Origin of the sequence: Sporosarcina gallistercoris (assembly GCF_014836415.1) — a bacterium.
In the GTDB taxonomy this organism is placed as follows: domain Bacteria; phylum Bacillota; class Bacilli; order Bacillales_A; family Planococcaceae; genus Sporosarcina; species Sporosarcina gallistercoris.
Genome location: NZ_JACSQY010000003.1, coordinates 113,951 through 171,621 on the forward strand (window position 1 = coordinate 113,951; position 57,671 = coordinate 171,621).

At 43.4% G+C, this 57,671-nt stretch carries 49 protein-coding genes, 1 pseudogene and 2 other annotated features (1 of these 52 cut by a window edge); of the genes and pseudogenes, 32 read left to right on the forward strand and 18 right to left on the reverse strand.

Features of this window, described 5'->3' with window-relative positions:
- Nucleotides 1–33: 33 nt before the first annotated feature.
- A complete protein-coding gene (locus H9659_RS05945; RefSeq protein WP_191689018.1) occupies nucleotides 34–750 on the reverse strand; it encodes a metallophosphoesterase family protein in 717 nt (238 codons plus the stop codon).
- 129 nt (nucleotides 751–879) lie between these two features.
- Here H9659_RS05945 and H9659_RS05950 point away from each other — a divergent pair, with 129 nt between their 5' ends.
- Nucleotides 880–1,425, forward strand: coding sequence for a hypothetical protein (locus H9659_RS05950; RefSeq protein ID WP_191689019.1), 546 nt, complete (start codon nucleotides 880–882; stop codon nucleotides 1,423–1,425).
- A gap of 6 nt (nucleotides 1,426–1,431) precedes the next feature.
- Here the strand turns inward: H9659_RS05950 and H9659_RS05955 are convergent, their stop codons facing one another.
- From H9659_RS05955 to H9659_RS05970, 4 genes are all read right to left on the reverse strand, one after another.
- Nucleotides 1,432–2,046 (reverse strand): DUF3298 and DUF4163 domain-containing protein, encoded by a 615-nt coding sequence (locus tag H9659_RS05955; protein WP_191689020.1) that lies wholly within the window; start codon nucleotides 2,044–2,046, stop codon nucleotides 1,432–1,434.
- A gap of 122 nt (nucleotides 2,047–2,168) precedes the next feature.
- Nucleotides 2,169–3,119 carry a metal ABC transporter solute-binding protein, Zn/Mn family gene (locus H9659_RS05960; protein ID WP_191689021.1) on the reverse strand — a complete coding sequence of 317 codons (951 nt, stop codon included), beginning with the start codon at nucleotides 3,117–3,119 and terminating at the stop codon, nucleotides 2,169–2,171.
- 81 nt (nucleotides 3,120–3,200) lie between these two features.
- Nucleotides 3,201–4,058, reverse strand: a complete 858-nt coding sequence (locus H9659_RS05965) for a metal ABC transporter permease (protein ID WP_191689022.1) — start codon at nucleotides 4,056–4,058, stop codon at nucleotides 3,201–3,203.
- Nucleotides 4,058–4,801: a metal ABC transporter ATP-binding protein gene (locus tag H9659_RS05970; RefSeq protein ID WP_191689023.1), complete on the reverse strand. Its 744-nt coding sequence runs from the start codon at nucleotides 4,799–4,801 to the stop codon at nucleotides 4,058–4,060. Before H9659_RS05970 ends, H9659_RS05965 begins: the two co-directional genes overlap by 1 nt.
- A gap of 425 nt (nucleotides 4,802–5,226) precedes the next feature.
- On the opposite strand from H9659_RS05970, the gene H9659_RS05975 reads away from it, so the two are divergent.
- The 3 genes from H9659_RS05975 to brnQ all read left to right on the forward strand — a co-directional run bounded on the left by H9659_RS05975 (nucleotide 5,227) and on the right by brnQ (nucleotide 10,958).
- The gene (locus H9659_RS05975; RefSeq protein ID WP_191689024.1) at nucleotides 5,227–6,387 is read left to right on the forward strand and encodes an exonuclease SbcCD subunit D; all 1,161 of its coding nucleotides are present in this window, start codon (nucleotides 5,227–5,229) and stop codon (nucleotides 6,385–6,387) included.
- Nucleotides 6,384–9,461 (forward strand): AAA family ATPase, encoded by a 3,078-nt coding sequence (locus tag H9659_RS05980; RefSeq protein ID WP_191689025.1) that lies wholly within the window; start codon nucleotides 6,384–6,386, stop codon nucleotides 9,459–9,461. The genes H9659_RS05975 and H9659_RS05980 overlap by 4 nt, the downstream gene beginning before the upstream one ends.
- Before the next feature lie 123 nt (nucleotides 9,462–9,584).
- Nucleotides 9,585–10,958, forward strand: coding sequence for a branched-chain amino acid transport system II carrier protein (gene brnQ / locus H9659_RS05985; protein WP_191689026.1), 1,374 nt, complete (start codon nucleotides 9,585–9,587; stop codon nucleotides 10,956–10,958).
- A gap of 78 nt (nucleotides 10,959–11,036) precedes the next feature.
- Here brnQ and H9659_RS05990 read toward each other — a convergent pair whose 3' ends face one another.
- Complete coding sequence (locus H9659_RS05990; protein WP_191689027.1) at nucleotides 11,037–11,696, reverse strand: GntR family transcriptional regulator; 660 nt, start codon at nucleotides 11,694–11,696, stop codon at nucleotides 11,037–11,039.
- A 198-nt stretch (nucleotides 11,697–11,894) separates the two neighbouring features.
- Here H9659_RS05990 and H9659_RS05995 point away from each other — a divergent pair, with 198 nt between their 5' ends.
- The 5 genes from H9659_RS05995 to H9659_RS06015 all read left to right on the forward strand — a co-directional run bounded on the left by H9659_RS05995 (nucleotide 11,895) and on the right by H9659_RS06015 (nucleotide 16,543).
- Nucleotides 11,895–12,467 (forward strand): 3D domain-containing protein, encoded by a 573-nt coding sequence (locus H9659_RS05995; RefSeq protein ID WP_318240694.1) that lies wholly within the window; start codon nucleotides 11,895–11,897, stop codon nucleotides 12,465–12,467.
- Between the two features lie 78 nt (nucleotides 12,468–12,545).
- Nucleotides 12,546–13,271, forward strand: coding sequence for an SDR family NAD(P)-dependent oxidoreductase (locus H9659_RS06000; protein ID WP_318240695.1), 726 nt, complete (start codon nucleotides 12,546–12,548; stop codon nucleotides 13,269–13,271).
- A 354-nt stretch (nucleotides 13,272–13,625) separates the two neighbouring features.
- Nucleotides 13,626–15,167: an AI-2E family transporter gene (locus H9659_RS06005; protein ID WP_191689029.1), complete on the forward strand. Its 1,542-nt coding sequence runs from the start codon at nucleotides 13,626–13,628 to the stop codon at nucleotides 15,165–15,167.
- Nucleotides 15,168–15,523: 356 nt separating this feature from the next.
- The gene (locus tag H9659_RS06010; protein WP_225217688.1) at nucleotides 15,524–15,931 is read left to right on the forward strand and encodes a DUF5412 domain-containing protein; all 408 of its coding nucleotides are present in this window, start codon (nucleotides 15,524–15,526) and stop codon (nucleotides 15,929–15,931) included.
- A gap of 348 nt (nucleotides 15,932–16,279) precedes the next feature.
- Nucleotides 16,280–16,543 carry a hypothetical protein gene (locus H9659_RS06015; RefSeq protein ID WP_191689031.1) on the forward strand — a complete coding sequence of 88 codons (264 nt, stop codon included), beginning with the start codon at nucleotides 16,280–16,282 and terminating at the stop codon, nucleotides 16,541–16,543.
- A 241-nt stretch (nucleotides 16,544–16,784) separates the two neighbouring features.
- Here H9659_RS06015 and H9659_RS06020 read toward each other — a convergent pair whose 3' ends face one another.
- Both H9659_RS06020 and H9659_RS06025 read right to left on the reverse strand, forming a co-directional pair.
- Nucleotides 16,785–17,351: a tRNA (mnm(5)s(2)U34)-methyltransferase gene (locus H9659_RS06020; protein WP_225217689.1), complete on the reverse strand. Its 567-nt coding sequence runs from the start codon at nucleotides 17,349–17,351 to the stop codon at nucleotides 16,785–16,787.
- Between the two features lie 17 nt (nucleotides 17,352–17,368).
- Complete coding sequence (locus H9659_RS06025; RefSeq protein ID WP_191689032.1) at nucleotides 17,369–18,328, reverse strand: TIGR01212 family radical SAM protein; 960 nt, start codon at nucleotides 18,326–18,328, stop codon at nucleotides 17,369–17,371.
- 144 nt (nucleotides 18,329–18,472) lie between these two features.
- Here H9659_RS06025 and H9659_RS06030 point away from each other — a divergent pair, with 144 nt between their 5' ends.
- The 4 genes from H9659_RS06030 to leuS all read left to right on the forward strand — a co-directional run bounded on the left by H9659_RS06030 (nucleotide 18,473) and on the right by leuS (nucleotide 23,857).
- Nucleotides 18,473–19,657, forward strand: a complete 1,185-nt coding sequence (locus tag H9659_RS06030; RefSeq protein ID WP_191689033.1) for an MDR family MFS transporter — start codon at nucleotides 18,473–18,475, stop codon at nucleotides 19,655–19,657.
- 106 nt (nucleotides 19,658–19,763) lie between these two features.
- Entirely contained in the window at nucleotides 19,764–20,450 is a 687-nt protein-coding gene (locus tag H9659_RS06035; protein ID WP_191689034.1) for a CoA transferase subunit A, read from the forward strand.
- A 19-nt stretch (nucleotides 20,451–20,469) separates the two neighbouring features.
- Entirely contained in the window at nucleotides 20,470–21,117 is a 648-nt protein-coding gene (locus H9659_RS06040) for a 3-oxoacid CoA-transferase subunit B (RefSeq protein WP_191689035.1), read from the forward strand.
- Between the two features lie 58 nt (nucleotides 21,118–21,175).
- Nucleotides 21,176–21,392 (forward strand) — a binding site (T-box leader).
- A gap of 47 nt (nucleotides 21,393–21,439) precedes the next feature.
- A complete protein-coding gene (gene leuS, locus H9659_RS06045; RefSeq protein ID WP_191689036.1) occupies nucleotides 21,440–23,857 on the forward strand; it encodes a leucine--tRNA ligase in 2,418 nt (805 codons plus the stop codon).
- 182 nt (nucleotides 23,858–24,039) lie between these two features.
- On the opposite strand, the gene H9659_RS06050 is transcribed toward leuS, so the two are convergent.
- Both H9659_RS06050 and H9659_RS06055 read right to left on the reverse strand, forming a co-directional pair.
- Nucleotides 24,040–24,297: a hypothetical protein gene (locus H9659_RS06050; protein ID WP_191689037.1), complete on the reverse strand. Its 258-nt coding sequence runs from the start codon at nucleotides 24,295–24,297 to the stop codon at nucleotides 24,040–24,042.
- A 35-nt stretch (nucleotides 24,298–24,332) separates the two neighbouring features.
- Nucleotides 24,333–25,607, reverse strand: a complete 1,275-nt coding sequence (locus tag H9659_RS06055; protein WP_191689038.1) for a BaiN/RdsA family NAD(P)/FAD-dependent oxidoreductase — start codon at nucleotides 25,605–25,607, stop codon at nucleotides 24,333–24,335.
- Nucleotides 25,608–25,801: 194 nt separating this feature from the next.
- On the opposite strand from H9659_RS06055, the gene H9659_RS06060 reads away from it, so the two are divergent.
- Together H9659_RS06060 and H9659_RS06065 are read left to right on the forward strand one after the other, a co-directional pair.
- The gene (locus tag H9659_RS06060; RefSeq protein ID WP_191689039.1) at nucleotides 25,802–27,421 is read left to right on the forward strand and encodes a putative polysaccharide biosynthesis protein; all 1,620 of its coding nucleotides are present in this window, start codon (nucleotides 25,802–25,804) and stop codon (nucleotides 27,419–27,421) included.
- The gene (locus H9659_RS06065; RefSeq protein ID WP_191689040.1) at nucleotides 27,422–28,141 is read left to right on the forward strand and encodes a pseudouridine synthase; all 720 of its coding nucleotides are present in this window, start codon (nucleotides 27,422–27,424) and stop codon (nucleotides 28,139–28,141) included.
- Between the two features lie 54 nt (nucleotides 28,142–28,195).
- On the opposite strand, the gene H9659_RS06070 is transcribed toward H9659_RS06065, so the two are convergent.
- On the reverse strand, nucleotides 28,196–28,417 hold the full coding sequence (locus H9659_RS06070; protein ID WP_191689041.1) for a DeoR family transcriptional regulator: 222 nt from the start codon (nucleotides 28,415–28,417) through the stop codon (nucleotides 28,196–28,198).
- 351 nt (nucleotides 28,418–28,768) lie between these two features.
- Here H9659_RS06070 and dat point away from each other — a divergent pair, with 351 nt between their 5' ends.
- The 4 genes from dat to H9659_RS06090 are packed head-to-tail and all read left to right on the forward strand — an operon-like array spanning nucleotide 28,769 to nucleotide 32,209.
- Nucleotides 28,769–29,626 carry a D-amino-acid transaminase gene (gene dat, locus H9659_RS06075; RefSeq protein WP_191689042.1) on the forward strand — a complete coding sequence of 286 codons (858 nt, stop codon included), beginning with the start codon at nucleotides 28,769–28,771 and terminating at the stop codon, nucleotides 29,624–29,626.
- Nucleotides 29,627–29,652: 26 nt separating this feature from the next.
- On the forward strand, nucleotides 29,653–30,657 hold the full coding sequence (locus H9659_RS06080; protein ID WP_191689043.1) for an NERD domain-containing protein: 1,005 nt from the start codon (nucleotides 29,653–29,655) through the stop codon (nucleotides 30,655–30,657).
- A 32-nt stretch (nucleotides 30,658–30,689) separates the two neighbouring features.
- Entirely contained in the window at nucleotides 30,690–31,340 is a 651-nt protein-coding gene (gene trmB / locus H9659_RS06085) for a tRNA (guanosine(46)-N7)-methyltransferase TrmB (RefSeq protein WP_191689044.1), read from the forward strand.
- Nucleotides 31,341–31,363: 23 nt separating this feature from the next.
- Entirely contained in the window at nucleotides 31,364–32,209 is an 846-nt protein-coding gene (locus H9659_RS06090; protein ID WP_191689045.1) for a YtnP family quorum-quenching lactonase, read from the forward strand.
- A gap of 53 nt (nucleotides 32,210–32,262) precedes the next feature.
- Here H9659_RS06090 and H9659_RS06095 read toward each other — a convergent pair whose 3' ends face one another.
- Nucleotides 32,263–32,577 carry a PepSY domain-containing protein gene (locus tag H9659_RS06095; protein WP_191689046.1) on the reverse strand — a complete coding sequence of 105 codons (315 nt, stop codon included), beginning with the start codon at nucleotides 32,575–32,577 and terminating at the stop codon, nucleotides 32,263–32,265.
- Between the two features lie 173 nt (nucleotides 32,578–32,750).
- Here H9659_RS06095 and H9659_RS06100 point away from each other — a divergent pair, with 173 nt between their 5' ends.
- The 8 genes and pseudogenes from H9659_RS06100 to H9659_RS06135 form a co-directional block, all read left to right on the forward strand.
- Nucleotides 32,751–33,824, forward strand: a complete 1,074-nt coding sequence (locus H9659_RS06100) for a M42 family metallopeptidase (protein ID WP_191689047.1) — start codon at nucleotides 32,751–32,753, stop codon at nucleotides 33,822–33,824.
- 159 nt (nucleotides 33,825–33,983) lie between these two features.
- A complete protein-coding gene (locus H9659_RS06105) occupies nucleotides 33,984–34,502 on the forward strand; it encodes a hypothetical protein (protein WP_191689048.1) in 519 nt (172 codons plus the stop codon).
- Nucleotides 34,503–34,532: 30 nt separating this feature from the next.
- The gene (locus H9659_RS06110) at nucleotides 34,533–35,351 is read left to right on the forward strand and encodes a DUF1444 family protein (RefSeq protein WP_191689049.1); all 819 of its coding nucleotides are present in this window, start codon (nucleotides 34,533–34,535) and stop codon (nucleotides 35,349–35,351) included.
- Nucleotides 35,348–35,953, forward strand: coding sequence for a YtpR family tRNA-binding protein (ytpR, locus tag H9659_RS06115; RefSeq protein WP_191689050.1), 606 nt, complete (start codon nucleotides 35,348–35,350; stop codon nucleotides 35,951–35,953). Before H9659_RS06110 ends, ytpR begins: the two co-directional genes overlap by 4 nt.
- Nucleotides 35,954–36,155: 202 nt before the next feature.
- The gene (locus H9659_RS06120) at nucleotides 36,156–38,978 is read left to right on the forward strand and encodes a DNA translocase FtsK (RefSeq protein ID WP_318240696.1); all 2,823 of its coding nucleotides are present in this window, start codon (nucleotides 36,156–36,158) and stop codon (nucleotides 38,976–38,978) included.
- A 77-nt stretch (nucleotides 38,979–39,055) separates the two neighbouring features.
- Nucleotides 39,056–40,369, forward strand: a complete 1,314-nt coding sequence (gene murC, locus H9659_RS06125) for a UDP-N-acetylmuramate--L-alanine ligase (RefSeq protein ID WP_191689051.1) — start codon at nucleotides 39,056–39,058, stop codon at nucleotides 40,367–40,369.
- A gap of 285 nt (nucleotides 40,370–40,654) precedes the next feature.
- Entirely contained in the window at nucleotides 40,655–41,407 is a 753-nt protein-coding gene (locus H9659_RS06130; RefSeq protein WP_191689052.1) for a YtxH domain-containing protein, read from the forward strand.
- Between the two features lie 392 nt (nucleotides 41,408–41,799).
- Nucleotides 41,800–41,934, forward strand: a pseudogene (locus H9659_RS06135) (IS5/IS1182 family transposase); the annotation flags it as partial.
- 271 nt (nucleotides 41,935–42,205) lie between these two features.
- Here H9659_RS06135 and H9659_RS06140 read toward each other — a convergent pair.
- On the reverse strand, nucleotides 42,206–44,338 hold the full coding sequence (locus H9659_RS06140) for a cell division protein FtsA (RefSeq protein ID WP_191689053.1): 2,133 nt from the start codon (nucleotides 44,336–44,338) through the stop codon (nucleotides 42,206–42,208).
- Between the two features lie 161 nt (nucleotides 44,339–44,499).
- On the opposite strand from H9659_RS06140, the gene H9659_RS06145 reads away from it, so the two are divergent.
- Together H9659_RS06145 and ccpA are read left to right on the forward strand one after the other, a co-directional pair.
- Nucleotides 44,500–45,582 carry a bifunctional 3-deoxy-7-phosphoheptulonate synthase/chorismate mutase gene (locus tag H9659_RS06145; RefSeq protein ID WP_191689054.1) on the forward strand — a complete coding sequence of 361 codons (1,083 nt, stop codon included), beginning with the start codon at nucleotides 44,500–44,502 and terminating at the stop codon, nucleotides 45,580–45,582.
- An 83-nt stretch (nucleotides 45,583–45,665) separates the two neighbouring features.
- Nucleotides 45,666–46,670: a catabolite control protein A gene (gene ccpA / locus H9659_RS06150; RefSeq protein ID WP_191689055.1), complete on the forward strand. Its 1,005-nt coding sequence runs from the start codon at nucleotides 45,666–45,668 to the stop codon at nucleotides 46,668–46,670.
- A gap of 90 nt (nucleotides 46,671–46,760) precedes the next feature.
- Here ccpA and H9659_RS06155 read toward each other — a convergent pair whose 3' ends face one another.
- From H9659_RS06155 to H9659_RS06165, 3 genes are read right to left on the reverse strand one after another with little or no spacing between them, the layout of a single operon-like run.
- The gene (locus H9659_RS06155; protein WP_191689056.1) at nucleotides 46,761–47,927 is read right to left on the reverse strand and encodes an acetoin utilization protein AcuC; all 1,167 of its coding nucleotides are present in this window, start codon (nucleotides 47,925–47,927) and stop codon (nucleotides 46,761–46,763) included.
- Complete coding sequence (locus H9659_RS06160) at nucleotides 47,924–48,574, reverse strand: acetoin utilization AcuB family protein (protein ID WP_191689057.1); 651 nt, start codon at nucleotides 48,572–48,574, stop codon at nucleotides 47,924–47,926. Before H9659_RS06160 ends, H9659_RS06155 begins: the two co-directional genes overlap by 4 nt.
- A 15-nt stretch (nucleotides 48,575–48,589) precedes the next feature.
- Entirely contained in the window at nucleotides 48,590–49,222 is a 633-nt protein-coding gene (locus tag H9659_RS06165; protein WP_191689058.1) for a GNAT family N-acetyltransferase, read from the reverse strand.
- 177 nt (nucleotides 49,223–49,399) lie between these two features.
- Here H9659_RS06165 and acsA point away from each other — a divergent pair, with 177 nt between their 5' ends.
- Complete coding sequence (gene acsA / locus H9659_RS06170; RefSeq protein WP_191689059.1) at nucleotides 49,400–51,118, forward strand: acetate--CoA ligase; 1,719 nt, start codon at nucleotides 49,400–49,402, stop codon at nucleotides 51,116–51,118.
- Between the two features lie 89 nt (nucleotides 51,119–51,207).
- Here acsA and H9659_RS06175 read toward each other — a convergent pair whose 3' ends face one another.
- Nucleotides 51,208–54,258 (reverse strand): transglycosylase domain-containing protein, encoded by a 3,051-nt coding sequence (locus tag H9659_RS06175; RefSeq protein ID WP_225217690.1) that lies wholly within the window; start codon nucleotides 54,256–54,258, stop codon nucleotides 51,208–51,210.
- 102 nt (nucleotides 54,259–54,360) lie between these two features.
- Nucleotides 54,361–54,558 (forward strand) — a binding site (T-box leader).
- 65 nt (nucleotides 54,559–54,623) lie between these two features.
- On the opposite strand from H9659_RS06175, the gene tyrS reads away from it, so the two are divergent.
- Together tyrS and H9659_RS06185 are read left to right on the forward strand one after the other, a co-directional pair.
- Nucleotides 54,624–55,889, forward strand: a complete 1,266-nt coding sequence (gene tyrS / locus H9659_RS06180; protein ID WP_191689060.1) for a tyrosine--tRNA ligase — start codon at nucleotides 54,624–54,626, stop codon at nucleotides 55,887–55,889.
- Nucleotides 55,890–56,141: 252 nt separating this feature from the next.
- The gene (locus tag H9659_RS06185) at nucleotides 56,142–56,957 is read left to right on the forward strand and encodes a cupin domain-containing protein (RefSeq protein ID WP_191689061.1); all 816 of its coding nucleotides are present in this window, start codon (nucleotides 56,142–56,144) and stop codon (nucleotides 56,955–56,957) included.
- A gap of 302 nt (nucleotides 56,958–57,259) precedes the next feature.
- On the opposite strand, the gene rpsD is transcribed toward H9659_RS06185, so the two are convergent.
- A protein-coding gene (gene rpsD / locus H9659_RS06190) for a 30S ribosomal protein S4 (protein WP_191689062.1) crosses the window boundary here: on the reverse strand, nucleotides 57,260–57,671 show its 3' portion. 191 nt of this gene lie beyond the right edge of the window; only the last 412 of its 603 coding nucleotides appear in the window; its start codon lies off the right edge, out of view; the stop codon is at nucleotides 57,260–57,262.

Consider the following 57,671-nt stretch of genomic DNA (forward strand, 5'->3'; position numbering starts at 1 on the left):
ACCGAGCCGATTTACGGGACTCGATTGCTTGTTTTATTTTTTTGCCTGAACATAGTACGCTTTCTTCTCAGGAAGGACTAAACAGTTCAGCTGTCCACCGAACACGGCTCCACCATCTATCCCTATAATGGAATTCGCTCCGAAATAGATGCTATGATCGTTCTCATCATCACGGAATCCTCTTGTTGGTGTATGGCCGAAAATCACCGTCTTCGGCCCTTTGTAATTGTTATGGAATTCATCACGAATCCATATGAGTTCATAAGGATCCGTCTCTTCCAACGGTACTCCAGGCTTCACTCCAGCATGAATGAAAATCGTATCTTCTTCTTCAATATAATAAGGCAGGTTTTGGATGAATTCTAAATGACGGTTAAGTTGGTCCGAGTGAAGGTGAGGCTTTTGAAATTCTTCTTCATCTGAAAACAAAAAGGATTCCGGTTCGAATCCGTAGCTTTGCAGCGTAGCTTCACCGCCATTTCGACCTGTCCAATTTCTCCAAGTACGCTCATTGCCATCGATCAGCGATTGAATCATCATATCTTCATGATTTCCTTTAAGAGCAACCGCACCGCCTTCAACCAACTCCATCACTTTATCGAGTGTCGCTTTTGAATCGGTTCCTCGATCTATGTAATCTCCTAGTAAAAATAGTCGATCTTTCTTTGAGTTGTACGATACCTTTTCCAATAAGGCAGTGAGCATCCCCAGCTCACCATGGATGTCACTAATGACAAGTGTCCGTTTCATGACTCTCTTCCTTTCTAATGCAAATCTATATTAACAGTACGCCATATTTTTCGATAAATCAATTTCAGATAATTTGTAACGGTTGTGCAAGATTTCCGTCTGATTCGGTAAAGGGAGGAGGGGGAAGGTTTGAAAAAGATCAATATTTTCCTTTGTGTGTTCGTCTTGGTATGGGCAATACCTCATGAAAAAAAGGCACGTGCATGTTCGTGTATAGAGCTTCCTTCAGTTTCTGAAGCCAGAGAAGAAGCGGATGCTGTGTTCCTTGGCATCATCACCGATATTGAGGATTTGCAGATCCAAAGGGAAGTGACCATCAACGTCCGGGAAGCTTGGAAAGGGGTACGAACAAAAACAATTAAGATTTACACAGGTTTTAATGATGGAGATTGTGGACTGCCAATCACAATTGGGGAAAGCTATCTGTTTTACGCAACAGATGGGAGCGAGCGAAACGATGATGGTTTTCTGACAAGCAATATATGTACGAGAACAACTGCCGAAGCGAACGCAATGGAAGATTTAAAAGAACTTGGTGCCGGGAAGAAGGAATTTACCCAAGAAGAACCAAGCTCTTTCGCGGATGGTCAATCTAGATGGATCATAACTAGTATTTTAGGTTCGATTGTTTTTCTTCTCATCCTATACGGGTTCTTCCTTAAAAAGCGAAACTAGGATTCATTATAGGAAAGGGATAAAGCGTTGCAAAGGGCTTTCAGCTGGGATAAGTTTTTCGATATCCTTCAATGCAATCGGGAAATAAGGGAACCCCCAAACGTAAGGGGTGATTTCATACAATTGGAAGTAAATGACGATTGACGTATCCGCCAAGTAAAAGTCTTGGTCCCTTCTGATTTCAGTAAAGGGCGGATCGAGCAGCTCGACATCCCACTCTTCAATTTTTGTGCGAATTCGATCGGATAATGGTTTTTCAAAGTCTTGAGGACCTAATAGGTCGTAGAGTGAGTATCTTTTTCCTGTTAGTGTATCAAACGTCATGGCTTTTACTACAGTCATGCCATGTGCGCCACCTGTAAATGAATAGGCAATGAGGGTGAGGCTCAATAGGTTGCGCTCGTTTGTTTTGATTTCGAAGTAAACAATGAGTTCTACAAGATTCGGATCGTAGTAATTTTGGTCGATAAGGAGCTGATTCAGTTCATTCCGAATCTGCGTGTTGAGACTATGTTGCACGACAGGAAGATGGGGGAGATGGACTTCTGGAAAAACAATGGAGATGGAAGGTGAAGGGTTCTGTAATTGGCGCGTAGTAATAAGTGTAGGGACATTTTTCATAACATCATCCTTTCTTCAATGCATTATCTTATGCATGACAGATCCATCCGATACCTAAAGGAATGCAGCAAAAAAGACGGGTATAAGCTGAATGAGAGCATACCCGTCTTTTTCGTATAGCATTATCTTTTCTTACTGAGTTCATTGTGAATAAGATCGATGTTGTAGTTCAGGTATTTCACATACGTATCGATGGCTTCGCCGGGATCACCAATTTCATCGGAATAAATGGCTTTCTCCGCCATCGGTACTCCTGTCTCTTTGGAAACGGTTTCCATTGGACGTGTATCGACATTGGATTCTACAAATAATACAGGAACTTCATGTTCTTGGATAAAGTGGACCAAGTCTTTGATTTGTTTCGGTGAACCGTTTTCTTCTGTGTCAATTTCCCATATATAAGCTTCCTTTAGTCCATAGTGGTCGTTCATATATTGGAATGCACGTTCACTAGTAACCAGTGTACGGTTTTCTTCGGGAATATCGTTTATCCGTTCTTCATACTCTTTGTCGAGCTCTTTCAAGCGATTGACATACTCTTCACCGCGTTCTTTGATTTTCTCACTATCCGTCGGGTGTCCTTCAATCAGTACTTCAGTGATTTTTTGAGCCATGAGAATACCTACGCCTGGGTCGATAAATGCGTGAGGATTGATCTCTTCTTCTCGTCCGTCATCACCTGTCAAATATTTCGGCGTCACCTCTTCGGTAAGATTAAAGATATTCTCTTCCTTCTGGCGAACAGTGTCCGTCATCTTTTTGAACCAGCCCTTGTCGCCACCTTCTAAGTTCAGTCCGTTATAGAACAAAATATCTGCGTCTGTTGCTGCTTTGATGTCGTTCGGCAGTGGCTCATATTCGTGGGGATCCGTTCCAGATGGTACCAGGTTATGGACATCGATATAATCACCGCCGATTTGGCGGGCCATATCAGCGATAATGGTAAAGGAAGTAACGACTTTCAGTTTTTCTTTTCCGTCAGGTGCTGTTGCAGCTTCTTCACCTTTACCGCAAGCTGCGAGCAAGAAGATTGCCATCAAAGACAATCCCATCCAAGTTATAAACTTCTTCATAAGCAAAAATCTTCTCCTTTGGTATAAGAATAATACTACATCCGCCCTGATTAAACATGGGAAGCGTACTCGGTGTTCTCGTTATGCAGGAGTGTCTTGTTTTCTTCGGGTTTTGGACATTTGAGTGATCAGCCCTTGTTGTGGAGAAAACAGGAAAGCGATAACGAAAATAGAAGTTGTGGCAAGTGCGATAACCGGTCCCGATGGCATGTTGTATAAGAAACTGAAATACAAGCCGATGACTGCTGACAATGCACCGAAGAAAGATGCAAGAAAGACCATCGTGGATAGTCGGTTTGTCAGCAAATACGCTGCCGAAGCGGGTGTTATCAGCATGGATACGACAAGGATAACGCCAACTGTCTGTAATGAAGCAACCGTGACAAGCGTCAAAAGAAACATGATTGCATAATGGATGAACCGTGTGTTCAAGCCATATGCCGCCGCCATCGTCTCATCGAAACTTGAAATAAGCAGCTCCTTGAAAAATAGGGCAACTGTACCGATTACGACCGCTCCGATAACGAGTGTGATCCACATGTCTGAATCACGGACCGATAATACGTTACCAAATAAAATTTGCGTCAAGTCAGTTGCACTGCGGGCTTTTGTGATTAAGATGATGCCGAGTGCAAAGAATGCTGAGAAGACGATCCCGATTGCAGAGTCGCTCTTGATACGGCTATTCTGGCTGATGGCTCCAATCCCGAATGCTGTCAGAACTCCGGTGAGTACTGCGCCATAAAAGTAATTGATGCTCAGCATGTAGGAAATCGCGACACCTGGCAGGACTGCATGGGAAATCGCATCACCCATCAATGCCATCCCTCGCAATACAATGAAACTGCCGATCACACCACAGATGATTCCGACCATTACGGATGTGATAAATGCTTTTTGCAAAAATGCGTAGTTCATCAAATCGTGGAAGAATTCCATTACACTTGAACCTCCAAATCACCAAACATCGTCATTGGCCGCTCGTATGCGCGGGTCATATTCTTTTCTTGGAATACTTGCTCAACCGGACCAGCGTCAATCAGTTCCTTATTCATCAATATCAGTTCATCGAAATAACTTTTCACTTTGGATAAATCATGATGGACGACTAGGACTGTCTTACCTGCGTCTTTCAGCGTTCTGAGTATATTGATGATGACTTCTTCACTTGATACGTCAATGCCGACAAACGGTTCGTCAAGGAAAAAGTAATCCGCTTTTTGAGCTAGTGCTCTCGCCAAAAAGACTCGTTGCTGCTGACCACCAGATAATTCACCGATTTGGCGATCTGCAAAATCCTGCATGCCTACTTGTTTCAAACATTCCATTGCCCAAGCCTTATCCGCTTTACTTGGCCGGTGAAATAATCCGAGTTTTGGATACGTACCGAGAAGTACCGTATCTTTAACAACAATAGGGAAATTCCAATCGATGTTCGAACGTTGTGGAACGTAAGCAATGAGTTTCCGCATCTTATCAATCGATTGAGAACCGATTTGTGTAGTCCCGCTATCTTTCCGTATCAATCCAAGCATAGCTTTCATAAGAGTGGATTTACCTGCTCCATTAGGGCCTAAAATGCCAATTAAACTGCCTGGTCCGAATGTGAACGATACATGGCTGACAACTTGTTTCCCTAAATAGGAGACCGAAATATTACTCGCAGTAAGTGATTCTGTCATTCTAATTCCTCCTGAATTGATAAAATAAAGTTTCCTCTGTGCAACTTTTTGTGTAGTACTAGTTTGCACATTAAAAGGTCAAGACGGGTTTGCTTATTTTCTTTCACACTATGCTCATTTATTCTGAAAGGTTCTTGATAATAGAATACAGCATGTTGTTTCCTCTGTGCAACTTTAAGTTTCCCGTGTACAACTTTTTTACAGTATAGTCTAAATGTGCTGGTATGTAAAGCGTGAAAACCCAGATTATTATGAGTGGTCGATATTTTTGAAAAGTAACTATGGTCTTGTACTACCCTTGCTATTTGTTTGATAAATTATCCCTTGACTGGACATCTGTTCTAAGTTGCCCTGTTTGCGTTGGAGAGAATGGACAATCTCCGGTAAACTAGAGGGAGAATGAATGGAAGAGGGGCGAACGAATTATGAAAATATTCCATACAGCTGATTGGCATCTCGGAAAAGTGCTGCAAGGAGTATCACTCATTGAAGAACAGCGTTTTGTATTCAATCAGTTCACAAATGCCGTTAAAGAGGAGAAACCTGATGTTGTCATTATTGCAGGAGATCTCTATGATCGTTCCGTACCGCCAGCAGAGGCTGTAAGTTTGTTGGACGAAGTGTTGTGGAAGGTAACGGTTGACTATAATACGCCAGTTCTTGCGATTGCTGGCAATCATGATAGTCCAGCGCGTCTGCAATTCGGCAGTCGTCTCATGCAAGCGAATGGCTTACATATTATTGGAAAACCATCTGAAAGTGGCGGAGGGACAACTGTTCAAATAGAGGATGAGTTTGGTCCAGTTCGATTTCACCTCATTCCATTCGCAGACCCATCCGTTATTCGAAACTTGGCGCAAGAAGATAGGATTGACAGTCATCATCGTGCAATGGAGTCAATTATCCATCAGTACGGAGAGTTAGATCTTTCCATTCGTCATGTCGCAATTGCTCATGCGTTCGTTACACCACTTGGTGAACCTGAAGAAAATACGAGTGATTCAGAGCGCCCGCTATCGATAGGCGGAGCCGAATATGTAGCTGCTGATTTGTTCAAGCACTTCCATTACACAGCGCTTGGTCATTTGCATCAGGCCCATTTTACGGGAACAGAACGGATTCGTTATTCCGGTTCGCCGATGAAGTATTCGATATCCGAAGAGCATCATCATAAAGGATTCTTAGTAATTGATCTTGATAAGCATGGAGAGATTAAAGTTGAAAAAAGGGCACTATTCCAGGAACGGGATATTAGAACGGTTAAAGCAAGTATGGCAGATTTACTGCAAGAAGAACCTAGTGCAGATTATGTTTTCGTCAAACTTCTGGATGAAGCTCCAGTGCTATTCCCCATGGAAAAAGTGCGTTCTGTGTATCCGAATGCAATGCACGTGGAGCGGGTCGTGAATCGTTCCCTTCCTGAACAAGCTACTTCACGGGTAACGGATATTGAGCGTTTGGATGACCGTGCGTTATTCGAATCATTTTATGAAGAAATCACTGGCGCATCACCAGATGAAGAGACGCGAACAATCGTGGATGAAGTATTGCATGAACTGTTAACTCGGAAGGGGGAATCACTATGAGGCCGACCCGATTGACGATGACCGCATTTGGTCCCTACCGCGGCACAGAGACGATTGACTTCACAATTCTGAAAGAGCACGGGTTATTCGCGGTATCAGGTGCTACAGGGGCAGGGAAAACGACGATATTCGATGCGATTTGCTTTGCCTTATATGGACAGGCTAGTGGTGAAGATCGGACCGATATACGTGCGCTGCGGAGTGATTTTGCGCAAAACGATCTACAGACTGCAGTCGAGTTGGAATTCATCATCCAAAATCGCACGTATCGTGTACTTCGCCAAGTTCCTTATACAAAAAAAGGGAATAAGGGTGAAACTAGCGGACGAACAGAATTCTTTCAACAAACGGATCAAGGGGAAATACCTGCTGTAGAGCGACAAATCGTTTCAGAAGTGAACAAAAAGATTGAAGAGCTGATCGGGTTCACTCTTGCACAATTTAGCCAAATAGTGATGTTGCCTCAAGGCGAGTTCCGGAAATTCTTAACGTCCGACACCGAAAACAAAGAAACGATCTTGCGCAAGATTTTTAAAACAGAACATTATCGGGAAATGGCGGACATCTTAAAAAAGAGAAAAGATTTTGCCGTAAGTGAACTGAACACTGCACGTCTTTCAATGGAACAGATCATCCGCCAGCTGCCTGTGAGTCTGCCAGGACGGGAATCGTTCCTATTTGACACACTTCAAGCGGAATCCATTCATCCGACTCGTTTGCTGGAAGGGTTGGAACAAGAACGTATTCATTACAAAACTGCAGCCAAAGCAAGCAATGAAACGTATAGAAAGGCATATGAAGCGCATGAGCAAGCTCAGCAGGCGTTCTTTAAAGGGACTGCTCTCAATACGCAATTTGAAAACTTGGAACGGAAAGTGAATGAACTGCAGCTGTTGAATTCACGTGAAACTGAACTGAATGCCGATCGAGTACGGATTCAAAAAGCAGAACAAGCTGTTCAGCTAGAGCCGTATGAGCGAAGAGTTGTTGAAGCGGATTACGAGTTGAAAGCGCGACAAAAAGAATTACAACAAGCGACATCGAACCTGGCAACTGCCAAGGAAGCTTCTATTAAAGTGGAAGAAGTATTCAATGAAGAAATGAAAAAACAGCCTTTACGGCAACAAAGCAGCGAACGACTCATCACCCTCCAAAATTTTTTACCGAACGTGAAGCAAATCGAGGAAAAAGAACAGCGAATCCACACACTGCAAAAGCGCGTCGACAACGGACAATTGGAACTTGAGAACGTACAGTCGACGATAGAAGCTACAATCGACAATGTTCAGAAATTAAAGCTGAAGCTGGAGTCACTGGAATCAGCATCGGAGGGCTACGAGCAAGTCGTGGATGAACTAACCGATGCACGTCAAAAAAAGGATCTGCTGACGCGCCACAGTGAGCGTACTAAAATGATCCATCAACTGGCAGCTAAGTTGGAGCTCAAAAAAGAGCGAATGGAGACAGCTCGCAGACAAGCAAACGCGATTGAAGCACAATGGATTGCAAACCAAGCTGCACTTCTTGCTGAAACATTGGAAGACGGAACTCCATGTCCAGTTTGCGGAAGTGAACATCATCCGGTAGTGCGGTTGGAAACACACGAGTTCAGTGTCTCTAAAGAACAACTTGAGATCGAGAAAAAAACAGCAACACAAGCATATGAACAATACCGAGAAGATGAGCTGCGTTTAGAGAGTGAACGTGCTGAAGCTTTACGAATCGAACACCAACTAAAGGAAGCGCCGAATCCTGATGCGTTACTATCCGTAAGTGAGCTCGTCCATCAATTGGAGAAACAACTTCATGAATTGAAGACGAGTCGGGATCATCTGCCAGCTGTAAAACAGCAATACCGAGAGGCAGATGAGCAGTTACTTGCGCACCAGCAAACAATTGTTGAAAAAGAAAAAAGTGTGTACATCACACGAGCAGAACTTGAGCAAGTGCAAGCGATTCTTGCTGAGTCCTTAAAGACCGTACCCGCAAACGTCCGCTCACTTCAGGTGCTCCAGAGTGAAATAAGTAAAGAGGAAAAAAATAAAGCCGCACTTGAACATTCATGGGAACGTGCTAGGGAGCAGCGACAACTGGCTATGGAAGCGGTCTCTAATGCGCAAACCGCCTTAGTCTATGTAACAAAAACCGTTGAAGACGCGGCGCTTAAGCAACAAATAGCAACAAGCTCATTTATCGCAGCAATTTCAGAATCGGTTTTCGAAGATGAGACAGAGTATCAAAATAGTAAATTACGTTCTGAACAGCGCACTGCACTCACCCGGAAAATCCATGAATACGATGTTGAAATCCAGACGGCAAAACAAGCGATTGTAGAATTAAGGGAGCAAGTGGCTGGAAAACAGAAAGCGGATTTAGAAGTACTTCGTGAACTTACTGAACAGAACAAGCAGGCCTATGAACAGGCGTTAACTGAGTATCATCATGCTTCCGATCTTGAAAAGAATGCAGCTGAACTGCACGGGAAATTGAAAGAGTTAATTGGAGAACAGAGTGGACTTGAAGAAACGTGCGCCCGATTAACTGAACTGCATGACTTGGTACGGGGAAATAACGATCGCAAACTATCGTTTGAACGATATTTGCAAACTGAATATTTAGAGCGGATTTTACATGCTGCAAATGGAAGGTTGAGCGACTTGTCAAACGGTCAATTCCAGTTGTTAAGAAGTGACCGCCAGGAAAGCAGAGGTCGCCAAAGTGGATTAGGAATCGATGTTTACGATGAATATACAGGGCAGAACCGTGATGTGAAAACTCTTTCAGGTGGGGAGAAATTCAATGCATCGCTTAGTCTGGCGCTAGGGATGGCTGATGTTATTCAAAGCTTCCAAGGTTCCATCTCTGTTGAAACGATGTTCATCGATGAGGGCTTCGGTTCACTGGATGAAGAGTCATTACAAAAAGCGATTGACACACTGGTCAGTTTACAGAAAGCAGGTCGTATGATTGGTGTCATTTCACACGTGGCTGAACTGAAAGAGGCATTTCCGGCTGTTTTGAGAGTGGAAAAGACGAAAGAAGGACACAGTTACACCCGTATCGAACTGCACTGAGCATCCAAAGTGATTCCATAGTTTTTTAAAAACCGCGACTTGCTTTTTTTGGAGTCGCGGTTTATGATGAAAACCTGCAATATATCGCATACGAGGTTCAATCATCTTAGGAGGTATTTCAGAATGGATCGGAAGTTACCGTTTTCATCTTTAGTCGTCATTGGAACGATGTTATTTGCACTTTTCTTTGGTGCAGGCAACCTCATATTCCCAGCCCAGCTAGGTCAAGCGGCAGGCACGAATTTTTGGCCAGCAGTCATCGGGTTCCTGATTACGGGAGTAGGGCTGCCGTTTTTAGGGATTCTAGCAATCGGTTTCTCTGGAAGTGCCAACTTACAGGAACTCGCTAGTCGCATTCATCCCTTATACGCGATTTTGTTCACATCTGCTCTATACTTAACAATAGGACCCTTTTTCGCAGCACCACGAACAGGTGCAGTTGCATTTGATATCGGGATTGTTCCATTTTTGAATGGGGCCGATCCTTTGATTCCACGATTCCTATTTACTGCACTGTTTTTCGGAATTACAATTTGGTTGTCGCTGAATCCGCAAAAGATTGCCGATCGGGTAGGAAAGGTTTTGTCTCCCGCGATTATCATCTTGTTGCTAGCTTTGTTAGTAGTTGCATTGTTTTCGCCAATGGGGTCTTTTCAAGCACCGAGCAGTCCATATCTTTCGGGAGCATTCGGAAAAGGATTTACAGAAGGGTACAATACGATGGATGCCTTGGCATCGCTTGTCTTTGGAATTATCGTCATCACGATTGTCCGCTCAATGGGAGTCCAGTCTAAAAAGGGGATAGTTGCTGCTACTTTCAAGACAGGGATTGTTGCAGCAGGATTTTTAGGAGTCTTGTATGTAGGAATCGCTTATCTAGGAGCAAGCAGTGTAGAATCCCTTGGCATGATGGACTCGGGTGGGGCCGTCTTAACATCTGTTGCTACTCATTACTTTGGACAAGCTGGTCTCGTGTTGTTAGGTGTTGTCATTTTGTTGGCGTGCTTAACGACAAGCATCGGTCTTATGACGGCATGTGGAGAGTATTTCCATACACTCATTCCTGCATTGTCTTACAAAGTGGTTGTTGTTTCATTTACGATATTCTGTTTTATCGTTTCCAATATCGGACTGAATAATATCATTACATATTCCATTCCAGTATTGCTATTCTTATATCCGCTTGCAATTACGCTCATGCTCCTCACATTTGTTTCGCCGCTGTTCGGTCACGCCCGTATTGTGTATGTGGCAGTAACTGTTGTTGCGATGCTAATAAGTGTAGTGGATGGGTTGGCTGCACTTGCAGGTACTCTGCCAGGCGGACAGTTAGAGAAACTGATAGAACCCATTACGGCATTCTATGGAAAAGTGCTTCCGCTGTATGAAAATGGTCTGGGCTGGTTAATCCCTACATTGATTGTCATTGTGGTGTTTGGTGTAATTGCTCGAGTGACAGGTATGGATTCAAGTCGTTCGGTAAGTGTGGAAGAATAATCGTTTCTTTTATAGCGTAACAAAATTGAATCATTAATCTCTAAAAAACCGGTCCCCTGATTATCAGGGAGACCGGTTTTAGTTGTTCAGCGACTGGAATTCGTTAATGGCACGCAGCCAGTTCCCGCGCATGATAGTGGATGCTTGTTCAGCACGGTTGTTTTTCAACATATCGATAATTTCTTCGTGCTCATCAATGGACTTCTCGGTCAAAATGATGGAGTTGTGGAAGAATAGTCGTCTGACATGCACTTGAAGTGACGCAGTAATCGATATGATATAAGAATTCGCTGCTGCGTCAACGATGACCTGATGGAAAGATTCATCAATTTTTAAAGCTGTAAAGTAGTCCTCACTACGTACAGCATCCGCAAATTCCTTATTAAGGGTACTTAGCACCTCAATCGTTTCTTTTGAGATGGAGGGCGCAGCTAACTCTGCCGCGAGCGCTTGCATAGCAGCTAGCGGTGGTAACAAATCATTGATGGAATCCCGTTCGACGTCCGTGACTTGTGTTGCTTTTCCAGGATACATTTTAACGAATCCTTGCACTTCCAGAAGTTGAAGTGATTCACGTATAGGAGTACGGCTGACGCCGAGTGCCTGAGCTAGCTCGCTGTCGATTAACTTCTCACCAGGTTTCAACGTCCCGTCAATAATCCATTGCTGGAGCTGTTTGAATGCGCTTTCTTTTGCAGTTTGACGAGCTGGTTTCATGTGGTTTTGAGGTATTGGCATTACGTTCACCGTCCTGATCTGACTTTCTAATTCTACTATACCTTACTTTTCTGCTAGAGTGAACTACTTGAGAGTAATCTTTCCGACAACTGTAATAATCATCTTTTATTTGTAACGGGAATGGTGGTTAGCTGTAATCTCTTTGTAATATTAGGCTGTTAACCTATACACAGACTTAAAAACAAGGGAGCGGAGCTTTTGAAGAAACTAATCTTTACGTTTATCTTAGCTACGGCACTAATGGTCAGTGGTTCACATGAAAGTTCAGCAGCAGCGTCTACGTACAAAGTGAAAAAAGGCGACTCACTATATAAGATTTCAAGGATGTACAATGTTTCAGTTAATAACCTCATGAAGTGGAACGGTATTAAATCATCTGTGATTTATCCGAACCAAACTTTGAAATTAAGTAGCGGCGGTACAACAACAGCTGCGAAAAAGCCTGCTAAACAACCATCACGTTCTGACAATGATAACGTGTCAAAAGAGTTCATGGCGAACTCATCTGCATACACAGCTTCATGTAAAGGGTGTTCTGGAATTACAAAAACAGGATTGAACTTGAAGAAGAATCCTTCACTAAAAGTGATCGCGGTGGATCCGCTAGTAATTCCATTAGGTTCTAAAGTGCACGTTGAAGGTTATGGATATGCAGTTGCTGGTGACATTGGCGGTGCTATTAAAGGGAATCGTATTGATGTCTTTATGGCATCACACAGTAAAGCGATCCAGTGGGGAAGAAAATCCGTACGTGTGAAAGTTTTAAACTAACTTCATAAAAATCAGACCAACCGATTCGTCGGTTGGTTTTTTTTATTCCCTAAATGGTACACTATCAATCATAAAGGAGTGATAATTTTGGAAATTTATATTGTAACGGGAGCTTCTAAAGGAATTGGCGAAGAATTGTATGAGCAACTCGAAAAATCTGGTGCGACTGTAATTGGAATTGCACGCAGCAATCCGAAAGGGTACGGAAAATTTACAGAAGTCGATTTAACGAGTCGTGAAGCAAGACAAGGACTGATGGAGCGCCTGCTGACACCATACTTAGAAACTGCTGACGCATTCACACTTATCAATAATGCAGGGACTGTGGAGCCGGTAGGAAAAGTAGGTACACTATCTGTGGATGCTCTGCAGCAAGCAATCGAATTGAATTTGACGGCACCGATTGAGTTGGCCAATGAGTTCATAAATGTTTTAAGTAACACGAAGGCAAAAAAGCAAATCATCAACATCTCTTCAGGTGCTGGACGAAATGCTTATGAAGGATGGGGGATTTACTGCACTACGAAAGCGGGGCTCGACCAATTTTCAAAAGTTGTCAGACTTGAACAAGACCGGGTCGATCATCCAGTGGGGATTGTTTCGATTGCACCAGGGATTATTGATACCGGGATGCAAGAGACGATCCGCTCGAGTGACATCTCTGGATTTCCGATGCTGGAGCAATTTATCAATTATAAAGATGAAGGCAAGTTGAGAAGCGCTGAAGCGACAGCACAGTTGCTGATTGAGTGGATGGAAAAAGAGGATTTAGCTTCTGCTGAAGTGCTTGCGCGTCTTAGTTGAGGGAACGGGATAACGTAACTAATTTGATTGGGCATTGCTAAAAGCAGTGCTTTTTTTCATGTAATAAAAGAAGGGGGATTTTAGATTTGGAAATAGTTGTTAGTATGCTATAGTTGAAGAAGATTCCGAATCCATACATAGTTTTAGTAATGACTTAAAGATCATTTTAAGTGTGCGTAATTCATGAATCTGGTTAGCATGTTCATTCCTGAAAGATAGCACTGGAAATTTAAGCCGAATGAAAGGAGTGGTCCTATACCTTTTGTCTAACTCTTTGTTCGGCTTATTAATCGATTTAAGAAGAACAGAAATAATTCCTTTTGGATAGGAAGCAGTGTGAAATGAGGCATGAAATTGAAGGTATTGAAGAGCTTTACGATAACTATTTTAAGTCTACTCTTTACGTCGATCATTTTAGTAGGGCTCTACTTATTTTTATCCGGATTCGCTGGGCTCATTATTTTAGTAGGTGGGGTTGCTGGCTTATTCCTTTTATTCATACTTTCTTTCAAAAATCCCGTTAGCAAACATTCAAAGTTCTTCAAGTGGAAAGGTAAAGTGCACCTTTCATTTTTGTTATCGTACTTGTTAGTAACCGGTATACTTCTGATCTTTATCGGAAGTCTGAACTTCGTATTAGGGGAGGAACTTGGAGAACTATCTGCTCGTGACAAACTAAATCTTTTGGCAGGAAATGCCGCTGTGAATACGAGAGTTTTGGATGAAATTACTGACGATTATTCAGTACGCATCACGAATCACATGACATTCAAATTTCCTGCACACCTTGAACCTAAAGTTGATGAGATCATTGAAAGAATGGATGAGGTCGAGACCTTAGAGAAACAAGTTTTTGGAGAACCATTGCAAAAGACGAAAAAGTTGGAGATCATCATCCTAGCTAATGCAAAAGAATATTCCCGCATAGTGCCATGGGCCCCTTCCTCTCAAGTCGGTTCCTATGTGAGGCATCGCAATAGAATTATGATATATCAACAGGAAGAAGTGCCTTCTTTGCAAGGGATCTTTAGCCATGAATATAGTCATTATCTTTTAGATATTTTTTTAGAGCAAAACAAGGTGGATTTTGAGGAGATCCCTAAGTGGTACCATGAAGGGGTGAGTGAATACGTAAGTTTACAAGTGATCGGTGGAGATCGATATCCACATGCATCCATCCCAGAAATATCACTCAATAACCTTCGGAATCACGTTGAATGGAATAAGGCATCCAGAGAGTCGGATGTCTATTATTTAGCTGAAAAAGCCATTGAATATGCGGTTGGAAATAGTAAGGATAGGAAAGTTCTCTCAACCGTAATTCTGCAAGGAAAAGAAACAGGGTCATTTGAAGAATCTTTTCAAGAACTGACAGGATTCGATTTAACTATCTTATCTAATCGAATCTACACGGCTCAGGAAGATTTAAATCACGCCTATGCAACTTGTCAAAATTCTGATTATGAAACTTCAGTTAGCTTATATCAAGAAACGGTCAAGAAGCATCCGGGCGAATCACTAGCGTGGCATCAGTATGCATTATGTCTGGTAAAACATAAGAAGTGGAATGAGGCAATCAGTGTAAGGAGAACTATGATCGGATTAGAGCCGAATGTAGCCGGTTCGTATATTACGTTGTCTCAACTATTGACACTCGTCGATACGAATGAAGCTGTCAAAACTGCCGAAATGGCCGAGGAATTAGGCGTTAAGGAGAATCGCGAATATGTTGATGATTATTACGAAACGTGGTTAGCAGAAATTACACGGTATCATCGGTTGATGAATGCGAAGAACTATGAAGAGGCGTATCAAGCAATGTCTCAAAGTGAGCAATTATCCACAAGTCCAGAAATTTTAGAGGAACTAAACGATATCAGAAACAGACTTCAGTAAAGTGAATCATCCGATTTCGTCTGCGGGTTCAAGGTAACATCTCATAATGGAATGGGCATTGCTTTAAGTGATTCTTTCTTTATGCGACAAAAAGAGGGGAATCTGGATTTAGAAAAAGTTACTAGTATGCTATGAATGAAGAAAAGAAGGAGTTCTGGAACCTGCATGACTATCAGCTTTTAGAGATTCAGGTGATTACACACCATGTAAGAAGTGAAGGTTCAAATTTCGTTATTTTTAATCCGTTTACAATAGATTAGGTGCAACAGGAACTGTTTTAGTACTAGCAGCTGTCTACTTATATTGTAGATGGATTTAAAGCAGTTGATGGCTTGAGAATGAGGAGGCAATGGAACTTGGAATATCAACAAGTGAATGAGGCGGTAGAGCGGAAGAGAGTTCATAAGATTGTCTTACGATTTTTGTTGATAGTAGGTATGTTAATAGTTGCATTGGTTGGCTATGGTGTTTATTGGTTCTTCTTCAATATGGACCGTTTACCTAAAGGAGAGTTACTTACTGAAGAGACATCGCCCAATGGGAAGTATACACTGAAAGCCTATGTGACAGATGGGGGAGCCACTGGGTCATATGCAGTGCGGGGGGAGTTAGTATTCCATGAAAAAAATGACAAAACAAAAAATATCTACTGGAACTATCGTGAAGAGGCAGCGGAAATCACTTGGAAAGATGATCATACGGTAGTTATCAATGGGCATGAATTGGATGTTCGTAAAGATATTTATGATTTTAGACATCAGTGAAGATATTGGGGTTTATCTGTGTTATCTACTGTAGGAAAATCGGACAAACCTTGGTCGCAAAATTATTATTGTAGGTTATGAATTAATTAGAGAGGCTTACCCGAAAATATGAGGGAATTGCGGATATACGAAACTAACTTTGAAATCGATAGGATTTAAACTTTGACTTGTTCTCATCAAAGTTGAATGTCGTATTCAGATTATTAAATTGTGGGTGAAAGATAAAAGGTGATCGATATTACTATATTTCTGTTTGTTATTTCTTATGTATTATTAGATGTTATAGGTTCTGTCTTTTATGTCGGTGCGCTACTGTTGTCTTTTATCGTATTGAAGAAGCTTTTTCATATGGATGAAAATAAGTGGAATGCATTTTTTAAATATGGGAAAGGTACGGGTTTTTATTTTATGATTCTTTTCCCTTACTTAGTCATGCTCGTTGTCCTGTTTTTAATAAGTAAAAGTTGGTTCGATTTCATCGATTTTGAACACAGCGTTCTAGGCTCTTTGTCTGTTGTTCTATTCCTTTCGTTATTTGTTGTATTTGCATTTCCCAAGCTGAAACGTTTGGTGGATGATAAGGTAAAAGAAAGTAATCGAGCTGCATCTTAAGACAATTCGTCAAAAACGTGGCACACTACAGTCCCGATAGTAGCTGCGAAAGGCAAAGAACTAACTTTGATATTTAAAACTAGTGGACTAGCGATGATTGGACTACGAATGGTCTAGTCGTCTGTAAGTATTGAAAAGGGGCCTTCTTTCCGATGCGAGTGAAAGCCCCTTTTACGTATGCTTTTAGTTTAAATTCTTGAAACAAAAAGTGTAGACACGTCCTCATACTTTTGAGGTTCAATCAATCTACACGTCTACACGTTTTCTCAACAATAAGCAAAAACGGCGGATGATTTTGTTGGTTGGCTATTTCATAACGTACAGCTTGATAGATTTTAGCATCCAGCTGTTGAACGAATCTCAAAACAGCCTCCCGTTCTTCTGCACCGCCTGGATGACCATCGTACACTGCAATCGTGATCATCCCGCCAGGTTTGAGTAAACCGAGAGCTGTCTCAAGTGCTTGTATCGTACTGTCCGGTTGTGTAACGACGGAATGGTCCTTTTGGTTAGGAAGAAATCCCAAATTAAACATAGCGGCTGTAATTTCTTCAGATACATACTGGTTCATATGTGCGTGACTGTCCAGAATTAACTCAGCTCGGCTATGGAGATCGCCAAGGCGTTCTCTTGTGGCATCGAGTGCTTGTTGTTGAATATCGAAAGCGTATACTTTGCCGGTTGGACCGACAGCTCTAGCTAGAAAAACGGTATCATTGCCATTGCCCATTGTGGCATCCACCACAATGTCTCCTTCTGAAATTACTTCTGTCAGCAGCTGTTTGGAGTGTGGCAAAATTCGCCGCAACCGAAAGCCGCCGCCCTTCAAGGCTGAGCGACCGCCTTCTGATAATGCTTGCCCTGCCAACTGTCACGGCGTTCCAGTTCGCGAGTAATATCATTCAGAACATCCCATTTCGTGACACTCCACATTGGCCCTATGAGCAAGTCTATGGGACCGTCTCCAGTTATCCGGTGTACGATCATTTCAGGAGGCAGCATTTCAAGCTGATCCACGACCAAGTTGACATATGTCTCCTGATCCAGGAATTCAAGCATCCCTTTTTCATACTGCTTGACCATCGGTGTCCCTTTTAATAGATGAAGCAAGTGGATTTTAATACCCTGGACATCCAGTTTCGCCACTTCACTTGCAGTTTCTTTCATCATGTCCAAATCTTCACCAGGAAGTCCGTTAATGATATGTGTACACACATTGATATTATGGTTGCGCAACTTCTGGACGCCTTCTTTATACAGTTCGAAATCATGAGCCCGATTGACAAGTTTAGCTGTTTTTTCATGGACTGTCTGTAATCCAAGTTCGACCCATAAGTATGTGCGTTCATTCAGCTCAGCTAAATACTCCACTACATCGTCAGGCAGACAATCGGGTCGTGTTGCGATGGATAAGGCAACTACACCTTCTTGTGCAAGTGCAGCTTCGAATTTCTCTTTTAATTTTTCAAGCGGAGCATGCGTATTCGTGTAGGCTTGGAAATACGCCATATACTTTCCGCTCTTCCATTTCTTGTGCATGCGGTCGCGGATTTCCGCAAATTGCACATCAATCGGATCGACGCGGTCACCCGCGAAGTCACCGGAGCCTGCAGCACTGCAAAACGTGCACCCACCGAATGCGACTGTGCCATCACGGTTCGGACAATCGAAACCTGCATCAAGTGCGACTTTGAATACTTTAAAACCGAATCGGTCTTTTAAATGACGAGACCATGTATGATAGCGTGTCCCGTCAGACGGAAACGGATAGTTGTTTTCTTCCATTGAAACCACTCCTTAAAGTGATAGTGTACCATCTTTTTACGTACAATCGTCATCTGAATAATTGAACATCAATTTTCGTCTTGTCAATTAGCAAAGATAGGCATAAAATCATACTGAGCTTGTAAGATAGGAGGCGAATATTCTTTGCCTAGGAAAGTATGGCTTTTAATTATTGGGATGTTTGTGAATGTAATCGGTAACTCATTTTTGTGGCCGTTAAATACAATCTATATGCACGATTATTTAGGGAAGTCATTGTCCGTTGCAGGTTTAGTATTGATGGCGAATGCGGGAGCAGGGGTTGTCGGTAATTTACTTGGCGGTTTTTTCTTTGACAAAATTGGCGGGTATAAGTCGATCATGGCGGGGATTCTCATTTCAATTGCCGCATTAATCGGATTGGTAATTGACCATTCATGGGGACCATATGTCGTCTTGTTAACCGTTTTAGGATTCAGTGGCGGGATTATTTTCCCGAGTTTTTATGCGATGGTCGGAACTGTTTGGCCGGAAGGTGGAAGGCGTTCTTTTAATTCGATTTACTTGGCCCAAAACGTCGGGGTTGCAATCGGACCTGCTTTAGCTGGATTAGTCGCTTCGTTTAACATTGATTTCATCTTCACCGCGAATCTGGCGTTTTATATACTATTTTTCTTTATCGCATTTTTCTTTTATAAACAGATGACTATTGCTCCAGAGGTTCATACGTCGATTTTAAAAGAAAATACAGGTATCAAGAAAAAGGCTCCTTTCATCGCATTATTGATCGTGATGATCGGATATTTGCTGACGTGGCTCGTCTATTCACAATGGGCGACTACGATTTCAACTCATGCAACATCTGTCGGGATCACTTTGACGCAGTATAGCCTCATTTGGACAATCAATGGATTGCTGATCGTTATTGGACAACCATTGATCAAACCACTCATGACACGTTTAGAGGATAAAGTAAAAATGCAGATATTGTTTGGACTCGGAATTATGCTCATTTCCTTCATGGTTGTCAGCTTTGCCAATACATTTAATGTATTCATCGTTGCGATGATCATCTTGACATTCGGGGAAATGATCGCCTGGCCGGCATTCCCGACTCTAGCAGATCAGCTAGCTCCGCGTGGAAAAGAAGGATTCTATCAAGGAATCGTCAATTCCTCAGCGACAATCGGTAAAATGATCGGACCGATTGCAGGTGGTATTCTAGCAGACATTTATGGTGTCCAAATTGCTTTGTGGATTTTGACGGGCCTTATGAGTTTAGCTGTTATTCCAACACTACTATATGATACTCCATTAAAACGCAGTGGATATGAACCGAAAAGCCGATAATGCTTTTCGGTTTTTTATTTTGGTTTAATTGCAAAATACGAAATGGTCTGATTAAATGAAGATAGGTTATTTTAGAAAAATTGCATGCGTATAGGAGGTTCGTCAGATGAAAACAATCTATTCATCCGCAAGAGAAGCAGTAGAACCGATTCAAGATGGCATGACCCTCATGGTCGGCGGATTCGGACTTGTCGGAATTCCGGAACAGCTTATTTTAGCGCTCGTTGAAAAGGGCGTCAAAGACTTAACAATCATTTCAAACAACTGTGGCATCGATGACTGGGGCCTCGGTCTACTATTGAAAGAAAAGCAGATTAAGAAAATGATTGCCTCTTATGTAGGTGAAAACAAAGAGTTTGAGCGACAAGCGTTGTCCGGTGAGCTGGAGGTGGAATTGACACCTCAAGGAACACTGGCTGAAAAAATCCGTGCTGGCGGCGCAGGGATTCCCGCGTTTTTCACACCAGCTGGAGTCGGAACTGAAATTGCCGAGGGCAAAGAAATCCGAGTATTCAACGGTAAGGAATATGTCCTGGAAGAAGCGTTGACGGCAGACTTTTCACTTGTGCGTGCACTGAAAGCGGATACATTCGGGAATTTGGTCTATAACAAAACAGCGATGAACTTTAACCCGATGATGGCGGCTGCAGGGAATGTGACGATTGCGGAAGCTGAAGAGATTGTGGAAGTGGGACAGCTAAATCCAGGTTTCATCCACACGCCGAGCATCTACGTACAAGGGCTCTTACAAGCAAAGCAGGAAAAACGGATTGAACGATTGACTACACGTTGAAGTAAGGGGAGGAATCATTATGACAACAGCGAATTCTAGGGAACTGATCGCAAGACGAGCTGAAAAGGAAATAGCCAATGGGGACTATGTGAATCTAGGGATCGGCATGCCGACACTTGTTGCGAATTACATATCTCCGGACAAGACGGTTGTGCTGCAGTCGGAGAATGGGCTGCTGGGCATCGGCCCGTTTCCAACCGAAGAGGAAGTGGACCCCGACCTCATCAATGCGGGGAAAGAGACTGTCACTGCGATTACAGGAGCTGCTTACTTTGATAGTGCGGAATCATTTGCGATGATCCGAGGCGGACATATCGATGTGGCAATTCTCGGAGGGATGGAAGTATCCGAAAAAGGGGACCTTGCGAACTGGATGATCCCAGGAAAAGTGATTAAAGGGATGGGCGGTGCAATGGATCTTGTCCATGGTGCTAAAAAAATCATTGTGATCATGGACCATGTATCCAAAAAAGGTGAACCGAAAATCAAGAAACAATGTGATCTGCCGCTGACAGGAAAACAAGTGGTGAATAAAATAATTACAGAGCGTGGTTTGATTGAAGTGACGCCTGACGGACTTGTATTAAAAGAAGTATTTGAAGGCTATACTGTTCAGGACATTGTAGAGTCTACTGGAGCGGACTTAACGATTGACGTGAAACAGTAAGGATCGTCAGGAAAAGCTTGTCATTACCCTTTCATTCCAGTAAAATGAATTTCAATAGAGTTTGACGTTGACGGAAAATAGTAGGCGAGAAAATCCTTTTCAGAGAGCTGACGATGGCTGCGAGTCAGTAAGGAATCTTGGTGAACTCACTTCCCGAGTCTGCACGTTAGTGAGCGAACCGTGCCGTTTTTTCCGCGTTAAGGAGTCAAGTTGGGCGGCATGAGCCGTCAATTTGGGTGGTACCGCGGGAACCTGTCTTCACTCTCGTCCCTTGTTAAGTGGGGACGGGAGTTTTTTTATTTTGAATAGGAGGAAATTTAACATGAGCTACAAGCATCTTCAGATTGAACAAAAATGGCGTGACTATTGGAAAGACAACGAAACATTCAAAATGACGGACGATCCGGCAAAACCGAAATTTTACGCTTTGGATATGTTTCCGTATCCTTCAGGTGCTGGGTTGCACGTCGGTCATCCGCTTGGTTATATTGCAACGGATATCTTGAGCCAATTCAAACGTAAGCAAGGCTACAACGTGTTGCATCCAATGGGGTGGGATGCGTTCGGTCTACCTGCTGAGCAATATGCACTCGATACGGGAAATGATCCTGCTGAATTCACAGCGAAGAACATTGCGACGTTCAAGCGTCAAATGGATGAATTAGGATTCTCGTATGACTGGGACCGTGAAGTGAATACGACAGATCCGAAGTATTATAAGTGGACACAGTGGATTTTCATCCAACTGTATAAACGCGGACTTGCGTACATGGACGAAGTGGCTGTGAACTGGTGTCCAGCTCTAGGGACTGTGCTTGCGAATGAGGAAGTCATCGATGGCAAATCAGAGCGTGGCGGACATCCTGTAGAACGTCGTCCGATGCGCCAATGGGTGCTTCGTATTACGGAATATGCGGATCGTTTACTTGAAGATTTAGATGATCTTGACTGGCCTGAAAGCTTGAAGGATATGCAGCGCAACTGGATCGGTCGTTCTGAAGGTGCTCAATTGACGTTTGCTGTTGAAGGCAGCGAGCAGTCATTTGATGTCTTTACAACCCGTCCGGATACAATTTTCGGTGCGACCTATGCCGTACTTGCACCTGAGCACAAATTAGTCGATTCCATCACGACTCCAGAACAAAAAGATGCGGTTGCTGCGTATTTGGATAAAGTGAAACTGAAGAGTGACCTGGAACGTACCGACTTGGCGAAAGAGAAAACTGGGGTGTTCACAGGGGCTTATGCAGTGAATCCTGCGAGTGGCGAGAAGATGCCGATCTGGATCGCAGATTATGTCCTTGTTTCTTACGGAACGGGTGCAATCATGGCAGTACCAGCTCATGATGAGCGAGATTACGAATTTGCGAAAGAATTCGGATTGCCGATTACAGAAGTTGTGGCTGGCGGAGATATTGAGCGTGAAGCATACACCGGTGAAGGCACACATGTGAATTCCGGCTTCTTGGACGGTCTTGGGAAAGACGAAGCGATTGAAAAGTCTATTGCATGGCTAGTTGAAGAAGGAAAAGGTGAGAAGAAAATCACGTATCGTTTGCGTGATTGGTTGTTCTCCCGTCAGCGTTATTGGGGTGAGCCGATTCCAATCATCCATTGGGAAGATGGCACAATGACTGCAGTTGACGAATCTGAATTACCACTTGAACTTCCTGTTACTGGAGATATCCGCCCAAGTGGAACAGGTGAATCACCACTTGCAAACATTACGGAGTGGGTCAACGTAGTCGATCCGGAGACGGGCATGAAAGGCCGTCGCGAAACAAATACGATGCCACAATGGGCAGGCAGCTGCTGGTATTACTTGCGTTATATCGATCCGAAAAATGACGACATGCTGATCGATCCTGAATTAGCAGAGCGTTGGTTGCCGGTTGATATTTATGTTGGCGGTGCAGAGCACGCGGTTCTCCACTTGCTATATGCACGTTTCTGGCACAAAGTATTGTACGATATCGGTGTTGTTAAAACGAAAGAGCCATTCCAGAAGTTGTTCAACCAAGGGATGATTCTCGGTGAAGGTAATGTCAAAATGTCTAAGTCATTAGGCAATGTCATTAATCCGGACGATATTGTCCACTCGCATGGTGCGGATACACTTCGCATTTACGAAATGTTCATGGGACCTCTTGAAGCTTCTAAAGAATGGTCAACAAACGGGTTGGATGGTTCACGTAAGTTCCTTGACCGGATTTGGCGCTTGTTTGTCAATGAAGACGGATCACTTGGCAGCAAAATTGGCGGAGAATCCGATGGTACACTTGACAAAGTTTACAACCAGACGGTTAAAAAGGTTACTGAGGACTTCGAAGGAATGCATAATAACACAGCGATTTCACAGCTTATGGTATTCATCAATGAATGCTATAAAGCCGATCGCGTGCCGACTGAGTTTGCAGAAGGATTCGTATTGCTCATGTCGCCGATTACTCCACACTTAGCTGAAGAGCTCTGGGAGAAGTTGGGGCATGAAGGGACGATTACTTATGTTCCTTGGCCAACATACGATGCGGATAAGTTAGTGGATGATACAGTGGAAATCGCTGTACAGATTAACGGTAAAGTCCGAGCGAAGTTGGAAGTCGATAAGGATATTACAAAAGAAGAGTTGGAAAAAGCAGCCCTTGCAAATGAAGACGTCCAAAAATGGATCGATGGCAAAGAATTGAAGAAAGTCATCGCAATTCCAGGACGCCTTGTGAATATTGTGGCAGTCGGATAATTTTTTTGGTGCGGAAGAGAGGGAAATCCTCTCTTCCGCGCTTTTTTTATGAAGATTTAGCAGAAAGAGTGTACTTGGAAATCTGTAAGTGAGAATTTTCTTGGGAAGATTAAGGGGATTGCTCATTAACGCGTCAACTGAACATCTTCAAATTCTATTCTTTCCTCGCGACCAATTTATCTTTAATTCACTAAAAACCAATCGTGATAGATGTGTTCCGTCCCGCTTCGGATTGAGGGATGGGGAGGAGGGGAGAGTGACCCGCTCGTTCCGTGTCTGTACCCGCTCATTTCATCGAGCAACCCGCTCGTTCCGTCGCTGAACCCGCCCGTTTCTCCGGACAACCCGCTCGTTCCGGCCCGGTACCCGCTCGTTTCCCCGAGTAACCCGCTCATTCCGACCTGGTACCCGCTCGTTTCCTCGAAATGTAAAAAGGCCAAGACGCTCCGACTTGCGGAGCGTCTTGGCCATTCGGTTATCCCCTTATCATTTCCCTAGCACGCAAGCTGGCATTCATCCCAGCAAGCCTTCCTGTAACAAGCGCAGATGTAATATTATATCCACCTGTATATCCATGGATGTCCAAAATCTCTCCGCAGAAATACAAGCCTTCTTTTTTACGTGATGCCATCGTTTTCGGTTCGATTTCTTTCACCGAGACCCCACCACCTGTGACGAATGCTTTTTCGATCGGCTGCGTGCCGTTCACTCTCATCTGGAATGATTTCAGCAGATTTGCGAGTTTCCGGATTTTTTCTGAAGAGAACGTATTCGCCGGTTCGTTCGCATCCATATCTGCTTGTTCGAACAGGAACAACAGCCAGCGCTCAGGCGCGATCCCTTTTAATGCGTTCTTCAATGCCTTTTTCGGATCTTCTTTTAATGTGGTGTTCAGCTGTTGGAAGACTTCTTCTTCATTCAAATCCGGCAACACATCGATTTTAATGACAACAGGCTGATCCCCATTTTTCATACGCTCTTTTACAACATACTGGCTGCATCGTAAAATTGCGGGGCCGCTAAGACCGAAATGGGTAAATAGCATATCCATCTGATGTGTCACGAGGGTTTTACCTTTCGCGTTCAACACGGACACTGCGGCGTCACGAAGAGCAAGTCCTTGAAGTTCTTTTGCAACAATGAATTTTTCGTTCGACAATAAGGGGACTTCAGTCGGGTATAATGTCGTCACGGTATGACCGGCTTGTTCAGCCCAAGGGTACCCGTCCCCAGTACTGCCTGTATGCGGAACTGCTTTTCCACCAACTGCCACGACGACGGATGTGGCTCGAATCTCCTCACCATCCAATAGCCGTACCCCGAGAATTTCATCCTCATTCATGAGCAACTTTTTCACTTTCGTTTCCGTCCTGATTTCAACGCCTAGTTTTGCCATTTCGCTTAGCAGCGCATTGACCACGTCTTTTGCTTTATTGGAAACGGGGAACATACGACCATGATCCTCTTCTTTCAGCGCCACACCAAGACCTTCGAAAAACGCAATAATGTCTTCATTGTTAAATACCGAAAACGGTCCATATAAAAATCGTCCGTTGCCGGGGATATGTTTTACAATTTCTTCAACAGATAAGCGGTTGGTCACGTTACATCGTCCGCCCCCTGAAATGGCTAGCTTATTGCCAAGTTTTTTTCCTTTATCGAGCAAAAGTACACGGTTCCCGGATTCTGCAGCCGCTATTGAAGCCATCAATCCTGAAGGACCGCCACCAATAATAATTACGTCATACACAACAATCACACTTTCAGTTTTTCTACAGTATACAACACTAATCGGGATAAAACATTGTGAAAACTGTTCCTGCAGAGTAAACTGTTAAGTAGTTTGACTGAAATCAGTGAAAACCTAAGGAGTTTGTCACGTTTTTTGAAGAAACTGGACAGAATCTCACCTAGGTGTAAATGAAAGATGGGAAGGGAAAATACATGGCATCTAATCTTGTTAAAGGCACTGCGATTTTAACAATCGGCCTATTTTTATCGAAAGCACTTGGCTTGTTGTATGTGATCCCTTTTTACAGCATCGTTGGGGAGAAAAATGTGGGTCTTTATCAATACGCATATATTCCGTATAATATTGCACTCTCCATAGCAATCTCTGGTGCACCGCTTGCAGTTTCTAAATTTGTCTCGAAGTATAATGCATTAGGGGACTATGCGACTGGTCGTAAGTTAATGAAGTCCAGTATCGGTATCATGGCATTGACCGGTGTGCTGTCGTTTTTAGCCCTTTACTTCATGGCGGAACCGATTGCTCATATGGTCATTAAAGATACCGAGCAACAGTTCACCGTCCAAGATATTGCATCTGTTATCCGGTGGGTCAGCTATGCGTTATTGGCTGTTCCGATCATGAGTGTAATTCGAGGATTCTTGCAAGGATACCAAAAGTTCGAACCGACGTCTGTGTCTCAGCTTGTAGAGCAGATCGTCCGGATTGCGGTAGTCTTAATTGGCGCTTATATCGTTGTAGACGTGTTGGGTGGTTCACCTAAGACAGCTGTTAAATTTGCCGTGTTTGCGGCATTCATTGGTGCACTCGCAAGTTTGGCGACGCTAGGGCTGTACTGGAAGAAATACAAACCTGAAATGAATGGCTTACTTCAGAATAGTCCTCCTGCAGGGGATATTCCGTTAACGACGATTTACAAAGAAATCATCACTTATGTTTTACCTTTTGTTCTAGTTGGAGTTATCAACCCTCTTTATCAGTTTGTGGATATGATAACTTTTAATGGAACAATGGCTTCAATCGGATTGGCTAAAGTTACAGATACGTATTTAACAATGCTTAACTTCCTGACGCACAAGGTCGTTATGATCCCCGTTATGGTGGCAACAGGTTTTTCCATGGCGCTGATTCCGGTTATGACGACGTATTATGCAAAAGGTGACCAAAAAGGAATCACAAGATCACTTGATCAAACCTACCAGATTATGCTATTCATGACGATTCCTATGGTAGTTGGAATTATGGCGTTATCCAGTGAAACGTATCAAGTATTATATTCACAAAGTGATATCGGTGCTGGTGTACTAAGAAGTTACGCACCTGCTGCAGTTCTTTTCGGATTGTACACAGTAACCGCAGCCATTCTGCAAGGAATCGATAAACATAAATGGATTGTCTTCACTTCATTGCTCGGATTGTTGTTCAAACTGATGCTGAATATCCCGTTGATCAAGATGTTTGAAGTGAATGGTGCGATTGCAGCAACCATTATCGGATATGCGATTGCTGTTGGTGTGAACATTTTCGTCATCAAGAAAGAATTGAACTACCAATCTAAACTAGTCGTTCGCCGAACGATTCTGATTCTGTTCTTCAATGCAATCATGGTAGTTGCTGTACTACTGACACGTTCCGGTCTATATGCAATCCATGTACCTGAAGGCAAAATGCAAACGCTGCTCTATCTGATGATTTGTAGCGGTGTCGGTGCACTCGTGTATGGATTCCTGTCATTTAAAAGCGGACTGGCTCAAAAACTGCTTGGCGACAAAATCACACGGATCACAAAGAAATTCGGTTTGGGGAGATCATGAATGAGACTAGATAAACTGCTTGGGAATAATGGATTCGGAACGCGAAAAGATGTGAAGCAACTAATTCGCAAAGGGACGGTACGTGTGAATGGCGTGGCTGAAAAAGATCCTGGTGCACATGTGAATCCTGATGTGGATTCAGTGGATGTGCTGGGTGAGCCTGTCATTCATCAGGAATTCATCTATATCATGATGAATAAACCACCTGGGGTCATATCCGCAACTGAGGACAAATGGGATCAAACCGTCATCGATTTGCTTTCAGAAAACGAACAGCGATTTGAACCATTCCCTGTAGGACGGCTCGATAAAGATACAGAAGGACTTCTACTCATCACAAATGACGGCAAGCTTACTCATGAGTTGTTGTCGCCTAAAAAAGACATTCCGAAAACGTATTATGCCAAAATCGATGGAATCGTAACCGGAGGCGATGTCGAAGCTTTTAAAGAGGGCGTTACGCTTGAAGACGGTTTCCATACAAAACCCGGAATTTTGAACGTCTTAGTTTCTGATTCCATTTCGGAGATTGAGTTGACGATTACCGAAGGGAAATTTCATCAAGTGAAGCGAATGTTTGAAGCGGTCGATAAAAAAGTGATCTATCTGAAGCGGCTATCCATGGGGAATTTGTTGTTGGATGAATCCCTTCCACTAGGGCACTATCGGGAGCTGACAGATCAGGAGCTAAACGAATTAGATCCACGAAAAAAAGGCTGAATTGCTTTGAGCAATTCAGCCCTTTTTTTGAGGCTGGGCGGCCTTAGGTAAGCGTTAAGAAGGCAATTTCACTTTTCTTGCTGTCGTTGTCCATTGGCCACGAACCGGACTCGTAATGAGGTCATTATACTCAAGGACATTTAAATCCCGTTGTGCGGTACGCGCCGTAATGCTAAATTCTTGGACTACATTCTCTGTGGTGACAATACCATTACCATGGATGTACAAATAGACATCCTTAATACGGGTCAGCATTCGGTCTGTAGCAGGATTCAACTGTGAACCACTCCTTCATCATCAATTTCCAATAGACTTGGTTTGAGACGTGGAAATGTTACGTTAGCTCTTTGAAATCGCCTGTGCTCCGCACATCCTCTCCAGCAAAATTTAGTCAGACTGTTTGTTCTGACAATATTAGTATAACGTATATTTTTAAAAAAGTAAGCTAAAATCGCTTATGAATGTATCATTTCATCAACAAGTCGAAAGTTCTTTATTTTCCTTTAAGAACGTGGGAAAATGGAGAGAACTGTTCGGACAGCAAACAAATGCTCGCCAAACTAACTGATCTCACATAGACTGTATGTAAACAGGCAAAATTCATTTGTAATTGAGAGGAGCACAACGATGACCACTTACTTTAATAATGGGGTTTATGCAGATAAGGAAACGATAAAGGTATCAATTGATGATAGAGGTTACTATTTCGGTGACGGTGTGTATGAAGTTATAAAAGTATATGACGGAAAGCTTTACACTGACCAAGAACATTTTACTCGTTTTTTGCAAAGCGCTAAAAAAATCCGTATGGACCTTCCTTATACAATTGATGAGTTCACTGGAATTGCAAAAAAGTTAGCTGCTGATAATGGTATAGTAGAAGGACACGTCTATATTCAAGCAACTCGCGGTGCAGCTCCCCGGATGCATAACTTTCCTGGTGAAGAGGTGGAACCGATGATTACGGCGTATGCCATTCATAATCCACGTCCCCTTTCTAAGATAAAAGAAGGGGTAGCGGTGAAAACAACAGACGATATCCGTTGGTTGCGTTGTGACATTAAAAGCTTGAATCTATTAGGCAATGTATTGGCGAAGCAAGAAGCTTACGACGCGGGCTGCGCTGAAGCAGTGTTTGTGCGTGACGGAATTGTAACGGAAGGTTCCTCTTCGAATATGTTCGGTGTGAAAGACGGGATACTGTATACCCACCCTGCAACGAATTTGATCTTAAATGGGATTACACGAAGAGTCATTTTGCAATTGTGTGCAAAGCATAGTATTGGTGTCATGGAAGAGCCATTCACGCTTGAGCAATTCAAAGAAATGGATGAATTATTCCTGACATCGACAACTTCTGAAATCACGCCGATCGTTTCCATAGACGGAAAAATTGTCGGTGACGGTGCGCCGGGTAGAGTGACGGAACGACTGCAACAAGTATTTGAAGAAACGATCCACGAACTTAAAATGGAAATCAACTGAATCAGAAAGCGCAGGTGAGTCGAAAGATGGCACAGCTTGTCAAAATGCTCGATTACGTCTCGCGTTATGAACATGATTTATCACGTTATACGACCCAGTTCATCCGTCTGAAGCGATCCCAATGGGAACGTATGAAACGGCAATGGGATAATGGAGTCGATCTAGCGAGCTGGCAAATTGCTGCTGATGAAGAATCTCCAGCAAAAATGCCGGAAAACGGAAGTCCTTCGCAGGAGGAAGTCGGGAAAAAACGATTCTCTTCGTTATCCCGCTTTCTCCCTTTTAGGAAAGAGGAGCAGATAGTAGCGTATGAAGACGGGACTCCGGAAGAAACGGACGACTTGAATTTCACCCCGAATATTATCCAAGATCCTCGATCAGTCCAGCAGTTGCGCAAGTTGTATATGGACCAGCTTTTTCACTTTCAATTAAAATGGGCGAGTTCCACGCTGACAGAACGATCTCGTATAGATAGTAAATTCATGAGGGACAAAGTGCTTCATGATTTTTTAGAAAGCTTGCCGGATAGCTATTTACTGTTCTACTATCCTGTTTTGAAAATAAAAAAAGCACCTGTGGAATTGGAAGTTATACTCATGACACCGGTTGAATGTATTTGTATGACGATTTTGGAAGCCGAGGAAGGTTCCGTACTAGTAGGAAGCGGAGAACGGTTTTGGACCAAAAAGCTGGGGGAACAAGAATCCAAATTACTAAATCCGACAATTGGCTTGAATCGGATGGGTAAAATAGTGTCCAGTCTATTTGTGTCTGCTGAAGTGGATTTCCCTATTCGGAAAATCTTACTCTCCCGAGAGAGTTATATTGACTTCCCAGGAGTAGCTCATGATATCCAAATAATCGATCGACGTGATTATCCAAAATGGTTGGAAAAAGGGAAGAAAATGAGCACACCAATGAAATCCAATCAGTTTAAAGCCTCACAAATACTGCTCGACCTTTGTCAAACAACGGCTGCGAGCCGATTATTTGAGACAGAGGAAGAACACCAGGAAACCGGACAGGAATAATTTACATTAAAGAAGAAGAGAGTGGTTGAACTATGAGATTACGTCATAAGCCTTGGGCGAAAGACTATTTAGAAGAACATGCGGGAATTGTCATTAAAGAGCCGGAAACGAAAAGTGGTAAATGGTCAGCAATATTTGGAAATGACAACCCGGTCCATGTGGAAGTCGGTACTGGGAAAGGGCAGTTTGTTGTCGGGATGGCGCTTGCGAATCCCGATATTAACTATATCGGCATTGAGCATTTTGATAGTATCATCGTATCTGCAGTTGAAAAAGTGGTGGATTCAGGAGTCCCATCTAATTTGCGCTTGCTTCGTGCGAATGGGAAAGAACTCACGAATATTTTTGAAAAGGGTGAAGTTTCCCGAGTCTACTTGAACTTCTCGGATCCTTGGCCAAAATCGAGACATGCCAAGCGTCGCTTAACTCATGGTGAGTTTTTAAAGCTATACCAATCTGTCATGCCTGAAGATGGTGAAATCCATTTCAAAACAGATAACCGTGGATTATTCGAGTACTCACTTGTCTCGATGTCTGAATACGGAATGCGTTTGTTGGATGTATCCCTGGACTTGCATGCTGAAATGCCTGAAGATAATGTCATGACGGAGTATGAAGAGAAGTTTTCAGCAAAAGGACAACCTATATATCGACTGGAAGCAAGATTCATGAGTAAAGTATAATTCAACCAAAAGGGGATGTTTGAATGGATACATATGAATTTCACGATATGAAACTTACATGGCTCGACGGGGGCGTCAACTATTTGGATGGGGGAACAATGTTCGGCGTAGTTCCAAAAGCGATGTGGGCTAAAAAGTATGCACCTGATGAGAACAACTTGATTGAATTGCGAACAGATCCGATCTTACTTCAATACCAAGGGAAGAATATGCTGATAGATTCTGGTATCGGCAAGGGGAAATTGGACGAGAAGAAAAAACGCAACCTGGGTATACGTGCGGAAACTCGAGTTGCAGAGAGTCTTTCTGCGCTCAACTTGACCGTCGAAGACATCGATATGATTCTTATGACGCATTTGCATAATGATCATGCGGCGGGCCTTACAGAATGGCAAGGAGACAAACTGGTGTCTGTTTTCCCGAATGCTGAAATTTACGTTTCCCAAATCGAGTGGGATGAGATGCGCAATCCGAATATCCGCTCAAGAAATACGTACTTCAAAGAAAATTGGGAGCCGATCCAAGACCAAGTGAAGCCATTTGAAAAAGAATTTTCACCTTTACAGGGGGTCAACATGGTTCATACAGGTGGTCACAGTGACGGCCACAGCATTATCCGGCTCGAGCAAAATGGGGAGACAATGATCCACATGGCGGATATCATGCCAACACATGCGCACAGCAATCCATTATGGGTATTAGCATTTGACGACTACCCGATGGACTCCATCTTCGCCAAAGAAAAGCTGATGAAAGAAGCACGTCAAGAAGGTCACCGGTTTTTCTTCTACCACGACGCCGTTTACCGCATCGTCCGTTACGACGAGACAGGTAAAAACGTCATTGAGTCACTTGAAAGAACTCGTTGATTGACAATAAAAAGCAGAAGCCCGTTCGGGCTTCTGCTTTTGTCTTGAAAAGATTAATTTTTAACAAGCTCTACAACAGTGCCGGTTTTAGCATCTGCTGCGAATTCATATTGTTCCAATACACCATTTTTAATGCGGGAAACTCCGCCTCTGTAAACGTTCATGGAAATGACGTTATTCGTGAACGGTTCAGTTTTCATCACAATCCAAGAACCATCGATCGGACCTTCTTTTTTAAATGCATCTTTTACACTCTTTAGCACTTGCTCAGCTGGAACAGCAGAGTTTGCTCGGTCTACAGCTTCCTTGACGACTAATCCTGCAGCTGCTCCGGTCAGAACGCCGGCTGCAAATTCTTTGAATTTCATACTGACATCACTCCTTACTAGTCATTTGAATAAGTGTATCATACCACTATCATTTTGAATAAGCGAGACTACTCACTCTATTATTTCGGGACACGAACTGGACAATTGGTATTTTCGACTGAATTGTTCTACAATATGAAGAGTACATACTTTTAAGCGGAGGTAATCCTTTTATGAATAATGAAACTCTTGCAATGTTTAAAACACTGACAGAATTACCAGGAGCTCCCGGAAATGAGCATGCGGTACGTAACTATTTGCGTGGTGAGCTTGAAAAATATTCGGATGACATGATTCAAGATAACTTGGGAGGCATCTTCGGCGTTCGTAAAGGGCCTGAGAATAGCCCTAAAATTATGGTAGCTGGTCATATGGATGAAGTCGGCTTTATGATTTCTGGAATTACGGACAATGGAATGCTCCGTTTCCAAACTCTGGGTGGCTGGTGGAACCAAGTAATGCTAGCGCAACGAGTGGAAATCATTACCGATAAAGGCGTGATTCCAGGTGTTATCGGTTCCATACCTCCACATCTTTTAACCGATGAACAGCGGGCGAAACCGATGGATGTTAAAAATATGCTGATTGACATCGGCGCAGATGATTTGGAAGATGCGAAACGAATCGGCATTCGTCCGGGTCAACAAGCTGTCCCCGTTTGTCCTTTCACACCAATGGCGAACGAAAAGAAGATTATGGCAAAAGCATGGGATAACCGATATGGTTGCGGACTAGCCTTGGAGTTATTGAAGGAAGTAAAAGATATGGACCTCCCGAACCAACTGTTCTCAGGAGCAACTGTAATGGAAGAAGTCGGACTTCGCGGTGCTCAAACCGCTGCTAATCTGATCAAACCTGATTTGTTCTTCGGACTGGATGCAAGTCCTGCAAACGATATGTCTGGCAGTAAGTCGGAATTCGGCCAGCTTGGAAAAGGAACACTACTGCGCATTTTGGATAGAACGATGATCACTCACCGCGGACTTCGTGAATTCATCCTCGATACTGCAGAGTCCAATCACATTCCTTACCAGTATTTCGTGTCACAAGGTGGAACAGACGCAGGGAAAGTGCATATTTCAAATGAAGGTGTGCCGAGCGCTATCATCGGTATTTGTTCCCGTTACATTCACACATCATCATCGATTATCCATACCGATGATTATGCGGCTGCAAAAGAACTTCTTGTGAAATTAGTGACTACGTGTGACAAAACGACACTGGAAACGATTAAGCAGAACGTATAAATCCCTAATGTAATACAGCGATATCAAACAGTCGGCAGGAGATTATATCTGTTACCGACTGTTTTTTATGTGTAATCTAGCAACTTGCGGTCCAGATGGTTGCGCCGGTAACTGCTGACAGATAAACTATACATACTGCACCGAAACGGAGGCGAAGTCATGAATAGGAAATATACCTTCTTCTTAACAGCGGCACTTTTACTACTTGTCCTAACAGGATGCGGACGAACTGTTGAAGAACAAACAGATGAGGCAATGCAGTCAGCACGTGAAGCGTTTGAGATGAACCGCAAACAACCGACAGAATCCTTAGAGGGAGTCGAATTTTATAAACCGGTTGGATGGAAAGTGGAGATGCTGAAAGAGCAACATACGTTCTTGATTTCAAAACGTAGTCAAACCTATACTGCACAGTACGATCCGAATGCCAAGCAGGACTCCCATGCGTATTATGACATGTTGATGGCAGAGACCGATAAAGAATTCATCGAGCAACAAACTTTTTCCGATTCAGGGGTATTCGGGTTTGCGGCAATTAGTGCACATGGTGATTCTTCCGTTGAAGTCGTGACGGGTACGGGTCCTATCCAAGTGACCGCCATAGTGGAAAAGAAAGATCTTGTTGCAGCAATTTCTCGAATGATGGAAATTGCCCGTTCTATGCAACTTGAGTTGTAAAATATTATTATTTTATTAGAGGTGAAAACGTTGAAATCAGAACAATTAGTGGAAGAACTGAAAAAGCGGCTTTCTTCTCAAAACTTTGAATGGAAGTTTGATAAAAAAGCGGACCGAATTCGTCTCGATCATAATGAGTTACAGAGGGGCATGGACATTTCCCTCCCTGAAATACTCGCAAAGTATGAACTGAAACAAGACGCGGCGATTGAGGAAGTCGTCTACACCATCCAAGAGACGTTCAAAGCAATGGAGGCTGAACAGCAGCAGGGGTTCGATTCGAATGCTGTCATTCTTCCGGTTATCCGTTCAACGTCATTTCCGAAAGAGTCGAAGGCAGGGAGCCCGTTCCTAGTAAAAGCCCACACGGCTGAAACGGCCATCTATTACGCATTGGACCAAGGGAAAACGTATCGTCTCATTGATGAAAGCATGCTTGCGGATCTCGGGAAGACAGAAAGTGAAATAATGGAAGCGGCATTATTTAATGCCCGAAAACTGCCAACTGATGTTAAAGTAGATGTAGTAGCGGGCAATAGCTATTATTTCCTCAATATTAATGATGGATATGATGCAAGCCGTATTTTGAATGCTGCATTTTTAAAGGAGATGGCTTCCCGAATTGACGGTCATATGACGGTCTCTGTGCCCCACCAAGATGTATTGATCATCGGAGATATTCAAAATGATACAGGTTATGATGTTCTTGCTCAAATGACAATGCATTTCTTTACAATAGGAACAGTGCCGATTACATCATTATCGTTCCTCTACAACGACGGGGAGCTGGAACCTATTTTCATCATGGCTAAAAATCGTGTCGCGGAAAAAGGAGAGAAAAAGAAATGAACGTCTTTATGAACAAACAGGGTGTCGGTGACGTGTTGATGGTCCAACTGACAACAGAACGTCCCGAGCAAACGGAAATCGAATCAAAAGGGGATGTGACACTTATCAAGGCGTCACAAAATGGAGAAGCAGTAGCCTTCAACATATTTAACGCAACGCAGTACATCGGCGAGCATGCAGATGGTTCCATTGACTTAACACCTGAACTCGTTGCAAAAATCCAAGAAGTTCTCGAAAAGAACAATGTCTCACTGGAACTCAATGTGGATTTCAGTCCGAAATTCGTTGTAGGACATGTTGTCTCTAAAGAAAAGCATCCAAATGCGGACAAACTCAATATTTGTACCGTTGACGTCGGAAGCGAAACGTTACAAATCGTTTGCGGTGCACCGAATGTTGAAAGTGACCAAAAAGTTGTCGTTGCAAAAGTAGGAGCTGTGATGCCATCGGGGATGGTCATTCGTGACGCAGAATTACGCGGAGTTCCATCATCAGGTATGATTTGTTCTGCTAAAGAATTGGCGTTGCCAGATGCACCTGAAGAAAAAGGAATTCTTGTATTAGCTGCAGATTCGGAAGTTGGAAGCCCATTTACAAACTGAATCATATTTTACAAACAGAGAAGCTAGTAAAGTTCTCTGTTTTTTTGATGGGGAAATTATCATACCTTATGTTCTTTTTATCAACAAAACATAGTTGAAGCGACCTATGAAAGGATTTCGTTTCTTTCACAGCACACGACTATTTGATTTTATCCTTGTATTTCTGTTAAAATAGGTTGATTGAAATGAAAAGAGTGATAGAGTGAGTTGGATAAAAAAAACCATGGGTCGCTTGTTCGGCTCGCAACCTGATGATGAACTAGAAGATGTTACCAGTGACGTATATGAGCAAGAACAACCGCATGATGAAATACAGCCGCAGCGGCCGGCATTTAGATTTCCTATGATTACTGATGCTGAAATTTATGGATGGGATGAAGATCCCGAAGAACCAGTGCACATTAAACAACAAGTAACCCCTTTAGAGAAAAAAGATGAAACATCTGAAACAATTCCGTTATACAAAAATAACAGATGGCCTGCAGAACCACCTGCCGGAGAAATCCATCGAGCTGGCAATAGGACGAAATACAAAGAATATCCAGAAATAAGTAAAAAAATCACATCTAAATCGGACAAACCTATTGAACGGAAAACCGAGATTGTGAAACAGCGTGCTAACAAACCGTTTACGCCAACGGAAGTACCGTCACCTGTATATGGATTTTCACAACCGAAAAGAGCGGCTGCGAAAATTGAACATGAGCTCACTTCCAGCAATGGAAACGCATCAATTACTAAAGAGGTCCCGCCAGCCAATCGTTTCTTGCCGAAAGATGTGCTGCCTTCCGGAAGGAAAATTGTAGCCCCATCCGAAGGAATTCAAGCAACCAACCGGTACATGGAGACCGAAAATGAAATTGAAACTGAAACTGATATTGATCAAGCAACAGAAGTGATAGAAGTAACAGAAGTAATGGAGGAACAGTGTGAACCGACATTGACTGAACTAGACCAATCTGAATCGGACTTCGGTAAATTGGAAGAAAGCAGTCCGTTGAGTTCAACTACAGATCATCCACCCTTGGATTCCTCTCATGCTGAAACATTGGATGAAGAAACGGTTCAAACGAGTGTACAGATTGCAGTTTTAGAACCTGAACATGATGAAATTCAACAAACCATTACAGATCAGGAAGACCCGGTGGTTGAAGTACTTGAGGAACCTTACGAAGAAGAAAATCTTGAAGGATTTACTGAGCCAGCTGAGCCGGTAGATGAAGGTTCTGAAGTATTGTACTCCGAAGCGAACGAAGAAGGGGGGGAGTGTATTCCAGTTGTTGAGGAATCGACTTCTACCCTGGAAGCAGAAGATAGTAAGCGTGAAAAGATCGTTCCTTTTAATGTTGTCATGTTGAAATCTGACAAAGAGAAGCAACAGTTACGGTCTCTTGCCGTTCCGAATGCTCCGTCATTCAACGAGCCTTCTAAAATGCCTGTGGACAGCCGACAATTCTCTGCTGACACCAAGGAGATTCAGCTAGCAAAGACTGAATCACAGAGTCAGAGCAGGCAACATGCAGAAGCGGTTGAGCCACCACCGCTTACAAGTTTAGCGACGTTATCCGATGTTCCATCGGATGAGCAGCAAGTGCTGCCTCATTATGTATTTCCTTCTATAGAAGAATTGCTGCCAGCTGAGCTCCAACATGAAGATACGGAATGGTTAACTACACAATCCGAGAAACTAGTCGAAGCTCTGTCTCATTTTTCAGTGGAAGCCGATATATTGGAAGCGGTTCAAGGACCTACTGTTACGCGGTTTGAGTTGACTGTAGGGTTTGGAACGAAAGTTAGCAAAGTACGTAATTTGACAGATGATCTAAAATTAGCTCTAGCAGCAGAGGATATACGTATTCAAGCGCCGATCCCAGGAACCAGTTCCATCGGGATTGAAATACCGAATCGGACGACTCGTCCTGTCCGGATTTCAGAAGTCATTGATACGGATAAGTTCACCAGTTCCGATTCCCCGCTCGAAGCGGTACTTGGATTGAGTTTAACTGGGGAGCCGGTAACAATCGACTTGCGGAAAATGCCTCATGGAATGATTGCAGGTGCAACGGGTTCAGGGAAATCGGTATGCATTAACTCGATACTCGTAAGTTTGTTGTACAAAGCGTCTCCTACAGAGCTTAAAATGATGTTAATTGATCCGAAAATGGTGGAATTGGCACCATTCAACGGAATACCACATCTAATTAGCCCGGTCATTACCGACGTCAAGGCTGCGACGGCTGCGTTAAAATGGGCAGTCGATGAGATGGAGCGGCGTTATGAGTTATTTGCGCATGCGGGTGCCCGGAATATTGAACGATATAACCAAATGGCGGAAGCGAATCGCCAATTTGCGCAAAAGATGCCTTATTTACTCATCGTTATCGATGAGCTTGCAGATTTGATGATGGTTGCGCCGAATGACGTCGAAGTATCAATTAGTAGGATTGCCCAGAAGGCACGTGCGTGCGGTATCCACTTGATAATCGCTACTCAGCGTCCATCCGTTGACGTAATTACTGGTATCATCAAGGCCAACATTCCAACGCGGATCGCATTTGCTGTTTCATCTCAAATCGATTCACGAACGATTATAGACGGTGCGGGTGCAGAGCGTCTTCTCGGCAGGGGAGACATGCTTTACGTCGGAAACGGGCAATCTTCACCGGTCCGCTTACAAGGAACATTTGTAACAGACGATGAAATTGAATGCATTATTGACCACGTTAAAAGTGAAGCCTCGCCAGAATACTTATTCGGTCAGGAAGATTTACTCGCAGCTGTGGTGGAAGAAGAGGAAACGGACCCATTGTTCACGCAAGCTTGTTCCTTCATCATCGAACAGGGGAGTGCGTCGACTTCACTCATGCAGCGCCATTTTAGTATTGGATACAATCGTGCTGCAAAGATTATGGACCGCATGGAAGCGCATGGCTTCATATCTGAACAGCGAGGAAGTCGTTCGCGGGATGTCTATTTAACAGAAGCGGATTTAGAGTCATTTCTGAATCCTGATCATGAAGCATAAGAATGGTTATATGAATTTACAACACGTATTATCAATGAGAGATTTTAGGGAACAGGTTGCTCCCAGGAGGTTGCACAATGACGAAATATCACTTTACAGGTATTAAAGGATCAGGAATGAGCTCGCTTGCTCAAATCCTTCATGATTCATCAAACGAGGTTCAAGGATCAGATGTGGAAAAACACTTTTTCACCGAGGAACCTCTTCATGAACGTTCTATCACCGTACTTCCTTTCAGTGAAGATAATATTACGGAAGGACTTACGATCATTGCGGGGAATGCCTTTCCGGATACACACCCGGAATTAGTGAAAGCTAAGGAGCTAGGGCTGGAAGTAATCCGTTATCACGACTTTTTGGCGGAATATATGAAACAATCCGTCTCTGTAGCAATTACGGGTACCCATGGAAAGACTTCGACGACAGGCCTTCTAGCGCATGTCCTTTCAGGGATTGCACCAATTTCCTACTTAATAGGAGATGGTACCGGAAAAGGTGTTCAAGACAGTGAGTTTTTTGTTTTTGAATCATGCGAGTACAAACGACATTTTTTAGCGTATGAACCAGATTACGCGATCATTACGAATATCGATTTCGATCATCCCGATTATTTTAAAGATATGGCGGATGTATTGAATGCGTTTGGGGATATGGCCCTAAATGTTAAAAAAGCAATCATCGCCTGCGGAGATGACCAGAACTGCTTAGCGATTCAAGCGAATGTACCCGTAGTACTTTATGGTTTAGGTGAAGGAAATGATTTCAGTGCGTCGAATATTAAAAAAAGCGCTGAGGGCACTTCTTTCGATGTGTTTGTACGCAATGAATTCTATCATTCCTTCACGATACCGATGCCGGGCGATCATGCAATTAAAAATGCTTTGGCAGTCATTGCGCTTTGTCAGTATGAGGGATTGGAACCAGCCATTGTCGCAGAACGTCTTGAGAGTTTCAATGGGGTAAAACGGAGATTCACTGAAATTAAAGCAGATGATGCAATACTTATCGATGATTATGCACATCATCCTACTGAAATCCGCGCTACGCTCCAGTCGGCAAGACAGAAGTATCCTGAGCGTGAAATCATAGCGGTATTTCAACCCCATACATTTTCAAGAACTGCTGCACTGATGGATGAATTTGCTGCAAGCCTTTCCGAAGCTGACCAAGTCTATCTGTGTGATATATTTGGATCCGCTCGTGAAAAAACAGGTACTTTGACGGTAAATGATCTTACCGAGAAAATCCCAGGATCTGCACATTTAACACTGGATGCAATTGAAGCGCTTGACGGACATGAAGATGCTGTCTTTTTGTTCATGGGTGCAGGGGACGTCCAAAAGTATTTGAACGCTTATCAGCAACATATCGCTGAACAGAAAACAGTCTGATTAAATCAGGCTGTTTTTTTTCTGGGTGAAAAATTTCTTTATTTTAAAGGAAATACTCACCCGTTGTCGAAAGGAGAGTAATGATCAAAGTTTAGTTTGCAGAGGGACAGGGTAAAAGTACTCATAAGAAAGTGGACAGGGAGGAGTGAACTGCTTCAATCTGTTGTACATAACGGATAATGGCTGAATACATGTTTTCAGCGAAGTTGCCAACCGTATCGACAGACGAAAAAAGCCACGGCATTATAGACCAATACGAGAACACTATTTCAAGGAGGAGATCGCATGAGCGACAACTATAACAAAACAAATCAAACCAACGGACTTAACTCGAATGATATGTATCAGAATTCATACGGTGAGCCTTCACAGTTACCGATGAACTACAATTATTTCCCGACAGATACGGATCGTTTCTATGAAGAAGAAAGTACAGGTTCAGGTAGCTTTTTAATGGGAGCTTTAGTAGGCGGTGTCATCGGTGCAGCAGCAGCACTTTTCCTAGCGCCGAAAACGGGTAAAGAGATGCGCGACGATTTTTCCACTCAAGCAGGGCAATTGAAAAATAAGAGTATCGAGCTAAGCTCCACCGCCAAAGACAAAGCGGTAGACTTAACAGCTACTGCTAAGGATAAAGCAGCCGATCTCACATCGACTGCCAAAGACAAGGCAGCGGATCTATCAAGTACCGCAAAAGAAAAAGCGACACAGTTATCTTCAGCTGCGAAGGAAAAGTCTGGGGATCTGAAGAAGAATGTCCAAGACCAAACTGACAAAGTAAAGTCGATGACTTCAAAAACGACAGCTCCGATGGATGACGGCACGGCTTCTTCGGAAGGTGAAGAACCTATTGTGGCAGCTGGCAACAAAAATAAACAAGATAATAAAAGTGCTTCTAAAAAGTTTGAAGAGAAAAAAGAAGCTAGCAATCAGACTACTAAGAATAGCGATGTCGCCTACGACAACTCGAAAAACATCGGGAAAGACAAATACATCAATCAAAATCCTGTTTCTGACGAAAAACCGAAAAATAATTAATTTTAAAAGCCATCCAACTCACATTGGATGGCTCAGACTGTAGACAAACTCCAGAAATCATGGGGTTTTCCTACAGTCTTTTTCTTTTCCAATGGAATAAACAATGAAAAGTTGATTTCCGCTGCGAGCGGACGCTTTCCGAGGGGCTTGCTCTCAGCAAATCGAACCACCAAGAGTTCGATTTGCTGTATTTTAGCGAACTTGACTGAAATTAAGACAGCACTCATCTCCCTCACGTTGCTCAGTCCAGGGTCTTCGAAAACACGTGCTCCTAACGCTTCGCTTTTACTCGCAAAAGCTGTTCTTCGTCACAGCTTTCGCTGATCCCTCAGGAGTCGCCACTCTCCGCTACAATCAATAGGATCTCCCAACTATCAAATGAGATGATGGAAATGATGACCAAGAATCAAGAGAATGAACGGGAACAGATGGAGATGCATACGATTGAACAGTTAGTTCCGCAAGACCATCTGGTTCGTAAATTAGATGCAGCCATTTGTTTTTCCTTCATTTATCTATTGGTTGAAAGATGTGAATGTCTCATGGGAATTTCAGTTGATTGAAGTGCAGGACGGCGACTCCTGGGGATCAGCGCAGCGCGAAGACCCCGCAGAAGCGAAGCGACGAGGAGGCTGAGGACAAGCCCCCGGAAAGCGCCCGTCCGAAACGGAGATCAACGGCCTGTTAGCCTTCATTTTCAGAGTCAACGATGTAAAAAGAAAAAAGGGTTGGAAATCAAATCGATTCCCAACCCTTTTGTTTACAGTCTGTGCCATCCAACTCACATTGGATGGCTTTTTACGTAATGAGGATTTCTAAGTCATCTCCACCGAACAGCTGATCATAAAATTGGATCGGCTGTTTGTTGCGCAGAAGTTTATAGGAAGTTGCTGAACCGGCAGGCAGCTGATAATCGACAAAAGCGAAAACGTCACTGAATGTAATCGGTTGTCCTGTCACAGGCGTCAGCTTCAGCTGGTCATCCTCTGTAATCCGAGCAGTTGGTTCAACTGTTTTTTCATTCAGTATGACGGCGAAACGAGGTTTCGTAATGGTCACTTGCGTCCCATTAAAAGTTACGGTTATCTGCTCCGTCAATTGAACACCCAATTCCTTTGCTACATCTTCCACCGTAGAGAGGGGATACTGCTCATAAGAAATGTGATCACCATCTTCCAACCGTGAAGTAAGGGAAATCGGTAAGCCATTCCGCGAATAGACAGCGGGTTTGGATTTCAGATGGACCCGCTTGCCGTTGAGAATGACAGATTGTAATGAACTTCGATTGCTGCTGTCTCCATTCAGTACGTTTAACGCGTCTCGTAATGTTACTGGTCGCTGAACCGTGATGTCATCACGATCCTGAATGACTGTTTGAATATCGCGAAGTTCATTATTGACCATCACTACCGTTTTCAAGACAACTGTTTTGTCATTGATCTTTACAGAAATAGTTTCCGATTCCATTTCTATTATATCTGCAATCACCGCTTCTGCCGAATGCCCGTCTTCTCCTAGTAGGAGTTGAATGGAATCCCCATTACGGATCGGATCTTTCGTACTGACCAGGTCTCCGTTATTAAGAATGACAGAAGGTGTTCCATGACTACCGGATAACGTGATCTCTTGTCCGTTCAGAGTGAAACGTAATGCAAGTCCCGGCTTTCCGTATAATTGTTTAGCTTTGATACCGGCTGCAAGAAGGGAATCCCCAACGGTCATTTCTTTTAACTCGAAGAGACGGATAGTTTTGTCGTTTACGGTCACGGACATGTATTGAATCGGTGCGCGTTTTGCAGCAATCGCAATCCCGATAGGTGTGACAAGTGCAGGGGACGAACTGATATGTTCTGCGAGGGTCACTTCAGAAAGTGCATCGAGTCCTCGTACAGCGACTCGCTGTAACGGGATGTCCAGAGCCGCACTCAGCTTATTCGTCAAAGCGGGAGTCAAGCTACCACCTCCCACTAGCATGACGGCTTGGGGAGAGGTACTGTTTAATCGCTTGATTTCATCAGCAATGGACTCTGCTAAGCGATCTATGGCTGGGGTGATGGCAGCAATGACTTCTTGTGAGGGAAACTGTTGTTCAAATCCTAATATATCGTTCATAACAACAGAATCTTCTTCAAACAGCAACCGCTTTACGCGTTCCGCTTCAGGAAAGTCGAGCAAATAGCAGGAACTCAATGCTTCGGTTATCTCATCTCCAGCCACTGGAACCATACCAAATGCAGAAACCGTGTTATGATTAGTAAGTGCAATATCCGAAGTCCCTGCTCCAATATCGACTAACGCAACATTTAAACGTCTCATCGATTGTGGAATGAGGACATTGATTGCAGCAATCGGCTCCAATGTGAGGGCATCCATTTCGAGGTCTGCTCGTTTCAGGGCAGAAAGCAAGGATTCAACAACGACCCTTGGCAAGAACGTGGCGATGACTTCCACACTGGCAAATCGGCCAGTTTGGTCTATCAAACTACCAATTCTTTCGTTATCCAATAAATAGTGGAGCACAGAGTAGCCTACGCAATAATATTGGTTCTCGGCTGTGTTCGTGTCAGAAGAGAGTAACTCCTGCTGCGCTTTTTGGACTGCTCCGAGTTCGAGACGATTAATGTCTTCACTATTGATGAGTGCGTGCTCTGTAATATCCACCGACATAGTTCCAGTAGCAGTTTTCAGCGCTCGTCCAGCAGCTGCTACACTTACTTTTTTCAAAGGTCCGTGTCGTTGCTCTAGCAATGTTTTCATTTGTTCTATTACTGCAGCCACGCTGACGATGTTATGTATTTGTCCGTCGATCATCGAACGCTCTTTATGCTCGATGATTTCAAGATCGACGACATGGTACCCTGATTTGGCTTCTTCCAATATGATTCCAACAACGGAACGAGTTCCGATATCCAGTGCAAACAAAGGTGCCACATTAGTACCTCCTAAGTCTTTCCGATATATTATATATAACTATTTTGCGAAATAGCGTGACTTTTCAACTGAGGTTCATTATACTAGGTCTATTATTATAAAATGTACCATACATTCTCCGATGCGAAAAGGGAATGCTATGAATGGGGAGGAGAATGATTATGCGCCAACATGATTTGGAAGAGCTTCGGTCTCAAGTGACTGAACTGAACGTAAAGATTTTGGAACTCATTAACGATCGTACGGCTGTTGTACAAGAAATCGGTAAAGTAAAAGAAAAACAAGGTGTAAATCGTTATGATCCGGTTCGGGAAAGAGAAATGCTTGATTTCTTGAAAGATGCGAACAAGGGACCCATTCCAAATGGTATTCTGGAACAAGTATTTAAGGGGATTTTCATGTCTGCCCTTGAAATTCAAGAAGACGAGCAGAAAAAGGCTCTTCTCGTTTCACGGAAGCGGAAAGCGGAAGACACAATCGTTGACATCAACGGTGAAAAAATCGGAGACGGAACTCCTTCGTTCGTATTTGGACCATGTGCGGTTGAATCTTATGAACAAGTGCTGGCAGTGGCTGAGTCCATCAAGGCAAAAGGGTTGACGATGATGCGGGGCGGAGCATATAAGCCACGTACATCACCTTATGACTTCCAAGGGTTAGGGTTGGAAGGATTGAAGATTTTGAAGCGTGTATCCGATGAGACAGGATTGTCCATCGTGACAGAAATTATTACACCTTCTCATTTGGAAGAGGCGCTTGACTATATAGATGTCATTCAAATCGGTGCACGGAATATGCAAAACTTCGAGCTTCTTAAAGAAGCGGGTAAAGCAAACAAACCTGTGTTGTTAAAACGTGGGTTGGCTGCAACGATCGATGAATTCATTCATGCGGCAGAATACATCATGTCAAAAGGGAACACACAGATCATGCTTTGTGAGCGAGGCATTCGGACTTATGAACGTGCGACTCGCAATACACTAGATATTTCTGCTGTTCCAATTTTAAAGCAAGAAACGCATCTTCCTGTATTTGTTGACGTTACGCATTCTACAGGCAGAAAAGATCTTCTGATTCCAACTGCAAAAGCTGCAATTGCTGTAGGGGCAGATGGAGTGATGGCGGAAGTGCATCCTGATCCAGCGGTTGCGTTATCTGATTCCGCTCAACAAATGAACATTGAACAATTTGACGAATTCTACGAGGAAATGCAACGATTCATGAATACACATCAAATTGTATAATTTTTCGCCGGAGCTTACATCGCTCCGGCGTTTTGGTATACTAGGAAAGAAAGATAAAAAAGACGGAGAAAGGGGAGGTCAGTATGGCGGTAACAATTTATGACGTGGCTCGAGAGGCGAACGTCTCAATGGCTACTGTATCACGGGTGGTCAACGGTAATCCCAACGTGAAACCAGCAACGCGTAAGAAGGTAACAGCATGCATTGAACGGCTCGGCTATCGGCCCAATGCTGTAGCACGCGGCCTCGCCAGCAGAAAGACGACTACTGTAGGTGTGATCGTACCGGATATTTCAAAAAGCTATTATGCGGAACTTTCTAGAGGTATCGCAGATGTTGCGACAATGTACGAGTACAATATTATTCTTTCCAATTCAGATAAGCGTCCTCTGCGTGAAATGGAACTGATTGAAGATCATCTTGGTAAACAAGTGGATGGCTTAATCTTTATGAGCGATTCGATCTCGGAAGACGTTCGAAAGGAAATGAAATCCGCTAATATTCCCATTGTGTTGGCAGGTACTTTGGATTCTGAGTTAGAGTTTCCGACTGTAAACATCGAAAACAAAGACGCAGCCTATTCGGCAGTGAAAGAACTCATTGATAACGATCACAAACACATTGCATTCATTTCAGGGCCTTTTAGCCGGGACATTAATCGTCTTTCTAAAAAGACAGGATATGAAGAGGCGATGTCAGAAGCGGGATTATCCATTCCGGATGGATATATCGTGGAAACGGATAATACATACGATGATGCATATGAAGTATGGAACCGTTTGAAAAATCTGCCCGAACCTCCAACTGCTATTTTTGCAGGGAATGATGAAATAGCTGTCGGTTTAATGAATGGAATCCGTGATGCAGGACTTACAGTACCGAATGATATCGAGTTGATTTGTTTCCAGCACTCCATTCTTGCAAGGGCTGTCCGCCCTCAGTTAACGGCTATTCGTGTGCCGTTGTATGATTTAGGTGCTGTATCGATGAGGCTCTTAACGAAATTGATGAATGGCGAGGAAGTTGAACAGAAACAAGTAATGTTGCCATATCAAGTGGAGTACCGAGATTCTGTTCGGCGTAAATGATGCGTACTGAAAGTGTTGAAATTCCAAAAAACAAAAGCAGAGTGGCTGTTTAGCCGCTCTGCTTTTGTTTTTTGGAAAAAGAATTCCATCCTAGCGGGGTTGCTGCTCACTTCTTATGTAGTGTAGTGAACGATCCAAGACATGTGCATTCTTCTCATCGATTTCCGCTTTTCTAGGTATGGGTTTGTATAGCGGATTTGGATCTTCCCATGTCTCGATAAGAGGAACAGGGGACTCTGATTGCCAGCGATCCAGCCACTCTTTAGGAAGAGGTCCGGTCGGTGCAGGAAGGTTCTTCATCGAATACCAGATATGGGACCAAGCACGAGGAACCACACGCCATATATCATAACCTCCGCCTCCTACTGCAATCCATCGCCCTTCGCAATACTCGTCGGCAAGTTCACGTGCAATTCTCGGAATCTCCTTATAGATTTCCATTGTGCCATACAAATGAGTTAACGGATCAAAAAAATGAGCGTCTGCTCCGTTTTGTGTTAAAATCACGTCCGGTTTGAACCATTCAACAATTTCACGGAAAGCGGTTTCATAAATGGTCAGGAAAGATTCGTCTTCAGTGAAGGCGTCAATCGGGAAGTTGAACGAAGTCCCATACCCCTTACCGTTCCCACGCTCAGTCACGTGTCCTGTTCCGGGGAATAGATAACGTCCTGTTTCATGGATGGACAAGGTGCATACATCGGGATCATCGTAGAATGTCCACTGAACCCCATCTCCGTGGTGTGCATCTGTATCAATGTACAGCACCCGTGCATGATAGTTTTTCTGTAAATAACGAATTGCAACTGAGCTATCATTGTATACGCAAAATCCCGAGGCTTTCCCCTGAAACCCGTGATGGAGCCCGCCACCAAGATTCAATGCATAGCCGGCGCGGTTTTGCATCACTTCATCGACGGCCGTCAGTGTTCCTCCAACAAGCATGGCGCTTGCTTCATGCATATTAGGGAAAATAGGTGTATCTTCCGTTCCTATCCCATACACGCTGCCAATTTCAGAGCCCACTTCCCCTTTTCCTGCTTTTTTTACCATCTCGACAAACTTAGGCTCATGTACTAACAATAGTTCTTCGTCCGTTGCCATACGGGGTGGCACAATATCTTCTTCCGTTATCGCATGCATCGTTTTTAGTAAATCCAGTGTTAACACGATTCTTTTTTGATTGAAAGGATGTGTGTCTGAAAATGAGTAACCTAGCTGGTCTTCCGAAAATACGAATATGGCATCTTTTTTCATACTTCTGCCCCTGGGAAGTTCGGCCAGAGAACGTCAAATCCACGCCCCTTGAGCCCTTCAATAATCGGGATAGGATTCATCGTTTTAATGCGGATTACTAGTATTTTATTAGCCTCATTTTCTTTATCCGGATAGACTAGGACACTTTGAACGTTTGTTTGGAACTCATTGAAGACTTTCGTCACTTCATGCAGGATTCCGGGAATATTGGGTACGCGAACTTCAATTTGCGAGCCTGGCTGATGTGCGCCTGTCAGTTCGATGTACTTATACAATAAATCAGTTTCTGTAATAATCCCGACTAACTGTTGATTGGAAACGATAGGCAGACAACCGATTTGATTGTGATAAAAAACTAATGCGGATTCCTCAACGAAATCCATGGGATGACCTGTGATGGGCTCCTTGACCATGCATTCGGAAAGTGGCATTTCATATACAGCTGCTATCTTTTCGGTCGGCTGTTCTCCGTAGGGCATGATTTCTTTTAAATCGCGATCTGTAATAATTCCTACGAGCTGATTGTCCCCGATTATGACCGGAAGATGCCGTATATGGGAAGTCCTCATTAAATCTGCAGCTTCTTTTACAGTATGATCGGGTGTTAATGTAATGACGTCAGTTTTCATGATTTCTTCGATTAGCATACTATCCCTTCTTTCTTAGTACAGAAATCTGTTTTTAAAACGTAAGCTATCGAATCGTTGGACATCCTCTTGCTCGATTCTCTTGCCGATTCGCGCCATTAAGCAATTTGCAGGATGGGAACAGATTTCAGGATCATCTGTTGCATAATATTCTAGTCCGCCGTGCTGCATCATTTTTTCCATGACTTTCCGATACTCCCATACATTAAGTTTGGTCTCTTTCAAATCCCAATGCCAATAGTATTCGGTTGTAATGACAATATAGTCTTCCATTGCCTCATCCATCATCGAGACTTCCAGCAGCGCTTTACCAACTCCGCCGCCACGATACTTTGCTATGACCTCGATCGCACCTAATTCAATCAAGTTTTCCATATTCCCTTCAGACCATCGTTCAAGTGGATCTGGATACAGGTAAGTAACGTAGCCAACGATTTGATCTTGATATCGGGCCACAATAATACGACCTTCAGGTAACTTTGATATTCCGATCAGAGCTTTGTGCTGCTGAGCAGGAGCTCTGAATGCGACTAATCCTTCATGGAAAGAATAATTTTCGAGATCTGAAGTACGAATGGGTCCTTCAATAATAAGATCTCCATTTCTATGCTTCAATTCCAAAGCATTATAGGTTTTTACATGTTCCAACCATTTCACCGCCTTCAGCTAATAATCTATCTGCTTTCAGTATACATGAAATGTTCGAATATTTTTATGATAATTCTTACAAAACAAAGAACTGTCGGAAAAATATTATTTGTTTGCTAATTCAAGAGAGACTCATGTAGAATAAAAGTGTTAGTACATATTTAAGGGGGTTCTGTTATGGTTTTAAAAACAATTCCGGCTCTACAGTCTGATTATCAAATGCAAGACTATGACAAATTGGCGGCTACTTTCGATTGGAAAGAAGCTGAAAAAGCATTTAGCTGGTATGAAACGGGAAAAGTGAATATTGCGCATGAAGCGGTTGATCGACATGCTGATTCATTCCGCAAAAACAAAGTCGCACTCTACTATAAAGATGGTTCGCGCAACGAAACCTATACGTTTGGAGACTTGAAGAAAAAATCGAATAAAGCAGCGAATGTCTTGAAAAACTATTCGACTTTGGAGAAAGGTGATCGGATATTCGTCTTCATGCCGCGTTCACCTGAATTATATTTTGCTCTCTTAGGCGCTTTGAAAATCGGTGCAATTGTTGGACCGCTATTCGAAGCATTCATGGAGGGTGCTGTCTATGATCGGTTAGATGACAGCGATGCTAAAGCGATTGTTACGACACCGGAACTTTTAGACCGTATTCCTGTCGATCGCTTACCTAACCTTGAAACTGTATTCGTTGTGGGGGACGAAGTGTCAGAAGAAGGTAAAGTAATCAGCTTCAGCAAGCATTTTGAAAAGGCTTCTAATGATTTTGAAGTAGAGTGGCTAGAACGCGAATCTCCGACTTTGCTGCACTATACATCAGGGTCTACAGGCAAACCTAAAGGTGTCCTGCATGTACAGGAAGCAATGGTTCAACAGCTCCAGACGGCGAAATGGGTACTCGATCTTCGTGAAGAAGACGTATTTTGGTGTACCGCTGACCCTGGCTGGGTAACAGGAACGGCCTATGGGATTTTTGGTCCGTTACTGGCAGGAACGACGAATCTGATTGTTGGCGGACGGTTCTCAACAGATAGCTGGTATGGTGCTATCGAAGAATTCGGCGTGTCTGTCTGGTATAGTGCACCGACCGCATTCCGTATGTTGATGGGCGCAGGAAGTGCTGCTATGGAAGGGCATGATCTTTCGTCACTCCGCCATATTTTATCCGTTGGAGAGCCGTTGAATCCTGAAGTTGTGCGATGGGGAATGGAAACGTTCAATATGCGAATTCATGATACATGGTGGATGACTGAAACAGGGGCTCAGATGATCTGTAACTTTGGCTCACTTCCACTGAAGCCAGGTTCAATGGGCAAGCCGGTTCCAGGTATTGAAGCTGCGATTGTTGACGACCAAGGGAACGTGTTGCCTCCTAACCGAATGGGGAACCTAGCTCTGAAAAAAGGCTGGCCAGCGATGATGAGAGCGATTTGGAATAACCCTGAAAAATATGATTCCTACTTCTTGAACGGAGAATGGTACGTATCTGGGGATTCCGCATATATGGATGAGGATGGTTACTTCTTCTTCCAAGGTCGTGTGGACGATGTCATCATGACGAGCGGAGAACGAGTAGGACCATTTGAAATTGAAAGTAAACTGATCGAGCATCCAGCGATCGTTGAAGCGGGTGTCATCGGTAAGCCTGATCCGGTTCGCGGTGAAATCATCAAGGCGTTCATCGCGTTGCATGATGGGTATGAACCGACGGATGAATTGAAAGAAGAGATCCGACAATTCGTGAAAAAAGAGCTGGCGGGTCATGCAGCTCCAAGAGAAATCGAGTTCAAGGACAAACTGCCTAAGACACGAAGCGGTAAAATTATGAGGCGTGTGCTTAAAGCATGGGAGCTCGATTTACCAACTGGTGATTTGTCGACGATGGAAGATTGATAACAAAAAAAGCTGGACAGTTTCCCGATTTGGGTACTGTCCAGCTTTTTCGTTTGGATGACTATCGCAAAAGCGAGAGACGGCGATGATTAGTCACCGTCTGAATTGCTATCTCCATCGTTTCCTCCGTTAGCAGGGGGATTTGGCTTTCCATCGCCCCCACCATTAGCAGGTGGTTTCGGTTTTCCATCACCTTCACCGTTAGTAGGTGGTTTCGGTTTTCCGTCGCTTCCGCCATTAGCGGGCGGTTTCGGTTTTCCATCGTTCCCGCCATTTGCAGGCGGTTTTGGTTTTGAACCTGTATCCGTGTTTGAATCTGGAGGTGTCGTTCCTGCATCGCCACCACTGTCTCCTGAACCATCCGTTGAGTCGCTTGGTGTCTGCGCTTCAGGTGGTTCAGCAGCTGTCGTTACTGCGTTAGATGGCGCAGAAGTTAATCCTGTTATATCTACTGCACGTACAGTATATGTCCCACTTCCTATAGGGAAGGAGAGTGACTGACCATCTATGATCGTTCCTACACGCGTTCCGCCATTGTAGACATAATAACCAATGACATCATTGGAAGGGGACGCGCTCCATGTCAATACAGAGCCATTCTGGGATGCACTAACACCAGCAGGCGCAACGCTGTCCGCAGGGAAGATTGCTCCCGATACGACGCGAGATGCAAATCCGGATTTAGACGGGAATAACTTGGAAGCGTCTCCGCCAAGAGGTCCAAGCATCCGTTTGATGAATTCTTGATTGACTCCTACACCACCAGCGGTAATGAATTCAGAAGGGGTCGAAGGCAATGCTGCATACCTCGTTCCTTTAACGGATACCGATGCTGATGAAATGATGCTGTCATCCGCTTTGTTAGGAAGCATAACGTTCGCATTGAAAAGGTCGGACCGTACCAATCCTGCTGATGAACATGCAGCTGACGGAGCAAGACCGGAAATCCCGCAGAATGAACGATACACTACACCTTTAGGCTGCTGGAAACGAACATTTTGACCGACTGTTTCAGGTCGTGCTTGGTTGATGGCATTCATGAATTTTGCATATAAAGCGTTTGTTCGAGAACTTGCCGTACCGTATTGCGTGTTTCCTGGGCTTTCAAGGGATTTGTTTTGGTACTTGTAACCAAGCCAGACACCTAGGGAAACGTTAGGGTTATAACCAAGCAGCCAAGCGTCGCTGAATGAATTCGTCGTACCACTTTTTGCCGCTATATCCACATTGAAATTCAATTTGCTTTTCATCACTTTTGCAGTTCCGCTAGTTGCTACGTCCCGAAGCATATCTGTTACAATATACGCCGTTTGAGGACTGAAAACTTGTACAGGTTCAACTTTATGTTGGTAAACAACATTACCGTTCCTGTCTTCGATTTTTTCGATAATATAAGGATCCACATGCTGTCCGCCATTTGCCAAAGTTGAATAGGCACTTGTATTTTCTTGGACGGTACCTCCGTGACTTAATCCACCTAATGCCGCAGAAGGGCTCTCATAGTCTTGTGGTGTTAAGCTGGAATACCCCATTTTTTTCAAAAAGTCAGCAGGTCGACGATCCTGTATTTGATTGTAAAGCCGTGCTGCAGCTAAGTTTTGTGAAGTGGTAAGTGCTTGTCGAGCTGAAATAATCCCGAGTTCTTGGTACGGGATGAAGTTGACTGGTTTCCAACCGCGAAGATTGAATTTAACATCTACAACCGGGCTGCCTGCACCGATAACTCCATACTCAATCGCCGGTGCGTATACGAGCAATGGCTTGATAGTCGAACCAGGTTGACGGGTCGTTTGAGTTGAGTGATTGACGGATTCTAATTCATGATCACGTCCGCCTACAAATGCTAAAATTTTCCCGGTTTTATTATCGAGCAGTGTTGCGCCGACTTGAACCGGCATCTTAACTGTTTTCTTTTCGCCTGTTTGCTTATCCGTCGTGTTTTCAGAATACGTGAATCCATACTGAGTAAAGTTTTCCGCAACATCGTTCATAGCATTATACAATTGCAAGTCCACAGTTGAGTGAATGCGGAAGCCATCATTTCTCATGGAACGCTCAGCCAAGATATCATATTTCTCTTTGAGTTTCTTATCTTCTTTCAAACGGTCTGCGTCGATTCCATCTTCTTCTGCAATTTTATCTGCAAGGATAGCAATCGTGCTACGCTGTATTTCATCCGTTAAGAACTCATCTCTGCTTTTAGGTGCCTGGGCAGCAGTTCTGAAATCTTTTGTAATATCGTAAGCAATCGCTTCCTGGTATTCCTTTTCGGTAATATACTCCGTTTCTTTCATCCGGAACAGCACAGTCTTCATTCGATTGATGCCGGGTTTCAATCCTTTTTCATCTTTCAAACCATTTGAGCCATTGTAAAACGGTGTATAGGCGAAAGGAGCTTGGGGAATCCCGGCAATGTATGCTGATTGGGCGAGATTCAAGTCTTTTGCGGACTTATTGAAAATTCCTTCAGCGGCAGCTTCAATTCCTGCAATGTTTCCTCCATTTGAATTACGACCGTACGGTATGATATTCAAATAAGCTTCAAGGATTTCCTCTTTGGTCATGAAGTGTTCCAACCGCATCGCGAGCAAAAGTTCCTTCGCTTTCCGCTCATAAGAGATTTCGTTTGTTAAAATCTGGTTTTTTATAAGTTGTTGAGTTAGGGTCGAGCCCCCTGTTTGACTATCTGAATTGGTAACATCTTGGAAAAGACCGCGGAATACTGCTTTAGGGACGATCCCTTTATGTGTATTGAAATATTCGTCTTCAGTTGCGTAAACGGCATTGATGACGTAAGGAGAAACGTCTTTGAGCTTGACCTCTTTCCGGTCAATATCAGAGCGTACTTTCCTTAAATACTTTCCATTCGTATAGATTTCGGAAGTTTCTTCATAACTTAAAATTTCACTGCGCATTTCCTCTTTTGAACGGAGTGGTTCCTTTTCAACAAGCGAGGCAAAATAACCTGCCCCTACGGAAGCGCCGAAAACCGTTAACGTCAAACCGATAACTAAGAAAAGCAAAAAGAGGTTCCAGATGACGCCTGAGGCAATCCGGGTATTTTTGGCCCATTTGGTTTTCTTCATCGCTTCGAATTTATCTTCAAGTTCATCAACACGTTTTTTGTCCTGTTTTGTCAATTCGTTCCCCCCTAAAAATCTAATTAATTATAGCATATTCTAATTGAGGTGACTGCATTTGTTTGACAAATTTCCAATTTCGACTACAATATGATGTAGTTACTCTTCACAGTGAAGAAGCCGCAGTAGTGGCAGGCGATCCGTATAGAGAGGCAGCGGTTGGTGGAAGCTGCTCGGTACCTTGTCACGAATTACAGCTTTGGAGTGTTGCGCGGATAGCGGCGTTATTGCTAATAAAGCGGAGATGATTATCTCAAGCTGGGTGGTACCGCGCTTACATGTACAATTAGCGTCCCTGCATGATCTGTTTCAGATCGTGTGGGGACTTTTTGTGCTTGTGAAGTAAAAACGGAGGAGGAAGTCATATGACGGCAAACTTATTAGAGGATTTGAAATGGAGAGGTCTGCTTTATCAGCAAACTGACGAAGAAGGGATGGCTAAGCTGCTGGAAGAGCAAAAAGTATCGCTCTATTGCGGCGTCGATCCGACAGCCGACAGCATGCATATCGGACACATCGTTCCACTACTTACACTTCGCCGATTCCAGCTTCATGGGCATCGACCTATTCTGCTGATTGGCGGCGCGACAGGGATGATCGGCGATCCGTCGTTCCGTGCAGATGAACGTCAGCTTCAAACGGAAGCACAAGTGGATGAAAACGTAAAAGGATTAAAAGTTCAGCTGGAGCGGCTCTTCGACTTTTCGGATGAGAATGGGGCGCGTCTTGTTAATAACAAAGATTGGATGGGCCCGATGAGTGCAATCGGATTCTTGCGGGACTATGGTAAATTGTTGAACATTAACTACATGTTAGGGAAAGAAAATGTGGCATCCCGCCTGGAAACTGGACTTTCATTTACGGAATTCACATATATGCTCATCCAAGGAATCGACTTCAATCACTTGTATGATCATTACGGGTGTCGTGTACAAATCGGGGGATCTGACCAGTGGGGGAATATTACGACTGGACTTGAAATCATCCGTAAGACTCACGAAGAAGAGACGAAAGCATTCGGGATTACAATTCCGCTTGTCACGAAATCAGACGGTACAAAATTCGGTAAAACAGCAGGTGGAGCAGTGTGGTTGGATGCTGCTAAAACTTCTCCATATGAGTTTTACCAATTCTGGATCAATGCTGCGGATGCGGATGTAGTCCACTATTTGAAAATCTTCACATTCTTGGATCGTTCTGAAATTGAAGAACTCGAGCGTTCGGTTGCAGATGAACCACACTTACGTAAAGCTCAGAAGACGCTAGCGGAAGAAATGACACGCCTTATTCACGGTCAGGAATCTCTCGATCAAGCGATTCGTATTTCTGCAGCGCTTTTCAGTGGCGATTTGAAGAAATTGACGGCGACCGAAATGAAAGATGCTTTCAAAGATGTACCGACTTTCGAAATGGCGAAGGAAGATCACAATATCGTAGAGTTGTTAGTAGAAGCTGGTATTTCACCTTCCAAGCGTCAAGCTCGTGAGGATGTAACAAACGGTGCGATCTCATTAAACGGTGATAAGATAACGGATACAACGTATGATGTAAACGGTGCTGATCGTTTAGAAGATGCATTTACAGTCGTTCGTCGCGGTAAGAAGAAGTATACAATGATTATGTTCAAGTAATTGGGATTGGATGCAGAAAGAAGGGGAAGTGCTCCCTTCTTTTTTTTTTTTTTTTTTTTTTTTGCGAAATTTTCGCAAACCGCCTATCAAGGTACACGGCGGGATGCTATTAACTCTCAAAACATAATTATTAATTAGGTGAAGTGTCCCTGAAAAAGAGTATTTTCTCACAGGGAGCCAAGTACACTCCTTCATTACATAGCATAGGATGATTTGTAAAATGAAATTAGTTAAGGGAAGGGATGGAAGGGAATGTACTGGGTACCTTGTGTATATCAAAATCCTTATTATGTGAATCTACCTATGCATAACTTTGTAAGTCCTGCAGCTTATGGGGTGGGTCTCGATAAGACAATGGGGTTCTATCAGTCAACTTATGGTCATAATGGGATGATGTTGAAAGATTATGGAGCTAACCCATTTGTCATTAATATCGATGAAGCAACTAAGCAGAACAATACGTTTCGTACAGCTCTATGGACAGGTAACCATCTGCAACTAACATTAATGAGTATCAAGGCGGGTGAATACATTGGTTTGGAAATGCATCCTAACGTTGATCAATTCTTAAGAGTCGAACAAGGTCAGGGGATAGTGCAAATAGGTGAAAATAGAGATGATTTGAGTTTTCAGAGGGAGATTTTTGATGACTCCGCCATTATAATCCCAGCTGGAATGTGGCACAATGTCATTAATACTGGAAACGTTCCTTTGAAGTTATATTCGATATATGCCCCGCCAAACCACCCATTTGGTACTGTACATCAGACAAAAGCAGATGCAATGGAACCGAATGAGAGCCATGGGTACGGAACTGGCAATAGAGATACGGGTACAGCAGTTGGTGCAAGGACTCCGGATGAATGGATAAGGTACACGGAATTTCTAGTGAAAGAGGGCTTGGAAGACGTCGATAGAGGAATTAATATGACACACATTCTCCAAGAATTTATCTTAATGGGGGTTCTTGTGGGCAAAGGGTATTCTCCTGAAAAAGCATATGAAACAGTCGAGGAATGGGAACGTACAGGAGAATCCAAACTTCTTCAGCAAAGTAAAAATATGTAGATCATTCATATGACGACAATCAGGCGCGATGTTGATATAGATCATTTCGGAAAATAATCTCCATTATTTCGACGATACAATGAGAAGTAAACGGAGTTAATACAACTAGGAGGAGGGGGAATGCCTCCTCTTTTGACGTTTCAAGATAAATGTCCATTATATGTTGAATATTAAAAGGGTCCTCTAAACTTCTTCTGAATGAATTGTGAAACACGAAGCCGGTAATCATTAAAAACCCCCGAAAAGTCTGCCGTTAAGCAGTTTCGGGGGTTTAGGAAAGCGACGTTTACTACGCGCTTTTATTAACGTGAGTAGAATTCAACGATAAGAGCTTCGTTGATTTCAGCAGAAAGTTCGCTGCGCTCTGGAAGACGTACGAAGCTACCGACTTTAGTGTCAGCGTTGAACGTTACGAACTCAGGTACGTAGCTGTTGATTTCGATTGATTCGTTCACGATGTCAAGATTTTGTGATTTTTCACGAAGAGAAATCTCTTGACCTGGCTTCACGCTGTAAGATGGGATATCTACGCGCTTACCATCCACCATAATGTGACCGTGGTTTACAAGCTGGCGTGCAGCACGACGAGTGCGAGCAAGACCAAGACGGTAAACGATGTTGTCCAAGCGAGTTTCAAGAAGGATCATGAAGTTCTCACCGTGGATACCTTGCATTTTACCTGCTTTGTTGAACAATGTGCGGAACTGACGCTCA

Excerpts from the sequence above, each read along its gene's own strand:
- H9659_RS05945 (WP_191689018.1), bottom strand. The coding sequence starts at position 750 with ATGAAACGGACACTTGTCATTAGTGACATCCATGGTGAGCTGGGGATG.
- H9659_RS05955 (WP_191689020.1), bottom strand. The coding sequence starts at position 2,046 with ATGAAAAATGTCCCTACACTTATTACTACGCGCCAATTACAGAACCCT.
- H9659_RS05960 (WP_191689021.1), bottom strand. The coding sequence starts at position 3,119 with ATGAAGAAGTTTATAACTTGGATGGGATTGTCTTTGATGGCAATCTTC.
- H9659_RS05965 (WP_191689022.1), bottom strand. The coding sequence starts at position 4,058 with ATGGAATTCTTCCACGATTTGATGAACTACGCATTTTTGCAAAAAGCA.
- H9659_RS05970 (WP_191689023.1), bottom strand. The coding sequence starts at position 4,801 with ATGACAGAATCACTTACTGCGAGTAATATTTCGGTCTCCTATTTAGGG.
- H9659_RS05975 (WP_191689024.1), top strand. The coding sequence starts at position 5,227 with ATGAAAATATTCCATACAGCTGATTGGCATCTCGGAAAAGTGCTGCAA.
- H9659_RS05980 (WP_191689025.1), top strand. The coding sequence starts at position 6,384 with ATGAGGCCGACCCGATTGACGATGACCGCATTTGGTCCCTACCGCGGC.
- brnQ (WP_191689026.1), top strand. The coding sequence starts at position 9,585 with ATGGATCGGAAGTTACCGTTTTCATCTTTAGTCGTCATTGGAACGATG.
- H9659_RS05990 (WP_191689027.1), bottom strand. The coding sequence starts at position 11,696 with ATGCCAATACCTCAAAACCACATGAAACCAGCTCGTCAAACTGCAAAA.
- H9659_RS06015 (WP_191689031.1), top strand. The coding sequence starts at position 16,280 with ATGGATGAAAATAAGTGGAATGCATTTTTTAAATATGGGAAAGGTACG.
- H9659_RS06025 (WP_191689032.1), bottom strand. The coding sequence starts at position 18,328 with ATGGAAGAAAACAACTATCCGTTTCCGTCTGACGGGACACGCTATCAT.
- H9659_RS06035 (WP_191689034.1), top strand. The coding sequence starts at position 19,764 with ATGAAAACAATCTATTCATCCGCAAGAGAAGCAGTAGAACCGATTCAA.
- H9659_RS06040 (WP_191689035.1), top strand. The coding sequence starts at position 20,470 with ATGACAACAGCGAATTCTAGGGAACTGATCGCAAGACGAGCTGAAAAG.
- leuS (WP_191689036.1), top strand. The coding sequence starts at position 21,440 with ATGAGCTACAAGCATCTTCAGATTGAACAAAAATGGCGTGACTATTGG.
- H9659_RS06060 (WP_191689039.1), top strand. The coding sequence starts at position 25,802 with ATGGCATCTAATCTTGTTAAAGGCACTGCGATTTTAACAATCGGCCTA.
- H9659_RS06065 (WP_191689040.1), top strand. The coding sequence starts at position 27,422 with ATGAGACTAGATAAACTGCTTGGGAATAATGGATTCGGAACGCGAAAA.
- dat (WP_191689042.1), top strand. The coding sequence starts at position 28,769 with ATGACCACTTACTTTAATAATGGGGTTTATGCAGATAAGGAAACGATA.
- H9659_RS06080 (WP_191689043.1), top strand. The coding sequence starts at position 29,653 with ATGGCACAGCTTGTCAAAATGCTCGATTACGTCTCGCGTTATGAACAT.
- trmB (WP_191689044.1), top strand. The coding sequence starts at position 30,690 with ATGAGATTACGTCATAAGCCTTGGGCGAAAGACTATTTAGAAGAACAT.
- H9659_RS06090 (WP_191689045.1), top strand. The coding sequence starts at position 31,364 with ATGGATACATATGAATTTCACGATATGAAACTTACATGGCTCGACGGG.
- H9659_RS06095 (WP_191689046.1), bottom strand. The coding sequence starts at position 32,577 with ATGAAATTCAAAGAATTTGCAGCCGGCGTTCTGACCGGAGCAGCTGCA.
- H9659_RS06100 (WP_191689047.1), top strand. The coding sequence starts at position 32,751 with ATGAATAATGAAACTCTTGCAATGTTTAAAACACTGACAGAATTACCA.
- H9659_RS06105 (WP_191689048.1), top strand. The coding sequence starts at position 33,984 with ATGAATAGGAAATATACCTTCTTCTTAACAGCGGCACTTTTACTACTT.
- ytpR (WP_191689050.1), top strand. The coding sequence starts at position 35,348 with ATGAACGTCTTTATGAACAAACAGGGTGTCGGTGACGTGTTGATGGTC.
- murC (WP_191689051.1), top strand. The coding sequence starts at position 39,056 with ATGACGAAATATCACTTTACAGGTATTAAAGGATCAGGAATGAGCTCG.
- H9659_RS06130 (WP_191689052.1), top strand. The coding sequence starts at position 40,655 with ATGAGCGACAACTATAACAAAACAAATCAAACCAACGGACTTAACTCG.
- H9659_RS06145 (WP_191689054.1), top strand. The coding sequence starts at position 44,500 with ATGCGCCAACATGATTTGGAAGAGCTTCGGTCTCAAGTGACTGAACTG.
- ccpA (WP_191689055.1), top strand. The coding sequence starts at position 45,666 with ATGGCGGTAACAATTTATGACGTGGCTCGAGAGGCGAACGTCTCAATG.
- H9659_RS06155 (WP_191689056.1), bottom strand. The coding sequence starts at position 47,927 with ATGAAAAAAGATGCCATATTCGTATTTTCGGAAGACCAGCTAGGTTAC.
- H9659_RS06160 (WP_191689057.1), bottom strand. The coding sequence starts at position 48,574 with ATGCTAATCGAAGAAATCATGAAAACTGACGTCATTACATTAACACCC.
- acsA (WP_191689059.1), top strand. The coding sequence starts at position 49,400 with ATGGTTTTAAAAACAATTCCGGCTCTACAGTCTGATTATCAAATGCAA.
- tyrS (WP_191689060.1), top strand. The coding sequence starts at position 54,624 with ATGACGGCAAACTTATTAGAGGATTTGAAATGGAGAGGTCTGCTTTAT.
- H9659_RS06185 (WP_191689061.1), top strand. The coding sequence starts at position 56,142 with ATGTACTGGGTACCTTGTGTATATCAAAATCCTTATTATGTGAATCTA.